Annotated in this window: 36 protein-coding genes and 1 pseudogene; 9 read left to right on the forward strand and 28 right to left on the reverse strand. The window is 45.9% G+C overall.

Annotated elements, in window-relative coordinates; translation table 11 throughout:
• The 6 genes from BM021_RS08170 to BM021_RS08195 all read right to left on the reverse strand — a co-directional run.
• The coding region (locus BM021_RS08170; protein WP_177186340.1) for an integrin alpha at nucleotides 1-1,457 on the reverse strand (1,457 nt) is incomplete at its 3' end.
• 234 nt (nucleotides 1,458-1,691) lie between these two features.
• The gene (locus BM021_RS08175; RefSeq protein ID WP_090720551.1) at nucleotides 1,692-3,650 is read right to left on the reverse strand and encodes an integrin alpha; all 1,959 of its coding nucleotides are present in this window, start codon (nucleotides 3,648-3,650) and stop codon (nucleotides 1,692-1,694) included.
• Nucleotides 3,651-3,889: 239 nt separating this feature from the next.
• Nucleotides 3,890-7,792, reverse strand: a complete 3,903-nt coding sequence (locus BM021_RS08180) for a beta strand repeat-containing protein (protein ID WP_090720552.1) — start codon at nucleotides 7,790-7,792, stop codon at nucleotides 3,890-3,892.
• Between the two features lie 245 nt (nucleotides 7,793-8,037).
• Nucleotides 8,038-12,000, reverse strand: coding sequence for a beta strand repeat-containing protein (locus BM021_RS08185; RefSeq protein WP_090720553.1), 3,963 nt, complete (start codon nucleotides 11,998-12,000; stop codon nucleotides 8,038-8,040).
• A 244-nt stretch (nucleotides 12,001-12,244) separates the two neighbouring features.
• On the reverse strand, nucleotides 12,245-16,222 hold the full coding sequence (locus tag BM021_RS16610) for a beta strand repeat-containing protein (RefSeq protein ID WP_090720554.1): 3,978 nt from the start codon (nucleotides 16,220-16,222) through the stop codon (nucleotides 12,245-12,247).
• 63 nt (nucleotides 16,223-16,285) lie between these two features.
• A complete protein-coding gene (locus BM021_RS08195) occupies nucleotides 16,286-20,260 on the reverse strand; it encodes a beta strand repeat-containing protein (protein ID WP_090720555.1) in 3,975 nt (1,324 codons plus the stop codon).
• A gap of 216 nt (nucleotides 20,261-20,476) precedes the next feature.
• Between BM021_RS08195 and BM021_RS08200 the strand changes: the two genes are divergently transcribed.
• Nucleotides 20,477-21,397 carry a sulfotransferase domain-containing protein gene (locus BM021_RS08200; protein ID WP_090720556.1) on the forward strand — a complete coding sequence of 307 codons (921 nt, stop codon included), beginning with the start codon at nucleotides 20,477-20,479 and terminating at the stop codon, nucleotides 21,395-21,397.
• 44 nt (nucleotides 21,398-21,441) lie between these two features.
• Here BM021_RS08200 and BM021_RS08205 read toward each other — a convergent pair whose 3' ends face one another.
• Nucleotides 21,442-23,031, reverse strand: coding sequence for a hypothetical protein (locus BM021_RS08205; protein WP_090720557.1), 1,590 nt, complete (start codon nucleotides 23,029-23,031; stop codon nucleotides 21,442-21,444).
• Nucleotides 23,032-23,234: 203 nt separating this feature from the next.
• Here BM021_RS08205 and BM021_RS08210 point away from each other — a divergent pair, with 203 nt between their 5' ends.
• A complete protein-coding gene (locus BM021_RS08210; RefSeq protein ID WP_090720558.1) occupies nucleotides 23,235-23,774 on the forward strand; it encodes a PEPxxWA-CTERM sorting domain-containing protein in 540 nt (179 codons plus the stop codon).
• An 8-nt stretch (nucleotides 23,775-23,782) separates the two neighbouring features.
• On the opposite strand, the gene BM021_RS08215 is transcribed toward BM021_RS08210, so the two are convergent.
• The 3 genes from BM021_RS08215 to recQ form a co-directional block, all read right to left on the reverse strand.
• Entirely contained in the window at nucleotides 23,783-23,980 is a 198-nt protein-coding gene (locus BM021_RS08215) for a hypothetical protein (protein ID WP_090720559.1), read from the reverse strand.
• A 77-nt stretch (nucleotides 23,981-24,057) separates the two neighbouring features.
• Nucleotides 24,058-24,243, reverse strand: a complete 186-nt coding sequence (locus tag BM021_RS08220) for a hypothetical protein (RefSeq protein ID WP_256207844.1) — start codon at nucleotides 24,241-24,243, stop codon at nucleotides 24,058-24,060.
• A gap of 123 nt (nucleotides 24,244-24,366) precedes the next feature.
• Entirely contained in the window at nucleotides 24,367-26,166 is a 1,800-nt protein-coding gene (gene recQ / locus BM021_RS08225) for a DNA helicase RecQ (RefSeq protein WP_090720560.1), read from the reverse strand.
• A 262-nt stretch (nucleotides 26,167-26,428) separates the two neighbouring features.
• Here recQ and glnA point away from each other — a divergent pair, with 262 nt between their 5' ends.
• The 3 genes from glnA (at nucleotide 26,429) to BM021_RS08240 (ending at nucleotide 28,914) form a co-directional block, all read left to right on the forward strand.
• On the forward strand, nucleotides 26,429-27,838 hold the full coding sequence (glnA, locus tag BM021_RS08230) for a type I glutamate--ammonia ligase (RefSeq protein ID WP_090720561.1): 1,410 nt from the start codon (nucleotides 26,429-26,431) through the stop codon (nucleotides 27,836-27,838).
• 149 nt (nucleotides 27,839-27,987) lie between these two features.
• Entirely contained in the window at nucleotides 27,988-28,422 is a 435-nt protein-coding gene (locus BM021_RS08235; protein WP_090720562.1) for a DUF4124 domain-containing protein, read from the forward strand.
• Between the two features lie 33 nt (nucleotides 28,423-28,455).
• Complete coding sequence (locus tag BM021_RS08240) at nucleotides 28,456-28,914, forward strand: DUF4124 domain-containing protein (protein ID WP_090720563.1); 459 nt, start codon at nucleotides 28,456-28,458, stop codon at nucleotides 28,912-28,914.
• A 139-nt stretch (nucleotides 28,915-29,053) separates the two neighbouring features.
• On the opposite strand, the gene xth is transcribed toward BM021_RS08240, so the two are convergent.
• Nucleotides 29,054-29,821, reverse strand: coding sequence for an exodeoxyribonuclease III (gene xth / locus BM021_RS08245; RefSeq protein ID WP_090720564.1), 768 nt, complete (start codon nucleotides 29,819-29,821; stop codon nucleotides 29,054-29,056).
• A gap of 25 nt (nucleotides 29,822-29,846) precedes the next feature.
• On the reverse strand, nucleotides 29,847-30,608 hold the full coding sequence (locus BM021_RS08250; RefSeq protein ID WP_371116282.1) for an alpha/beta hydrolase: 762 nt from the start codon (nucleotides 30,606-30,608) through the stop codon (nucleotides 29,847-29,849).
• A gap of 219 nt (nucleotides 30,609-30,827) precedes the next feature.
• On the opposite strand from BM021_RS08250, the gene BM021_RS08255 reads away from it, so the two are divergent.
• Complete coding sequence (locus BM021_RS08255; protein ID WP_090720565.1) at nucleotides 30,828-31,283, forward strand: hypothetical protein; 456 nt, start codon at nucleotides 30,828-30,830, stop codon at nucleotides 31,281-31,283.
• 77 nt (nucleotides 31,284-31,360) lie between these two features.
• Here BM021_RS08255 and lpdA read toward each other — a convergent pair whose 3' ends face one another.
• The 14 genes from lpdA to rpoE form a co-directional block, all read right to left on the reverse strand.
• Nucleotides 31,361-32,821: a dihydrolipoyl dehydrogenase gene (lpdA, locus tag BM021_RS08260; protein ID WP_090720566.1), complete on the reverse strand. Its 1,461-nt coding sequence runs from the start codon at nucleotides 32,819-32,821 to the stop codon at nucleotides 31,361-31,363.
• An 88-nt stretch (nucleotides 32,822-32,909) separates the two neighbouring features.
• Complete coding sequence (gene nagZ, locus BM021_RS08265; RefSeq protein WP_090720567.1) at nucleotides 32,910-33,962, reverse strand: beta-N-acetylhexosaminidase; 1,053 nt, start codon at nucleotides 33,960-33,962, stop codon at nucleotides 32,910-32,912.
• Between the two features lie 2 nt (nucleotides 33,963-33,964).
• Nucleotides 33,965-34,342, reverse strand: coding sequence for a holo-ACP synthase (gene acpS / locus BM021_RS08270; protein ID WP_090720568.1), 378 nt, complete (start codon nucleotides 34,340-34,342; stop codon nucleotides 33,965-33,967).
• Nucleotides 34,339-35,064 (reverse strand): pyridoxine 5'-phosphate synthase, encoded by a 726-nt coding sequence (pdxJ, locus tag BM021_RS08275; RefSeq protein WP_090720585.1) that lies wholly within the window; start codon nucleotides 35,062-35,064, stop codon nucleotides 34,339-34,341. Before pdxJ ends, acpS begins: the two co-directional genes overlap by 4 nt.
• Nucleotides 35,065-35,112: 48 nt before the next feature.
• A complete protein-coding gene (era, locus tag BM021_RS08280; protein ID WP_090720569.1) occupies nucleotides 35,113-36,006 on the reverse strand; it encodes a GTPase Era in 894 nt (297 codons plus the stop codon).
• Between the two features lie 56 nt (nucleotides 36,007-36,062).
• Complete coding sequence (gene rnc, locus BM021_RS08285) at nucleotides 36,063-36,770, reverse strand: ribonuclease III (protein ID WP_090720570.1); 708 nt, start codon at nucleotides 36,768-36,770, stop codon at nucleotides 36,063-36,065.
• 14 nt (nucleotides 36,771-36,784) lie between these two features.
• Nucleotides 36,785-37,060, reverse strand: a complete 276-nt coding sequence (locus tag BM021_RS08290; RefSeq protein WP_256207845.1) for a DUF4845 domain-containing protein — start codon at nucleotides 37,058-37,060, stop codon at nucleotides 36,785-36,787.
• 110 nt (nucleotides 37,061-37,170) lie between these two features.
• Nucleotides 37,171-37,974: a signal peptidase I gene (gene lepB / locus BM021_RS08295; RefSeq protein ID WP_090720572.1), complete on the reverse strand. Its 804-nt coding sequence runs from the start codon at nucleotides 37,972-37,974 to the stop codon at nucleotides 37,171-37,173.
• A gap of 100 nt (nucleotides 37,975-38,074) precedes the next feature.
• The gene (gene lepA / locus BM021_RS08300; protein ID WP_177186341.1) at nucleotides 38,075-39,871 is read right to left on the reverse strand and encodes a translation elongation factor 4; all 1,797 of its coding nucleotides are present in this window, start codon (nucleotides 39,869-39,871) and stop codon (nucleotides 38,075-38,077) included.
• Nucleotides 39,872-39,965: 94 nt separating this feature from the next.
• On the reverse strand, nucleotides 39,966-40,256 hold the full coding sequence (locus tag BM021_RS08305; protein WP_256207846.1) for a glutaredoxin family protein: 291 nt from the start codon (nucleotides 40,254-40,256) through the stop codon (nucleotides 39,966-39,968).
• Nucleotides 40,243-41,652 (reverse strand): DegQ family serine endoprotease, encoded by a 1,410-nt coding sequence (locus tag BM021_RS08310; RefSeq protein WP_090720574.1) that lies wholly within the window; start codon nucleotides 41,650-41,652, stop codon nucleotides 40,243-40,245. Before BM021_RS08310 ends, BM021_RS08305 begins: the two co-directional genes overlap by 14 nt.
• A 190-nt stretch (nucleotides 41,653-41,842) precedes the next feature.
• Nucleotides 41,843-42,829, reverse strand: coding sequence for a MucB/RseB C-terminal domain-containing protein (locus BM021_RS08315; RefSeq protein ID WP_090720575.1), 987 nt, complete (start codon nucleotides 42,827-42,829; stop codon nucleotides 41,843-41,845).
• Nucleotides 42,826-43,398: a sigma-E factor negative regulatory protein gene (locus tag BM021_RS08320; RefSeq protein WP_090720576.1), complete on the reverse strand. Its 573-nt coding sequence runs from the start codon at nucleotides 43,396-43,398 to the stop codon at nucleotides 42,826-42,828. Before BM021_RS08320 ends, BM021_RS08315 begins: the two co-directional genes overlap by 4 nt.
• Before the next feature lies 1 nt (nucleotide 43,399).
• Nucleotides 43,400-43,999 (reverse strand): RNA polymerase sigma factor RpoE, encoded by a 600-nt coding sequence (gene rpoE / locus BM021_RS08325; RefSeq protein WP_090720577.1) that lies wholly within the window; start codon nucleotides 43,997-43,999, stop codon nucleotides 43,400-43,402.
• A gap of 300 nt (nucleotides 44,000-44,299) precedes the next feature.
• On the opposite strand from rpoE, the gene nadB reads away from it, so the two are divergent.
• Nucleotides 44,300-45,904 (forward strand): L-aspartate oxidase, encoded by a 1,605-nt coding sequence (gene nadB / locus BM021_RS08330; protein ID WP_090720578.1) that lies wholly within the window; start codon nucleotides 44,300-44,302, stop codon nucleotides 45,902-45,904.
• Between the two features lie 298 nt (nucleotides 45,905-46,202).
• Nucleotides 46,203-46,811 (forward strand): undecaprenyl diphosphate synthase family protein, encoded by a 609-nt coding sequence (locus tag BM021_RS08340; protein ID WP_090720580.1) that lies wholly within the window; start codon nucleotides 46,203-46,205, stop codon nucleotides 46,809-46,811.
• A 109-nt stretch (nucleotides 46,812-46,920) separates the two neighbouring features.
• Here BM021_RS08340 and BM021_RS08345 read toward each other — a convergent pair whose 3' ends face one another.
• On the reverse strand, nucleotides 46,921-47,424 hold the full coding sequence (locus BM021_RS08345; RefSeq protein WP_090720581.1) for a DUF4142 domain-containing protein: 504 nt from the start codon (nucleotides 47,422-47,424) through the stop codon (nucleotides 46,921-46,923).
• A gap of 546 nt (nucleotides 47,425-47,970) precedes the next feature.
• Nucleotides 47,971-48,501 carry a hypothetical protein gene (locus BM021_RS08350; protein ID WP_090720582.1) on the reverse strand — a complete coding sequence of 177 codons (531 nt, stop codon included), beginning with the start codon at nucleotides 48,499-48,501 and terminating at the stop codon, nucleotides 47,971-47,973.
• A gap of 308 nt (nucleotides 48,502-48,809) precedes the next feature.
• Between BM021_RS08350 and BM021_RS08355 the strand changes: the two are divergent.
• Nucleotides 48,810-48,947: pseudogene (locus tag BM021_RS08355) on the forward strand (IS5/IS1182 family transposase); the annotation flags it as partial.

Genomic DNA, 48,947 nt, shown 5'->3' on the forward strand with positions numbered 1-48,947 from the left:
GTAAAGCTGCTTCTGCCAAACACCACGTAGCTGGAGCCAGCCCCAGCAACATCGTTCTGGTCAGCAAAGGGAGCACCGATAATCACATCATCAAAACCATCACTATTGATATCTCCAGCACTACTGACTGATCGGCCTGAAAAATCATCCACCCCCTCGCCATCCAGACGGAAACCACTATTGCTATCTAAATCGGATAAATCAACAGTGGCAGCAAAACCAGAAGCCTTGCCAAACACCACAAAACTGGAGCCAGAATAATCGCCGTTCGGGTCAGCTCCAATTGCGCCAATAATTACATCATCAAACCCATCGCCGTTGACATCTCCTGCATTGCTGACCGAAGAACCCAATCTGTCAAACTCTGACACCCCATCCAGGCGAAAGCCATTGTTACCATCGAGGCTGGATAAATCCATCGTGGCAGTAAAGCCGGAAGCCTTGCCAAATACTATATAACTGGATCCTGATTCATAACCATTCGGATCAGCTTCAGAGGCACCGACAATCACATCATCGAAACCATCCCCATTGACGTCTCCTGCATTGCTGACGTAACTCGCATAATCACGCTCCGCCTCTCCATCCAGGCGAAAACCATTGCTGCCATCGAGGCTAGACAGTTCCAGCGTAGCATTAAAACCAGAAGCCTTGCCGAATACCACATAACTGGCACCAGCTTTGTCACCGTACGGGCCAGACTCTGCCCCGATAATCACATCATCAAAACCGTCGCCGTTGACATCGCCTGCATTGCTCACTGAATTACCCGAGTAACTATAAGGCGCTTCCCCGTCCAGGCGAAAACCATTGCCGCCATCAAGATTGGATATGTCCAGCGTGGCGCCAAAACCGGAAGCCTTGCCAAACACCACAAAACTGGAGCCAGAATAATCGCCATTCGGGTCAGCACCGGAATCACCAATAATCAAATCATCAAAGCCATCGCCGTTGACATCGCCTGCATTGCTCACTGAATTGCCCGATGGCCCATCCAGGCGAAAACCATTGCTACCATTAAGACTGGATAAGTCCAGCGTAGCACTAAAACCTGAAGCTTTGCCAAATACCACATAACTAGGGTCAGCACCGGAAGCACCAATAATCAAATCGTCCAAACTATCACCATTAACATCTCCAGCACTGCTGACTGAAAAGCCCGTCAAATCATACTCTGCTGCACCATCCAGACGAAAACCATTGTTGCCATCGAGGCTAGACAGTTCCAGCGCAGCATTAAAACCGGAAGCTTTGCCGAACACAACATAGCTTGAGCCAGATCTGCTACCGTTCGGGTCAGCTGCATAGGCACCGACTATCACATCATCAAATCCATCGCCGTTGACGTCTCCTGCATTGCTGACTGATATGCCGGAATCATCACCAGCCGCTGCTCCATCCAAGCGAAAACCGTTACTGCCATCAAGACTGGATAAGTTAATCACTGTTGTAGCCATATCAAGAACTCCTTCAAAAAATTCATCAAAACTTATTTGAAAAGAACTATCTACTGCATTGTTTGGACGATAATGTGTAGATGCTACGCCGGAAAAATCCTGACAACCTGAGCGGTTTTGTAATGTTTTGTGATGGATAGGGATGAGGCCTCAATAACCCACATTCCAAACACAGTGAGGAATCTTTGGAATCAACAACACAGATTTCTCGGCTGCGCTCGAAATGAAAGTTTTTTAAACAAAATCCGTCGCTACATTTACGCCCACCAACAGCACTGCCGCATCATTAAAGAAGGTATGAAAGCCGTCATGAATACCGCCATCTCCCCAGCCATGGCTTAATCCGACAATACGATCGCCCTCATTGCCATTGACTCTCAAGGTATTAGTGGTATCCGACAGGTTGAGCACATCCGCTGCGGTTAACGTCAAAGTGTTGTCACCGGTGCCAAACAGGCGAATGGTTTCGATGCCGCTGATCTTGCCGCTCATATCGGTCAGATTAAGATTCAAGTTGCTACCGCCCAAGGCCAGGACATCATTGCCGATGCCGCCATCAACTAAACCGAAGCCAAGATCGGGTACCCGGATATAGTCATCACCTGCTTCCCCCAGAAACTCATCCGCCCCACCGCGGCCAATCATTCGATCATTCCCGTCCCCCGCCTCGAAGCGTTCCGCTTCTGATGTGCCCGTAAGAATGTCATCCCCGGGCGTACCTCGTATCACACCATCATCAGTAAAGCTGCTTCTGCCAAATACCACGTAACTGGAACCGGAATAATCCCCGTTAGAGCCGTAAGGCGCACCGACAAGCACATCATCAAAACCATCGCCGTTCACATCACCCGCGGCGCTAACGCTAAGAGATGAAAAAGGATCTACCGGTGCTCCATCCAGGCGAAAACCGCTATTGCTGTCAAGAGTGGATAAATCCCGCGTGGCAGCAAAACCGGTTGCCTTGCCAAACGCCACATAAATGGTGACTGAGTCGTACGGGGAATCACGTCCAGCAACGACAATCACATCATTAAAACCATCGTCATTAACGTCCCCTGCATTGCTAACCTTACTACCTCCATCCAAACGGAAACCGTTACTGCCATCGAGGCTGGATAAACTCATCGCAGCATCAAAACCCGAGGACTTGCCAAACACTACATAATTGGATCCATTCGGATCAGCTCCAGGAGCACCTACGATCAAGTCAGCAAATCCATCACCGTTGACATCCCCGGCATTGCTGACAAAACCGCCCGAACCATCACCTGCCGCTACGCCATCCAGACGGAAACCATTGCTGCCATCGAGGCTCGATAAACTCATCGCGGCAGCAAATCCGGCAGCCTTACCAAACACCACATAGCTGGAGCCTGAGTAATCTCCGTTCGGATCGGCACCGAAAGCACCGATAATCACATCAGCAAAACCGTCGCCATTGACATCTCCGGCACTACTGACCGTACTAGCAATATCATCCGCCGCTACGCCATCCAGACGAAAACCAGTATTGCCATCGAGACTGGATAAATTCATCGTAGCATCAAACCCCGAAGCTTTACCAAACACCACGTAACTGGAGCCAGAGTCCCTACCGTTCGGAGCAGCAGCGAAAGCACCGATAATCACATCGTCAAAACCATCGCCGTTGACATCTCCGGCATTGCTAACCAAAAAGCCCGAATTATCACCCGCCGCCACGCCATCCAAACGGAAACCAGTATTGCCATCGAGACTGGATAAATTCATCGTAGCATCAAACCCCGAAGCTTTACCAAACACCACGTAACTGGAGCCGGAAGAACTGCCGTTAGAGTCAGCAAAGGAAGCACCAATAATCAAATCATCAAAACCATCGCCATTGACGTCTCCTGCATTGCTGACCGAAAAGCCCGAAAAATCATCCTCTGTTTCTCCATCCAAACGAAAACCATTCCTGCCATTGAGACTGGATAAATCCATAGCAGCCTCAAAACCGGTAGCCTTGCCAAACACCACATAACTGGAACCGGCGAGGCTGGTGCCGTTCGGGGCAGCACGGGGAGCGCCGATAATCACATCATCAAAACCATCATTATTAACGTCGCCAGCACTGCTGACTGAAAAACCTGATCCGTCAAGTTCTGCCACACCATCCAAGCGAAAACCGTTACTGCCATCGAGGCTGGATAAATTAATTACTGTTGTAACCATGATCAAGAACTCCTTCAAAAATTCATCAAAAGACTTGCTTGAAAAGAAGTATCTACTGCATTGTTTTATGATAACGAGTAGATGCTACGCTGGAAAAATCCTACTGACAACCTGAGCGGTTTTGTGATGGGTAGGGATGAGGCCTCAATAATTTAACCTACATTTGTCATTCCGAACGCAGTGAGGAATCTTTGGAATCAACAATCCAGCTTTCTCGCTGCGCTCGAAATGACAAGTCTTTAAACGAAATCCGTCGTCACATTGACACCCACCAGCAGCACTGCCTCGTCATTAAAGAAAGTATGAAAGCCGTCATGAACACCACCATCGCCCCAGCCATGGCTTAATCCGACGATGCGATCACCGGCATTGCCATTGACTCTCAAGGTATTGCTGGTATCCGACAGGTTGAGTACATCTGCTGCCCTTAACGTCAAGGTATTGTCCCCAGTGCCAAACAGACGAATGGTTTCGATGCCGCTGATCTTACCAGCCATATCGGTCAGATTAAGATTCAAGCCGCTGCCGCCCAAGGCCATCGTATCGTTGCCAATGCCGCCATCCACAGACTCGAAGCCAAGGTCGGATACCCGGATATAGTCATCCCCCGCTTCGCCCAGAAACTCATCCGCACCGCCGCGGCCGATCATTCGATCGTTGCCATCACCCGCTTCAAAGCGTTCCGCTTCTGATGTGCCCGTAAGAATGTCATCCCCGGGAGTACCTCGTATTACACCATCATCAGTAAAGCTGCTTCTGCCAAATACCACGTAGCTTGATTCAGCAAAGGGAGCACCGATAATCACATCATTAAAACCATCGCTGTTGACATCCCCTGCATTACTAACTGATCTGCCAGAATGACCAAATGCCGCCACTCCATCCAGGCGCAAAATGTTTTTGCCATCAACATTGAATAAATTCACCACAGCATCAAAACCGGAAGCTTTACCAAACACTACATAGCTGGAGCCGAAGCGATGCGGGCCAGCTTGAGGTGCACCAAGAATCACATCATCAAAGCCATCACCATTCACATCTCCGGCAGTGCTGACCGCGTGGCCCGCTCCATCCAGACGAAAGCCGTTGCTGCCATCCAGGCTGGATAGCTCCAGCGCAGCAGTAAAACCGGATGCATGCCCAAACACCACGTAACTGGCGTCAGCACCGTCAGCACCAATAATCAAATCATCAAAACCGTCACCATTGATGTCGCCCGCATTGCTGACCGATGTACCCAAGGAATCACCTACTGCCACTCCATCCAGGCGGAAACCATTATGACCATCAAGGCTGGATAAATCCAATGTAGCATTAAATCCCGAAGCCTTACCAAACACCACGTAACTGGAGCCGGAGGAATAACCATTTGGGTCAGCATAAGGTGCACCAACAATCACATCATCAAAACCATCACCATTGACATCTCCGGCAGTGCTGACCGAAGAGCCCGAAAAATCATTCTCCTGCACGCCATCCAGACGAAAGCCGTCATTGCCGTTCAAACTGGATAGATCCACCGTCGCACCAAAACCGGAAGCATGCCCAAACACCACGTAGCTGGAACCGGACCGGGGATACGGGCCAGCACCAGATGCACCGACAATTACATCATCAAACCCATCGCCATTGACGTCCCCGGCAGTGCTGACCGAAGAGCCCGAAAAATCATACTCCTGCACGCCATCCAGGCGAAAACCATTGCTGCCATCGAGACTGGATAAATCCAGCGTAGCAGCAAAACCGGAAGCATGCCCAAACACCACGTAACTGGCGCCGGAATAATCGCCATTCAGGTCAGCACCGTTAGCACCTACAATCAAATCATCAAATCCATCCCCATTGACATCCCCGGCATTGCTGACCGAAATGCCGGAATAATCACCCGCCGACTCTCCATCCAGGCGAAACCCACTGCTGCCATCGAGACTGGATAAATCCATTGCAGCAGAGAAGCCGGATGCCTTGCCAAACACCACGTAACTGGCGCCGGACTGAATGACGTCCGTACTAGCATTCCAAGCACCAACAATGACATCAGCAAAACCGTCACCGTTGACGTCCCCGGCATTGCTGACTGACATGCCCGAATATCCAGCAAAACCAAGGCCATCCAAAGAGAAACCGTTATTGCCATCGAGATCAGCCAAATTGATCACATTTGCTGCTAGCGGTATGTCTGCGCTTACATCCCTATCTACCCGCAGCATCGCTCCGCTATGCATAAAAATGCGATAATCGCCATCGATACCACCATCCGTCCAGCCGTCAGTGAGTGCTACGACACGATCACCCGCCTTGCCATTCACGGTAAGAGTATGGGGAAAGTCAAATAAACTCAGCAAATCGGGCAGACTAAGCGTCAGTGTATTGTCTCCGCTACCGGTCAGATCAATCGTTTCGATGTTATCAATGGCATCGTGGAAGTCGGCCAGATCCAGGTTTAGGCCGCTTCCTGTCAATTCCAGCGTATCGGTGCCAGTTCCGCCATCGACTAATTGAAAGTCGAGATCCGCTACCGCGATGGTATCGTCACTGGCACCGCCAAGAAACACATCCGCCCCACCACGGCCATCCATGCTATCGTTGCCGTCACCCGCTTCGAAGCGATCCGCTCCCGGAGTACCTGTGAGGACATCATCCCCGGGAGTACCCCGTATTACATCATCATCAGTAAATTCATTGCGACCAAATACCACGTAGCTGGAGCCAGAGTCGTCGCCGTTCGGGTCGGCATCAGGAGCACCGACAATCACATCATCAAAACCATCGCCATTGACATCGCCGACGCTGCTGACTGATCTGCCCGAATAATCATACGCTGCTACGCCATCCAGACGGAGATCACTATTGCTGCCGAGGCTGGATAAATCAATCGCAGCGTCAAAACCAGAAGCCTTGCCAAATACCACGTAACTGGAGCCGGAATTGGTGCCATTCGGATCAGCGAAGAGCTCACCTACAATCAAATCATCAAACCCATCGCCATTGACATCTCCAGCGCTATTGACATTGAACTGACTGCCATAATAAGAATAATCCCCATTCAGGCTAAAACCGTTACTGCCGTCGAGGCTGGAAAGATCCAACGCGGCATTAAAACCAGAAGCCTTGCCAAATACCACATAACTCGAATCAAAAACCGCACCGTACCGACTCACTGATTGACTAATAATAAGCACATCATCAAACCCATCGCCATTGATGTCGCCGGCGCTATTGACATTTATGCCCGAACGCTCTCTTCCCGACCCATCGAGACGAAAACCATTATTACCGTCGAGGCTGGATAGATTCAGTGTAGCGTCAAAACCAGAAGCCTTGCCAAATACCACGTAACTGGCACCGCCGGGGTAAGTGTAATAACCGCCGCTCTGATTGGCGTTAGGAGCACCGATAATCACATCGTCAAACCCATCACCGTTGACATCCCCGGCGCTACTGACCGCTCTGCCCGAAAGATCATTTGCCGCTCCGTCCAAACGAAAACCATTGCTGCCATCGAGACTGGATACATCCAGCGTGGCAGCAAAACTCGCCTTGCCAAACACTACATGACTGGAGCCAGAGTTGGTGCCATTCGTATCAGCTCCACTTTCACCTACAATCAAATCATCAAAGCCGTCGCCATTGACGTCGCCTGCATTGCTGATTGATATGAAGCCAGTATAAGCTGCTAATCCATCCAAACGGAAACTGTTAGTGCTATCGAAACTGGATACATCTAGCGTTGCGCCAAAACCGGAAGCCTTGCCAAACACCACGTAATGAGCGCGGCTATCAGGCCCATAGTGATTGACAATCAGATCATCAAAACCATCGCCATTAACGTCTCCCGCGCTACTGCTAGTTATAACTCTATCATCGGTCGCTTCTCCCTTCAGTCGAAAGCCATTGCTGCCATCGAGACTGGATAGATCCATCGCAGCATCAAAACCCGAAGCCTTGCCAAATATTATGTATTCGGCGTCGAAGTCTTCATATGGAAACCCAGCACCAATAATTACATCATCAAAACCATCGCCGTTGATGTCCCCGGCGCTTCTGACTGAGCTACCCGAATGAGCCTCTGCCGCTTCTCCGTCCAAGCGAAAACCATTATTGCCATTGAGACTGGATAAATTAATCACTGGTATTGCCATGATAAGAACTCCTTTAAAAAACTCATCAAAAAACTTACTTGAAAAGAAGTATCTACTGCATTGTTTATATAACAATGTTTAGATGCTACGCTGGAAAAACCCTACTGACAACCTGAGCGGTTTTGTGATGTTTTGTGATGGATAGGGATGAGGCCTCAATAACCCACATTTCATTCCGAACGCAGTGAGGAATCTTTGGAATCAACAACACAGATTTCTCGGCTGCGCTCGAAATGACAGTTCTTTTAAACAAAATCCGTCGCCACATTCACGCCCACCAGCAGCACTGCCGCATCATTAAAGAAGGTATGAAAATCACCATGAACACCGCCATCGCCCCAGCCATGGCTTAATCCGACGATGCGATCACCTGCATTGCCATTGACTCTCAAGGTATTAGTGGTATCCGACAGGTTCAGCACATCCGCCGCGGTTAACGTCAATGTATTGTCACCGGTGCCAAACAGGCGAATGGTTTCGATGCCGGTGATCTTGCCGGCCATATCGGTCAGATTAAGATTCAGGCCGTTGCCCAAGGCCAGCGTATCGTTGCCGCTGCCGCCATCCATAGACTCGAAGTCAAGATCGGATACCCGGATATAGTCATCCCCCGCTTCACCCAGAAACTCATCCGCACCGCCACGGCCGATCATTCGATCATTGCCGTCCCCCGCCTCGAAGCGCTCCGCTCCCGGAGTGCCCGTGAGGACATCATCCCCAGGTGTACCCCGAATGACACCATCATCAGTAAAGCTGCTTCTGCCAAATACCACGTAACTGGAACCGGATCTCTCGCCGTTCGGGTCAGCGCCAGAAGCACCAACAATCAAATCATCAAAGCCATCGCCATTCACATCCCCGGCACTATTGACTGAGGCGCCCGATTGATCACCACTCACCACACCATCCAAGCGAAAACCGTTAGTACCATCCAGCGCAGACAAATTCAGCGTGGCATCAAATCCAGTAGGCTTACCAAGCATCACGTAACTAGAACCGGCGTGCGAATAACCGTTCGGATCAGCGCCGTAAGCACCGATAAGCAAATCAGCAAAACCGTCGCCGTTAACATCGCCTGCATTGCTAACTGAAAATCCTGAAAAATCATAGCCTTCTGCCCCATCCAGGCGAAAGCCGTTAGTTCCATTCAGGCTGGATAAATTCAATATGGCATCAAAACCAGAAGCCTTACCAAACACCACGTAGCTGGAACCTGAGCTATTGCCATTCGAGTTAGCTCCAGGGGCACTAATAATCACATCGTCAAACCCATCGCCATTAACGTCTCCTGCGCTGCTGATCGATTTGCCCAGAAAATCAGTTTCATTTGCTCCATCCAGACGGAAACCGTTATTGCCATCAAGGCTGGACAAATCCAGAGTGACACTGAAACCTGAGGCTTTACCAAACACTACATAACTGGATCCTGCATTGTAGGTGCCGTTCGGATCAGCGACGAAAGCACCGACAATCACATCGTCAAAACCGTCGCCGTTAATGTCCCCGGCACTACTGACTGATCTGTCGGAACCATCATACGCCGACTCACCATCCAGGCGAAAACCGCTACTGCCATCCAGACTGGATAAATTCATCGCAGCATTAAAACCGGAAGCCTTGCCAAACACTACGTAACTGGATCCTGCATTGTAGGTGCCGTTCGGATCAGCGCCGAAAGCACCGACAATCACATCGTCAAAACCGTCGCCGTTGACGTCCCCGGCACTACTGACTGATCTGCCGGAACCATCATACGCCGACTCACCATCCAGGCGGAAACCATTACTGCCATCCAGACTGGATAAATTCATCGCAGCATTAAAACCGGAAGCCTTGCCAAACACTACGTAACTGGATCCTGCATTGTAGGTGCCGTTTGGATCAGCGCCGAAAGCACCGACAATCACATCGTCAAAACCGTCGCCGTTGACATCTCCCGCATTGCTGACCGAGTAACCCGATCTATCATTTCTTTCCACTCCATCCAGTCGGAAACCATTGCCACCGCCAAGTTCGGATAAATTCAGCGTGGCATCAAACCTCGAGGCTTTACCAAACACCACGTAACTGGAACCTGAGCCATTCGAACCAGCATAAGCAGCATTAATAATCACATCGTCAAAACCGTCGCCGTTAACATCTCCCGCAGTACTGACCGAGTAACCCGATCTATCATTTCTTTCCACTCCATCCAGACGGAAACCGTCACTGCCATTGAGATCAGCCAGATTAATTACGCCAAGAACCGGTCGATCTGTGCTCACAGATGTATCCACCCGCAACACCGTCCCGGGATTGGTATAAATATGATAATTACCCTTAATGCCGCCATCCGTCCAGCCGTCCATAAGTCCAACAACACGATCTCCCGGATTACCATTTACTGTAAAAGTATCGGTGGTGTCTGAAAGACTAAGCAAGTCTGGCAACGTTAGCGTCAATATATTATTACCGCTACCGGTCAGATCAATCGTTTCAATGCCATTGATTGTGTCATGGAAGTTGGCCAGATTCAGATTAATACCACCACCCACCAATTCCAAGGTATCGTTACCCGTACCGCCATTGATCAGCTGGAAGTCAAGATCCGGTACCATGATAGTATCGTCACCGGTATCACCATAAAAAACATCCGCCCCACCAAGGCCATTCATGCGATCGTTACCGCCACTCGCCTCGAAGCGCTCTGCCACTGTGGTGCCAGTGAGAACATCATCCCCGGGCGTACCGAAATATATCGCCGCATCGAGAAAGTTACCGCCAAATACCACATAGCTGGAACCGGATTGGTCGCCATTCGTATCAGCGCCAGGCGCACCGATAATCAAATCAGCAAACCCATCGCTGTTGACGTCACCTGCACTGCTGACCGAACTGCCCGATTTGTCACGTGCCGCCACTCCCTCTATGCGAAAACCACTGCTGCCGTCGAGACTAAACACATCCAGGCGGGGGCTAAAACCACCAGCCTTGCCAAACACCACATAACTGGAACCGGACTCAGGGCCGTTCGGTGCAGCGCTAGGTGCACTAATGATCAAATCATCAAAACCATCGCCATTAACGTCACCTGCACTGCTGACCACTCCACTCGCAAGATCACGTATAAACCTTGCCCCTTCTATGCGAAAACCATTGTTGCCGTCGAGGCTGGATAAGTTCATCTCAGCACCAAAACCAGATGCCTTGCCAAATACTACATAATTAAAGTTATGTTCTCCTGAAGCACCGACAACCACATCATCAAACCCATCGCCGTTGATATCCCCTGCACCGCTGACTGAAGCCCCAGAATTATCATACGCCCCAACCCCATCCATGCGGAAGCCATTGCTACCATTCAAATTGGATAAATCTACCGCAGCACTAAAACCGGAAGCCTTGCCAAATACCACGTAACTGGCACCGGAATAATAGGAACTACTATAAGGATCGCCAACAATCACATCATCAAACCCATCGCCGTTGACATCACCTGCGCTACTGACTGAATAGACCACCCTTCCTGCCAGGTGAAAACCATTTTCGCCATTAAGGCTGGATAAATCCAGCGTGGCACTAAAACCGGAAGCCTTGCCAAATACTACGTAACTGGATCCAGAGAAATCACCATCCGGGTCAGCGTCATCACCACCGACAATCACATCATCAAAACCGTCGCCATTGACATCCCCCGCATTGCTGACCCACTTACCCGACGCGCCACCCCTTACCATGCCATCCAGGCGAAAACCATTGCTGCCATCAAGACTGGATAAATCCAACGTGGCATCAAATCCGGAAGCCTTGCCAAATACTACGTAACTGGACCCTGCACCGATAATGCCATTTGGATCAGCATCCGGGGCACCAATAATTACATCATCAAAACCATCGCCATTGACATCCCCCGCATTGCTGACTGAATAAGCCGGCAAAACAGATTTCGTTGCTCCATCCAGGCGAAAACCATTATTGCCATCGAAGTTGGATAGATCTATCGTGTTGTCAAAACTTGAATCTTTGCCAAACACCACATAGCTGGATCCGGAATTTTCGCCATTCGGATCAGCAAAGCGAGCACCCACAATCACATCATCAAAACCATCACCATTGACATCTCCGGCATTACTAACCGATCCGCCCGAAAAATCATCCTCCGCCGCTCCATCCAGACGAAAGCCATTGCTGCCATTGAGAATAGATAAGTTAATTATCGGTATTGCCATGACCAAGAACTCCTTCAAAAAATTCATCAAAAAAACTTACTTGAAAGAAAACCTTATTGCGATTTACAAATAATGAAGTAAATACTAGCTCGGAAAAATCCTACTGCCAACCTGAGCGGTTTTGTGATGTTTTGTGATGGGTAGGGATGAGGCTTCAATAACTTACTTTGTCATTCCGAACGCAGTGAGGAAGCTTTGGAATCAACAATGCAGATTTCTCGCTGCGCTCGAAGTGGCAGTTTCTTTAAACAAAATCCGTCGCCACATTCACACCCACCAGCAGCACTGCCGCATCATTAAAGAAGGTATGAAAGCCGTCATGAACACCACCATCTCCCCAGCCATGGCTTAATCCAACGATGCGATCACCGGCATTACCATTCACTTTCAGGGTATTAGTAGTATCCGACAGATTGAGCACATCTGCTGCGGTTAACGTCAAGGTATGGTCACCGGTGCCAAATAGATTAATGGTTTCGATGCCGCTGATCTTGCCGGCCATATCGGTCAGATTAAGATTCAAGCCATTGCCACCCAGGGCCAGTGAATCGTTACCGATGCCGCCGTCCACAGACTCAAAGCTCAGGTCAGATACCCGGATATAATCATCACCTGCTTCACCCAGAAACACATCCGACCCGCCGCGGCCGATCATTCGATCATTGCCGTCCCCCGCCTCGAAGCGTTCCGCTGCCGGAGTGCCAGTGAGGATATCATCCCCGGGCGTACCCCGTATTACGCCATCATCGATGAAGCTGCTTCTGCCAAATACTATGTAGCTGGAGCCTGAGCTTTCGCCGTTCGGATCGGATCCAGGGGCTCCAATAATCACATCATCAAAGCCATCGCCATTGACATCTCCAGCACCGCTGACCGAAAAGCTGAAAGAGTTTGATTCATCCACTTCTCCGAATAAGCGCAAAACATTTTTGTCTTCCAGACTAGTCAGGTCAATTTGAGCATCAAAGCCGGAAGCTTTACCGAAAACCACATAACTGGTTCCAGAAAACGTGTCTAATGTGCCAGATGCAGAGCTGTCGACAATCAGATCATCGAAGCCATCACCGTTGATATCACCGGCGCTACTGCTGGCAGCATAACTCGAGTAGCCCAAATTGACATTTCCATTCAAGCGAAAACCATTCCTGCCATCAAGTTCTGATAAATTAATGCGAGCATCAAAACCGGAAGCTTTACCGAAGATGACATAATGGGTATCTATAAGTTGACCATCTTGATTAACCCCATTCGCTCCAATCACTACATCATCAAACCCATCTCCATTGATATCACCAGCACTGCTGACCGAATAGGCCCGAGTGTCAGCCGAATTTTCTCCATCCACACGAAAACCGTTACTGCCGTCCAGATTGGACAAGTCCAGTTGCGCATCGAATCCTGATGCCTTGCCGAAGACGACATAATTGGAACCGGGAAAATCAGGATTAAGATTAACATTTGATGAACCGATGATTAGATCGTCAAAACCATCGCCATTGACATCTCCAGCGCTATTGACCACAAAAGCCGCACCGTCATTCAAACTATCTCCTTCTATTTGAAAACCGGTACTGCCATCCAGACTGGACAGCGACAAAGTGGCATTGAACCCGGAAGCCTTACCAAAAATGACAAAATTCGAACCAACACCAAACACACTATTAGTTTTATCTGCACGGGCAATCACATCGTCAAAACCATCGCCATTAATATCACCAGCGTTGTCGACTGGCATACCTAATCCATCGAGCCCTACTAGATCAAACTCACTTCCTCCATCCAGACGAAAGCCATTGCTGCCATCCATACTGGACAAATCAATATGCGCATCGAAACCGGAAGCTTTGCCGAAAACGACGTATTGTTCACCGCTGAAATCGGGTCTCAAGACTCCGACAATCACATCATCAAAGCCATCACCATTGACATCTCCAGCTTCACTCACTGAGAATCCTGCTGAATCCTTTGTTGTTGCTCTATCCAGCCGGAAACCATTGCTGCCATCCAGACTGGACAGGTCAACCTGTGCATCGAATCCGGTTGCTTTACCGAACACCACATAACTGGAACTCAATTTGAATTCATTATTGGGAAATACGGATGAATAAAAATCTGTTCCGATAATCACATCATCATAGCCATCGCCGTTGACATCCCCGGCGCTGCTGACCGATGCGCCCGATCCATCAAACTCATTTTCCCCGTCCAGACGAAAACCATTGCTGCCATTGAGACTGGATAAGTCAAAAACAGGTTTGGCCTTCACTGCAAAATCAATCGGAACATCATTTTCTACCTGTAATTTCGTACCGTTGTGAATATAAGTGTGATAAAGCGTATCGCTGCCGAAATCATACCAGCCGGGGTCGAGCACGGTGACATGAGCACTGGAATCGCCCTGGACTTTGATAGTATTGCTGCTCTTAGATAAATCACGAAGCTTATCTGCAGTTAATACAAGTTTATTATCCCTCTTCTCTCCCAAGTCAATGGTTTCTATGCCTTTTATGCTGCTTGATTGAGTCAGATCGAGATTCAGTCCATTACCCAGAAGTTGCAGGCTATCATGACCTGTTCCACCCTCGAGTAACGCAAAATTGAGATCAGGCACACCGATGATGTCATTCCCCGCTCCCGCAACGAATTGATCGGCTCCACCACCACCTAGCAGTATGTCGTCGCCGTCCCCAGCATCGAAATGCTCTGCGATTAATGTGCCTTGCAAGTGATCGTCCAGCGAAGTGCCAAAAATTCCTGGCAAGCCTCCACTAACCACATCTACACCACCAAAGATGACGTAACTGGAGCCAGCATATCTTTCGCCATTCGGGCTGGCACGCTGAGCGCCGACCAGCAGATCATCAAACCCATCACCATTGACATCCCCAGCGCCGCTGACTGATGCACCTGAATAATCACCATTATTTTCTCCATCCAACTGGAAACCGCTTTTACTATCCAGATTGGATAAATCGATACGCGCATCGAATCCCGAAGCCTTGCCAAAAACGACATAGCTGAATCCTTCATTTCTGCCACTTGAGCCAGCACGAGGAGCACCGACAATCAAATCGCCAAAACCATCGCCGTTGACATCACCGGCGCTGCTGACCGAAGAACCCGAATTATCATTTGCTGCTCCCCCCTCCAGAACAAAGCCGTTATGGCCATCGAGAGTGGACAGATCCAGTGTGGCCGCAAAACCCGACGCCTTGCCGAACACCACATAACTGGCCCCGGCGGAAGAGTCATTTGAGTTATCTTGAGGACCACCAATGATCACATCATCGAATCCATCGCCATTCACATCCCCGGCACTGCTGACTGATCGACCCGATTCGCTATACACTCTCCCATCCAGACGAAAACCATTGCTGCCATCGAGACTGGATACATCCAGTGTGGCACTAAAACCTGCAGCCTTGCCAAACACCACATAACTGGAGCCATCTGCACCAGGATAATGGTACCTACCAACGGGAGCACCCACAATCACATCGTCAAAACCGTCGCCATTGACGTCCCCGGCATTGCTGACTGAATAACCAAAAAAATCACGTTCTGCGCTATCCAGGCGAAAGCCGTTATTGCCATCGAGGCTGGACAAATCCAGCGTGGCATCAAAGCCGGAGGCCTGACCAAATACCACATAACTGGTCTCATCTAGAGTGCCGACCAGCAAATCAGCAAACCCGTCACCGTTGACATCCCCCGCACTACTGACCGACCGACCCGACGAATCATTCGCCGCTACTCTATCCAGACGAAAACCATTGCCGCCATCAAGGCTGGATAAATTCAGCGTGGCATCAAAATCGGAAGCCTTACCAAACACCACGTAACTAGAGTTGCCATTGTGGCGAGGAGCACCGACAATCACATCATCGAAGCCGTCACCGTTAACATCCCCCGCATTGCTAACTGAGAATCCACTCCCCTCATTAGATTGCTCAACCCCATCCAAACGAAAGCCATTGCTGCCGTCGAGGCTGGATAGATTCAGTACAGGATCAAAACCAGAAGCTCGCCCAAACACCACATAACTGGAGCCGTCGAGACCGCTGGCATAAGGAGCACCGATAAGTAAGTCAGCAAAACCATCGCCGTTGACATCCCCTGCATTACTGACTGATGTGCCCGAAAGATCACCACTCGCCACGCCATCAAGACGAAAACCATTACTACCATCCAGATTGGATAAATTAAAAACTGGAGTACTCATGATTAACTCTCCTCTAAAATCATCTTTGAATTTCTGCTGTATTCACCGTGAAGTACACTTTTGCTACACAAAATCCGTCGCCACATTCACGCCCACCAGCAGCACTGCCGCATCATTAAAGAAGGTATGAAAATCACCATGAACACCACCATCTCCCCAGCCATAGCTTAATCCAACGATGCGATCGTCGGCATTGCCATTGACTTTTAAGGTATTCGTAGTATCCGACAGGTTGAGCACATCCGCTGCGGTTAACGTCAGAGTATTGTCACCGGTGCCAAATAGATTAATGGTTTCAATGCCGCTGATCTTACCGCTCATATCGGTCAGATTCAGATTCAGGTCGCTGCCGCCCAAGGCCAGCGTATCGTTGCCGATGCCGCCATCCACAGACTCAAAGCCAAGGTCCGATACACGGATATAGTCATCCCCCGCTTCGCCCAGAAACACATCCGCCCCGCCATGGCCAATCATCAAATCATCACCCGCGCCCGCTTCAAAGATTTCTGCTATTGATGTGCCATGGAGATTGTCTGCCTCAGGTGTGCCAGACAAAATCACCTTACCGATATTGCGACTGCCAAATACTACGTAGCTGGAACCGGAGCTGTCGCCGTTCGGGTCAGCTCCAGTAGCACCCACAATTAAATCATCAAAACCATCTCCATTGACATCTCCGGCACTGCTGACCGATTGGCCCGAATAATCAATCGCTGCTACTCCATCTAAGCGGAAACCGGTATCACTGTTGAGACTGAATAAATCCAGCGTGGCGCTAAAACCGGAAGCCTTGCCGAACACCACGTAACTAGAGCCAGAGTTATAGCCATTCGGATCAGCACCGCTGGCACCTACAATCAAATCATCAAAACCATCACCATTGACGTCCCCTGCATTGCTAACTGATCTTCCCGAAGAATCAAACTCCGCAACTCCATCCAGGCGGAATCCATTGCTGCCATCGAGATTGGAAAGGTCCAGTGTGGCATCAAAACCGGAAGCCTTGCCAAACACCACGTAACTGGCGCCGGAATAATCGCCATTCAGGTCAGCACCGTCAGCACCTACAATTAAATCATCAAAACCATCGCCATTTACGTCTCCGGCATTGCTGACCGAAGTGGAAAAAAAATTATCATTAGCTGGTACATCCAAGCGAAAACCATTGCTGCCATCGAGGCTGGACAGATCCAGTGTGGCATCAAAACCGGAAGCCTTACCAAATACCACATAATTGAAAACGGGGTTAGTGAAGTTCGGAACAGATGTAGAACCGACACCAACAATCACATCATCAAAGCCATCGCCGTTGACGTCTCCCGCACTGCTGACAGGCCCGGTTGATTGATCTGTAACTATGCCATCCAGGCGGAAACCATTATTACCATCCAGATTGGATAAATTCTGCGTAGCAGCAAAACCGGTAGCCTTGCCAAATACTACGTAGCTTGAACCTGTGACGTAGACATTCCCGTCAATGTCAGTATAAGTAGAAGCACTGACAATCACATCATCAAAACCGTCACCGTTGACATCCCCTGCATTGCTGACTGAATCGCCCGAAAAATCTCCCCCTCTTTCCCCATCCAAGCGAAAACCATTGCTACCATCAAGGCTGGATAAATTCAGCGTGGCACTAAAACCGGAGTCCTTACCAAACACGACATAGCTGGCGCCGGAAGAACCGCCGTTCGGATCAGCACCACGAGCACCGATAATCACATCGTCAAAACCATCGCCGTTTACGTCTCCGGCATTACTGACTGAATCGCCCGAAGAATCTCTCCGTGCCGCTCCATCCAAACGAAAACCATTGCTGCCGTCGAGGGTGGATAAATCCAGCGTGGCACTAAAACCGGAAGCTTTACCAAACACCACGTAACTGGAGCCGGATCTATCTTCATTTGGATCAGCTCCAAAAGCTCCAATAATCAAATCATCAAAACCGTCTCCATTAACATCTCCGGCATTGCTGACCGATCCACCCGAAAAATCTTCCGCCGCCACCCCATCCAGGCGAAAACCATTGCTGCCATTGAGACTGGCCAGATTGATGCCTCCGAAATCCGTCATCACACCCATTGCAACCCGCAACATTGCCTCGCCTTGAGTATAAATCTGAAAGTTGTCACTGATGCCCCTATACGTCCAACCACTACTCAGCCCAATAATGCGGTCCCCTGCATTACCATTCACTTCCAGGGTATTGGTAGTGTCCGATAGCTGAAGTAAATCCACTGCGGTCAAAGTCAAGGTGTTGTTGCCGATACCTTGTAAATCAATAGCTTCGATGCCGCTGATCTTGTCACTGGCTCTAGTAAGATCCAGATTCAGGCCGCTTCCGTCCAAACTCAGGATATCTTTGCCACTGCCCCCATCCACCAGTACAAAGTCAAGGTCGGATACCCGAATTTCGTCATCGCCAGCATCTGCATGAAACTCATCCGATCCGCCGCCGCCGATCATTAAATCATTGCCATCGCCCGCATTAAAGATCTCCATTGCTGATGTGCCCGTGAGGATATCATCCCCAGGTGTGCCCGAATAAGTCACCGTGCCGGTAAATTGGCTACTACCAAATATTATGTAGCTGCCGACAGATGTATATGGATATGCAGCAGTAGTAGCGCCTGGTGCAGCGACCATCAAATCATCAAATCCATCGCCGTTGACATCCCCTGCACTGCTGATCGACCTGCCCGCATAATCAAATGCAGCCACGCCATCCAATCGAACACCACTATTGCTGTCGAGACGGGATAAATTCATTGTGGCATCAAACCCGGAGGCCTTGCCAAACACCACGTAACTGGAGCCGGAAGAATCGCCGTTCGGATCGGCATCAGGAGCGCCGACAATCACATCATCAAAACCGTCACCATTCACATCTCCGGCAGTGCTGACCGAAAAACCCGATTGATCATATGCAGCCACCCCATCCAGGCGAAAACCATTGCTACCGTCCAGGCTGGACAGGTTCAGCGTGGCACTAAAACCGGAAGCCTTGCCAAACATCACGTAACTGGAGCCAGCAGCTAAGTTGCCATTCGGGTCAGCAGAGCGAGCACCGACAATCAAATCGTCAAAACCATCGCCATTCACATCCCCAGCATTACTAACCGACCAACCATAGTTCGCCTCTCCATCCAGACGAAAGCCATTGCTGCCATCTAAGCTGAACAGATCCAGCGTGGCATCAAAACCCGAGGCTTTGCCAAAAATTACAGAGCTGACCGCGTTCAGGGAACCTTGTTGAGCAACAATTACATCATCAAATCCGTCCCCATTGACATCTCCCGCATTGCTGACTAATTGACTGGAATCATCATCAAGCACCCTCCCATCCAGACGAAAGCCATTGCTGCCATCCAGGCTGGATAGATTCAAAGCGGCACTAAAACCCGAGGCCTTGCCAAATACCACATAACTGAAACCGGAGTATGCGGGGCTAGGTGCGGCCACAATCAAATCATCAAAGCCATCACCGTTCACATCTCCGGCAGTACTGACTGAATAGCCCGCGTTATCAAAAGTCGCCGCTCCATCCAGACGGAAACCGTTGCTGCCATCCAGGCTGGACAGATTCAGTGCAGCATCAAAATCCGAAGCGCGCCCAAACACCACATAACTGGAGCCAGAATCAAAGCCGTTCGGGTCAGCATTGGGAGCGCCGATAATCACATCATCAAAACCGTCGCCGTTGACATCCCCAGCATTGCTGACCGAAGCGCCAAAATAATCACCTGGCTCCCCCGTATCCAGCCGAAAACCGTCGTTACCATTGAGATTGGATAGATTAACTACAGGATTGAAGCCTGAGGATTTGCCAAACACCACGTAGCTGTACCCCGAGTAAGGGCTGGCGTAAGCAATCCTATGCGCCTGGGCGCCGATAATCACGTCATCAAAACCGTCACCATTGACATCTCCCGCATTACTGACCGAATCACCTAACCCGATATAAAATGGCACTTCTCCATCTACACGGAAACCATTTTTACCATTGAGACTGGCTAAATTCATATTAATAATTGCCATAATCAGGAACTCCTTCAAAAATATTTATCAATAAACTTACTTGCAAGAAATATTTATCTCATTATTTTTTAAAATAATGACTTGAATCCTACTCTGGGAAAATTCGGCTGACAACCTGAGCAGGAGGGTTTTTTCTATATTTATTAAGCTAACTTCCATTAAACTAGCCCATAACAAAGCGCATCTCATCATGCTATTACTTAAGAGGATAATCACATGTCTACCCCTATTACATGGCCCATCAAATCTCGAGAACTACACAGTCATCACTTCGATTCGACGGCCTGGAATGATTTCCAGTTTCGGCCCGATGACATCATTATTGCGACGTACGCCAAGTCAGGCACGACCTGGACGCAGCAAATCGTGGCGCAGATGATGTTCAATGGCAATCCCGATCTGGCAGTGGCGGAAATGTCGCCGTGGCTGGATCTGCGCGTGCCGCCGAAGGAAGTGAAATTGCCGCTGGTGGAAGCGCAAACGCATCGCAGAATTCTGAAAACGCATCTGCCGGTCGATGCGCTGGTATATTCGCCTAAAGCCAAATATATCTATATCGGACGCGATGGCCGGGATGTGCTGTGGAGTATGTATAACCATCACGCCAACGCCAACGAGGCTTATTATGAGGCGCTAAATAACACGCCGGGCCGGGTTGGTCCGCCACTCGCGCCACCGCCTGCGGATATTCGTCAATATTGGCGGGACTGGATGGACAAGGATGGTTATCCTTTCTGGTCATTCTGGGAAAACATCCGTTCGTGGTGGCAGATTCGGGAATTGCCCAATCTGCTGCTGGTTCACTTCAATGACCTCAAACGCGACATGCAGGGCGAAATGCGCCGGATTGCTCGCTTCCTCGAGATTCCCATTGATGAGTCCAGATGGTCTGATATCGTCAAGTATTGTTCTTTCGACTGGATGAAAAAGAACGCCATCAAGAGCGTGCCGCTGGGTGGCGCTTTCTGGGACGGCGGTGCTCAGACATTCATCAACAAAGGCGTCAACGGCCGCTGGACGGACACGCTGACTGCAGCCGATTCAGCGGAATACGAGGCGCGTGCCGTGAGCGAATTAGGCCCTGAATGCGCACGTTGGCTGGCTGGCAAATACGGCGGCGACAGTGCTGAAGCTTAACCACGGGCATGGGACCATCACGAACTTTGTCGCCTGAGCAAGTATTAGTTATCGGGTACAGCCAATGCCTGCAGTTGTTCATTATAACTGCGCGCCTTCTGCTGATCGCCGGCGAGTTTCGCGGCTTGTGCCGCACGGCCAATGCCATTGCGGCGATTAGGCGTGCGGATCAGTGAAGCTTCTAATTCCTTCAAGGCTTCAGCAGGTTGCTGCAGTTCGAGCAGCAATTTCCCCAGCAACTCCCGCGCAGGGATGATGGCACCCGGGGTGACATTGTCTTTCTCGGTTGAGTCTTCTAACTCAGCCGAAGCGCGCATGAGTTTCAATGCTTCCTCCGCCTTGCCTTCTGCATGCGCAATCCAGGCGGCGATCGCCAAGCGCTGGATTTCGATTTGATCAGCGGTATAAGCTTTGTTTGCCGCTCTATCGGCATCGCGCAATGCTTCCAGCCGTAGCAAACTATCCCGGGCAATAGGCAATTGTCCACTCCTGGCCGCGCCCAATCCGCGGGCAAAGTGCGTGATTGCTTCGCACCAGCCAAATTGATCCCAGGGAAAATCGGCTGGACTGGCTGCTAGCTCGGCGGCTTCGGACCATTTGCCGCGTTCTATCGCATAACGCGCTGGCATCGCGGCAAATGCATAGGCGGTGGTGGTATTTTCCGGCTGCGCTTTTTTAATGGTGTGCAGTTCTTGCAGAATCTCCCTGGCTTTTTCTGTCTGGCCGGTTTGCAAATAAGCGTACATCATATAATCCATGGCGTGAAACTGCTGATCCCATGTGCCGGCCATGGCATTTTTCCGCGCATAGTCTTTTGCCGCGTGATAGGCCGCCCGATTGGATTGCGCGGCATCTTGCCAATGCCCCAATCTGATAAAGATGTGCGACGGCATGTGCAATGCATGCGGTACTGCCGGGGCAAGCTGTGCGTATGTTTTGGCTGCAGTGAGTCCGAGATTGGCCAGTTCAGGATAATCGCTACTGTGAATGATGTAGTGTATAACACCGGGGTGATGCGGCTCTTTTTCCAGCACTTTTTGCAGCAGGCTCAATGCTTTCTTCTGGTTGACGTAGGTTTTGTCCTGTGGCGATGCGGTGGAAATCAGCGCCAGCGCATAGAACACTGTGGCTTCGCGGTCGTCGGAATGATGTCTCCAAACTTGTTCCATCGCGCTCAAATACGCAAGCTTTCTGGCGCGATAGCCGGTTTTCTCATCACCCTGATACAGCGCTTGGGCAGCCTCAAGATAAGCCTTTTCCCGGTCTGTCTTGATCGTTAATTTTTCGGCCTCTTTCAGTGCTCCTCGCCCCTTGTGTAATTCCTCCACTGTCGGAGGCGTCGCCCATAACTGCCGATAAAGACTCATGGCGATTCCCCAATACCCCATGGCGCAAGTTGGATCAGTAACAGTTATTTGACGAAAGCTTTTCTCGGCCTCGTCGTACCAAAAGGAATGCAACATGGCGATGGCTTGATCAAATTGTTGTTGAGCGACGGGAGTACATGAAACAGGAAAATGCACCTTCCCCAGTTCCTCCTCACTGAATGCGCCTGATGGATGATTCTCGTCTGCGTGCAGTGAACCTGCAAACACCAGCGTAGCGGTAAAAATAATGTCTACCCATATTTTCATGAATACCTCCAGAGATTGGGATATGTCATTAATGTTGAGCCTTCTCCCTCATTGATAAACTGTTCATGCCTGGTTCATTTTTAGTGCATTTATCTTATTAACTTTAGGACATTTCTCTCTATCAAAATCCCACAATTACATTCATGATATTTAAGCTGTTGATTTAATGAACTAGACTTGTAACTGATTTTAGGAGTGAAAGGATGAAAAATTATTTGCGATTAATAGCAGCTTCTGTTGTTGTAGGACTTGGCTCAGGCGTTACAGCAAATGCGAGGGGATTTGAGGGGCAGACAATAAATTACCCACCCTCTCTCCCAGACTTAATCACCCCTTATTCTAACGCTGCGAATGGAAATCATGCAGTGGATTTCAGCGCAGGCATATTAAATGTCGTCGATGGCTTTGGTATCAGCGATTTCAACAGCAGTGGATTTGCCATTTCTTTCACAAGCGGATCCAGTTTTACATCAAATTTGTTCAACGGATTCATGATGGGCTCGTATACTTCATTTAATTTAAGCTCAAATACGGGCGTTTTAGGGATGCCTACCCTGAGCTTTAAGGCAGATCATCTGAACGCGAACTGGCAAGGCACCCATTCTGGTGATGGTGATCTGTTTTTTACGGTTAACACGTCAGATGCTACCAATTTTGCTCCAGAACCAGAAACTCACGCGATGTTAATCGTTGGATTCGGTATGATGGGGTACTCGTTACGCCGCAGAAGAATGATGTTTTAATCACTCCGCTAAGCTTCATTGAAGATGACAGCTATCGAAAGCAATAAGGTGTTACGAAGTAAAATGAACCCAACATTACTCTCAAGGTTAGGGAAATGCTGATTAATTGACTGCACGGGCGAATCGCTTCGTTGCGCGGTACTCGCTTCCTCGTCTATCTGATTAGATATGTCTCGGTGCTGCGTTCCGTGCGCCTCGCGCTTCATCACGTTCGCCGAATTAATCAGCGTTTCCTTCGAAAACTCCAAACAACAAAACCACCCTGAGGTGGTTTTGTTTTACATTAATGTCCAGGCTTGCTGGTACCACCATAAGGGCGTGGATCTTGACCTTCTTTGAGGCAGTTGCCATTACCGTCGATTCCAAAGGGACAATCACCTGCCACTTGAGCGGGATCACCCATATTAGCGTTTGAACAAGCCGTTAAAAATACTATTAAAGTTGCTGCAAAAATTGATAATCTCATCATTTTAAGTTCCTTTTAGATTTACCATATTCTTAACACGGTTTTTGAGTATATAATAAAATATTGGAATTTCCAAACACTTATCCGTCTATAGGAATGGAATGCATCTAATTTAGATGGATAATTCTAATGACCCCGAAGAATCTCTATCAGATGATTGCCATACTTATCCAGCTTGCGCACACCGATCCCTGTCACCTGCCGTAGCTCATCTTCCGTTTGCGGACATAGCCGCACGAGCTCATGCAAGGTTGCATCATGAAAGATCACATAAGCCGGAACACCGTGCTCTTTGGCTATTCTGGCACGCCAGGTGCGCAATTGCTCCCACAGGTTACGCTCGACTGAATCGAGTGATGCCAGATCATCGACTTGCCGTTTCTCAGCTAATCGCTGAGATTTTGTTTGCAGTCGCAAATGCACGGCCTGTTCCCCTCTAAGCACAACGCGGCTAGCTTCGGTTAAATGGAAGGCACCATAACCTTCATGATCCGTCGTCAATAAACCAAGCGCCACGATTTGACGAAATACCGCGCGCCAGGTTTTTTCTGACAGATCTTTACCAATACCGAAGGTACTGACTCTATCATGATGCCACTCTTTCACTCGCTCGGTTAAGTTACCCCGCAGCACATCGATCAAATGCCCTGCACCAAAATTCTGTCCAGTGCGATACACGCAGGACAATGCTTTCTGCACTTCAACGGTGGCATCCCATATTTGCGGTGGGTTCAAGCAGACATCACAATTACCACATGCCGCAATATCCGTTGTTTCTCCAAAATAGCTCAACATGCGTAAGCGGCGGCAACTGGTCGTTTCACACAACGATAACATGGCCTCGAGTTTCCGCGTGGCAACCTGTTTAAATTTGATTGGCGCCTCTGACTCCTCAATCATGCGCCGCTGCTGAATCACATCACCAAGGCCGTATGCCATCCAGGCATTGGCTGCTTGTCCGTCACGACCGGCCCGCCCGGTCTCCTGATAATAGCCTTCAATACTCTTGGGTAGATCCAGATGTGCGACAAAACGTACATCAGGCTTATCGATCCCCATTCCGAATGCGATGGTAGCCACCATGATGACGCCTTCTTCCCGCAGAAATTTTTCCTGATTCAGATGTCGTTCCTGCATGCTCATACCAGCATGATAGGCTACTGCGCGCATGCCCTGGCCGGTCAGCCAGGTTGTCGTTTCCTCTACTTTTTTACGCGACAGACAATAGACAATTCCAGCATCACCTGGATGTTCTGCCTGTATAAAGCTAAATAATTGTGATCGGCTGTTGATTTTATCGACGATCTGATAACGAATATTCGGGCGGTCAAAGCTGGAAATAAATACCTTGGCCATCGCAAGCCCCAAACGCTCAATAATTTCTTTACGCGTATGCATGTCAGCTGTTGCTGTCAAAGCAATGCGAGGCACATTAGGGAAGCGTTCATGTAAGACTGACAATTGGCTGTATTCCGGACGAAAATCATGTCCCCACTGCGACACACAATGCGCTTCATCAATCGCAAATAACGCCACCGGAATACGGGTGATCAGGTTCAAAAACCGTCCAGTCAGTAAGCGTTCCGGCGCAACATACAGCAGATCATACCCGCCAGCCAGAAGCTTTTGCTCGACCGCTGCGGCTTCCTGCGATGATAGTGAGGAATTCAAAACCGCTGCATCAACACCAATTTCACATAATGCAGCGACTTGATTCTGCATCAACGCAATCAGCGGAGAAACAACGATGCCCACACCCTCCCGCAATAGCGCAGGAATTTGGTAGCACAATGACTTGCCACCACCTGTCGGCATCAGCACCAGGCAATCACCACCATTGGTCACATGTGCGATCACTTCCGCTTGTTGACCACGAAAAGCAGGGTAACCAAAAACTTCTTTGAGTATGCTAAGTGCGTCGGACATTCAAATATTAACTACTGCTTATTCCCAATATTCTTCAACCTCAGAGAATGCTTGATCCGGTCTATTGAGCTATTCTCTCACCGTCACTATTTCATGATTTTTACGAATCATAAAGACTTACCGCATGCGAGTACAGTAGAATGCTGACCCTGACATTTATCTATTGATACTCAGCCAGCTTGTGCTGTGCTGGTATAATTTTATCTAATTATATCGTTATCTTGTTTTATAAAATTTGTGACGCTAGTCTGGAGAGAAAAAAATGGTGGTAGCTGATGTTTTGAAATTGATTCAAGACAATGAAGTCAGATTTGTTGACTTACGTTTTACAGATACAAACGGCAAAGAACATCATGTAACCGTACCTGCACATTCCTTTGATGCAGACAAATTTGAAGATGGCCATCCATTTGATGGCTCGTCGATTGACGGTTGGAAAAGCATTCAGGCATCCGATATGTTACTGATACCCGATCCAGACACTGCGAACATGGATCCATTCATGGATGAGCCTACATTACTGATCACATGCGACGTAGTCGAACCGGCAGACGGAAAAGGCTACAGCCGTGATCCGCGTTCACTGGCCAAGCGCGGAGAAATCTATTTAAAATCCACTGGTATTGGGGATGTTGCCTATTTTGGCCCGGAACCGGAATTTTTTATCTTTGATTCAGTGCGCTGGCATACCGATATGTCAGGTTGCTCGGTCAGGATTGAATCTGAGGAAGCAGCCTGGAGTTCAGCCATTAAATATGAAAGCGGCAATATCGGTCACCGCCCTGCTATCAAGGGCGGCTATTTCCCAGTACCACCTGTCGATTCACTGCAGGATATTCGTTCCGCCATGTGTTTGACGCTGGAAGAGATGGGTATCGCTGTAGAAGTACACCACCATGAAGTGGCTACGGCCGGTCAATGTGAAATCGGCACGCGCTTCAATAGTCTCGTCAAGCGTGCAGACTGGAACCAAATACTCAAATATGTCGTGCACAACGTTGCGCATTCATACGGTAAAACGGCAACTTTCATGCCCAAACCTATCGTCGGCGATAACGGCTCGGGTATGCATGTGCATCAATCTATCTGGAAAGATGGCAAGAATCTGTTCTCTGGCAATGGTTACGCCGGCTTATCCGAAACAGCACTCTACTATATCGGTGGTATCCTCAAACATGCCAAAGCGCTCAATGCGATCACCAACCCGAGCACCAACTCATACAAACGGCTGGTTGCAGGATTTGAGGCGCCGGTCAACCTCGCCTATTCGGCCAGTAATCGCTCGGCTGCAATTCGCATTCCACACACCAGCAGTCCTAAAGGACGGCGTATCGAGGTTCGCTTTCCTGATCCAACCGCCAATCCTTATCTGGCATTTACCGCCCTGATGATGGCAGGTCTGGATGGTATCCAGAACAAAATACATCCTGGCGATCCGATGGATAAAAATCTTTATGACTTACCTCCGGAAGAGGCAGCCAAAGTACCTAATGTTTGCGCTTCTTTAGACGAAGCCCTGGAGTGCCTGGATAAAGATCGTGATTTTCTAATCCGTGGCGGCGTATTTTCCAATGATATGATTGATGCATACATCCATCTTAAAATGGATGAAGTGCTACTGTTGCGCACATCTACACATCCTATTGAATTCGACATGTATTACAGTCTGTAAGATACCGGTCATCTGCGAGAATGGTTGAGAATATTGCAATTACCGTAATAAGAAGGACTTATTGATCCTTTTTTTTACCTGGTACGGGGAAAATTATTGCTAGACTGATCAAATAGCTGTGGTTATTATCAAATCTTTCTGCCAAGCATATGAAAATCAGAACGTTATTTATCGTATTGGCTTTAATTCCAGGGGTTTCTTTATCCAACGCTATCGCTGGTACCGATATATACAAATATGTGGACAAAGACGGCAACATCACCTTTACCAATCGTCGGATCAGTAATGCGCAGAAAATTTCTATAGCCTCTTTTTCCAGAAGTGCTGAGCAATCAGGGCTACCGTCAAAATCTCCTCGTGTGAAAGATGTTGCACAGAAAGAACGCGATGCCATGCGCCGCCAGATCCTGGAAAAAGAGCTGGTAGCTGAAGAGAAGCTTTTTAGCGACGCACAGCACTTCCTCCTGCAAATCAGTAACAACGGCGATTCAGCCAATAAAGAAAAAGCTGTGCAATTAAGGAATAAGTTATTCTTGCATCAAAGAAATATCACAGCATTAAAGAAAGAACTTGCCAAACTGTAATAAACTGAAAATCAACGGTTGAGACGGTGAATCATGAAAAGAAATTTCTTTTTTTTTATTGCGATGGCTTCCTTTTCATGGCTGGCTCAAGCCGGTGTGTATAAGCATATCGACGAGCATGGCAATGTTACTTACTCCAATATCCCCTTTAACAATGCCAAAAAAATTGATTTACCGCCGATTGTTGTGGTTCCCTCTGTTAATTCTGAGGAAATCGAAGACAGGATCACAAAACGAAGAGAATCTATCCGGCTTGAGGAGGAGCGCGAAAAGCTCCAAAATAAAATAGCCGAAGAAGAAAAACGTCTTAACGAAGTAAAAAACGAATACAAAGATGGTGTTCCGGATCGCTTGGGCAGTGAGCGCAACTACCAGAGATACCTAGACCGGGTGGATCGATTACGGGAAGAAATCAATGCGCGCGAAAAAAATTTAACTATGTTGAGAAACGAACTGCAAAAATTACCTGACAAAAGCAAATCACGTCCTTAGCAGGCCATTGAAAAACGTTTTCGAGACAGCCGATACAAGGCAAAAACAGGCGAAAAAGCGCAGTTTATGCGTAATAAATAAGCATTCTGAGCCTGGTTTTAACACCATAGCGGCAACGCAGATAGTTTTCAACGGCCTGTTAGAGAGATAATTCCACCAGGACAGGCGCATGATCCGAAGGGCGTTCCAGTTTACGTACTGTTTTATCTATTTGGCATGTCATACAGGTACTAGCCAGTTCGTGGCTTAACAAGATGTGATCTATGCGTAATCCCCGATTTAACCGAAAAGCCATCATGCGGTAATCCCACCAGGTATAAGATTTTTCGGGCTGCTCAAATAAACGAAAGCTATCTGCAAATCCTAACTTAAGCAATTCATTGAATGCATCACGCTCTGGCTGGCTGCACAATACTTTGCCCGCCCAGATTTCTGGATCATGAACATCACAATTTTGTGGTGCAATATTAAAATCGCCCAGCAACGCTAATTTTGTATGACTCTTTAATTCCTGCTGCAGCCACTGGCTTAAAGCGGGCAACCACCTTAATTTGTAACCATATTTCTCAGACTCAATAGTTTCTCCGTTCGGCACATAAATAGAAACAACGCGCAAATCTCCATAAGTTGCAGCGATAATCCTTTTTTGCTCATCAGCAAAGCCAGGGATGGCAGTTACTATTTCATTGCCCTTTTGTTTACTAAGGATCGCAACGCCGTTATAGGTTTTCTGTCCCGCAAAAATAGCTTGATAACCAATTGCTGCAATTTCACTGCCCGGAAAATTGTCGTCGGATAATTTTGTTTCCTGTAAACACAATATATCCGGCTGATTTGCTTTCAGCCAATCAATCACTTGGGGTAGCCGCACTTTGAGTGAATTAACATTCCAAGTTGCTAGTTTCATAATGATCCGCTACCGAGAATCCTTTTTATTGGGATTCAGTAATGCGCCGTAACCAACGGCTTAGATCCGCTATTTCCTGCTGGCATACGGTATGTGCCATTGGATATTCATGCCATTCAGGCTCATAGCAAGCAGCCCGCAATTTTTCCCTTGATGCAATGGCATGAGATAGGGATATCACCGAATCATAAGTACCATGTGCCATGAATATCGGTATTGCGGCATTGACAGCACAGGCTTCGGATGAAAGTGTTTCTGCAAGCGATAAATAGCCGGATAGCACTATAATTCCAGCCAGCGGGTTGAGCTGACGTAATCCGACCTGCAGTGCCATTGCACCACCTTGCGAAAACCCCGCCAGGAAAATATGCTTTGAAGCAATACCACGTTGTATCTCTCGTGTAATCAAAGCATCGATTGCTTGTTGCGAGCTACGAATGCCGGCTTCATCCTGATGATTATTGGAATCAAGATGAAAAATATCGTACCACGCACGCATAATATAACCATTATTGATGCTTACCGGACGTTCTGGTGCATGTGGAAAAATAAAACGCGCCCGTTTCTCAGAGAATAGCTCCAGTTCATTGATTATCGGTACAAAATCATTCCCATCTGCGCCCAAACCGTGCAGCCACACCACTGCATGGGTAGGAGATGTACCTGTTTCAATTTCAATGGCAGGTAATAAATCCATAGATTCGGCAACCATCATCGATAAAGTATTTTTGTTCAGACCAGAATTCTGTTTCTCATTGCAGGGAATCACCAGCTTCGAGAGCAACATCTGATTTCCTGCTCTCTTCCCTGACTTCGTTTTCACCACTTTCTTTATATGCTATCGGTAGCGCTGAATGTCAATAATGTTCAGAATTTAAATTTCGAGTATACTGCCCGGCTGCGAGCTTTATCCAGTCAAGGCAAAATCGTTCTGGAGCAATGCGTTAGCAAAAAACGCAAGATTATACATTGATAATTAATAATTGGCATTTGTTAGGGAGAATTTATGCATAAGATATTATCCAGCGCTTTATTATTTTTAGCGCTTACCATGACGTACAGTAGTGCTTTTTCTCATGCGGGAGAAGATCACGAACATGAACATGAACACGATGAATCCACCGCAAACACACAACAATTGGAAAGTGGCAATGGCTGGCGGGTTGTCCGTTCCGTTGAAATGGGCAATTCTGGAAAGTTTGTTCATATGGTGCTGGTTGATCATAATGTATATACTGATAAAACAGTATATAGCGCTGCTATTAATAGACTTTGTCGCTCTGAAGATGAATTCTGCAGAATCAGATTTTGGAGTCAGGAGCGCTTTATACCCGAAAAAGCTTCTTTAACCGTTGAACAAAATAAGCAGTTGAAGGCGGAATATGTAGTCAATAAAGTAGCGGGTATTCATCAGTTACGCTGGTCTTGTAGTGTTGATCCCAATAAGACTCACTGTTTCTAGATTAAAACTCTGAAATAAAACTCAATGGATATGGATAAGTAGTGCAAGAGTGGTTGATCATTACAACACCTAAAACTCTAAATGTGCAAAGCACGCTTATCCACTCCAAGCGCAGCTTCATGAAACACTTCCGATAATGACGGATGAGCATGAACAATACATGCAATATCCTGACTGCTGGCAGAAAATTTCATTGCCATCACCGCTTCTGAAATCAATTCTGAAACATGCGGACCGATCATATGCACCCCCAGTACGCGGTCGGTTTTTTCGTCGGCTAGCACTTTAATAAATCCACTGGTTTCACCCATTGCACGTGCACGACCGTTGGCAATAAATGGAAACTGCCCTGCTTTGTAGGCGATACCGGCAGCTCTCAATTCCTGCTCATTTTTTCCTACCCAGGCGATTTCAGGCGCTGTATAAATCACCCAAGGAATGATATTGAAATCAACCGCTTCACTTTCACTGGCTTGACCTTTTTCATTATGCATAACCATTTCAGCAATGGCCACCCCCTCCTCAGATGCTTTGTGCGCCAACATTGGACCACGCACGACATCGCCCACCGCGTAAACGTTAGGCAGATTGGTGCGGCAATACTGATCAACCACAATAAACCCACGTTCATCCAGCAATAAACCGTTTTCTTTCACACCCAGTCCCGTGGTATTTGGAATGCGGCCAATCGCAACAATTAATTTATCGACTTCAGAAATTTGCTCCTGATTATTGGAATCCGTGTAATTAATGATTACTGTATTGTTGGATGTTTTAACCGATTGGATATTGACACCGGTATTGATTTGTAAACCAGCTTCTTTGGCAAATATATTCTTGGCTTCTTTGGCTATCTGTTCATCAGCCGCCATCAGAAATCCGGGCATCGCTTCCAGAATAGTCACTTCCGCCCCTAGCCTGCGCCATACACTACCCATTTCGAGACCGATCACACCTGCGCCGATGACACCCAGCCGTTTGGGTACTTCCGTTAAAGCTAAAGCGCCGGCATTATCCAGAATCATGTCATTATCGATGGGTGCAAAAGGTAACGATCGAGGTACGGAACCGGTTGCTACGATGACATGTTTTGCCTGGATGGTTTCCGTATTGCCGTTATCATCAACTTTTATTTGCCAACTATTCGCAGAGTTTTCCCGTTTTAATAATGTTCCCTTGCCATGCACGGACTTGACTTTATTTTTCTTGAATAATGAGGCGATGCCGGCAGTAAAGGTAGTGACAATTTTGTCCTTGCGCGCAATCATCACAGGAACATCCACCGACACATGTTCTGTTGTGATGCCGTGAGCGGAAACCTTGTGCTTTATTTGGAAGTAATTCTCGGAAGATTCCAATAACGCTTTGGAGGGAATACAGCCGACATTCAAACAGGTGCCACCGAGACTTGCCTTGCCCTTTGAATTTTTCCATTCATCAATACAAACCGTATTCAAACCCAGTTGTGCGCACCGGATCGCTGCAACATAACCACCTGGACCTGCACCAATGACCGCCACATCAAACGTTTCTGACATGATTAGAACCTTATGAAAAGAATTTTCTAAGTGAATAATTGTAAATTGTAAAAAGGTATCGCTTTATTTATTGGATGAATCACACAAGTTAACCTAACGGAAGTTCTGCACCTTCACATCCAATCACACTGATTTCACGAACTGCCAGCACATAATCGCCAATTTCACGTAATTTTGCCATTGATTCAAAATTATTCTTGGTATGCATCCGGGCCAACCGGGAAACGCTGGCCGCTGACATCTCCCATTGTAACTGATTTAATATTTCATCGGCTCCATGTGGATTATTACAGACTAATAGCATGTCACAACCTGCGCTGAGTGCAGCTTGTGCACGCATCACCATCGACTCAAGATAATCTGCAGCACCTTGCATGCTCAAATCGTCGCTAAAAATACAGCCTTCAAATTGCAATTCCGTACGTAACACTTTCTGCAACCAAACGGTAGAAAAACCCGCAGGATTCTGATCAACCTTCGGATAGATCACGTGTGCTGGCATTATTCCAGCCAGACCCAAATTAATCATTTGCTGAAACGGGATCAGATCGCTCATTTCGATATCCATGTACTGACGCTGATCAATTGATTTTTCCAGATGAGAATCGGCCTGAATATAACCATGGCCAGGAAAATGCTTCCCTACTGCCAGCATGCCACCCTTTTTGAGACCAAGCATCAGATGGTGTGCAAGATCTGAAACGGCGTTTGGATCATGGTGAAAAGCACGATCCCCGATGACACAGCTTTGTCCATAATCCAGATCCAGCACAGGGGTAAAACTGAAATCTACGCCACAGGCATTTAGTTCCGCGGCCAGCACAAAACCGACCTGCTGGGCAAGGTGGCGGGCACGAGCAGGTCGCTTATCCCAGATTTTTCCCAATTCACGCATGGCAGGCAATTTTGTGAAGTTCTTCTGAAAGCGCTGAACACGACCACCTTCATGATCAACTGCGATCAATAAAGGGGGATTGCGCAATGCGTGGATCTGCTGCGTCAATTCCGCCAATTGACGGCTATCTAAATAATTGCGTGTAAAAAGGATGACCCCGCCTGTGAGCGGGTGTAGCAATCTATTGATGTCGTCTTCAGTCAGTTGTGTACCGGCGATACCGAGCATTACTGGCCCAAGCGACATCATTATTTCTCCAGTATGACAAAAGCACAGACCATGCTTATTTCATCGCTGATCGAAAGATGATGTTGCGTAATCCCTCTCTCACTGATTAATTGATTGAGTTCAGGATGAAACTGAAAAAAAGGTTTTCCCAGGCTATCATGGGCGATGGTAATATAAGTTAAATTAACTGGATGGCGCAAGCCAGTACCCATCGCTTTAGAGAGCGCCTCTTTGGCAGCAAAGCGACTGGCCAGGAAGAGAATGGGTTTATTGCTGGCATGAAACTCTAACCATTCGCTATCGGTTAATATACGTCGTGCAAACCGGTCTCCAAAACGATCCAGGGATTGTGCAATACGAGACGATGCTACAATATCTGTCCCAATGCCATAGATCATTGGCGTGCCTCAAGCATGAGCTGTTTCATTTCCTGCACAGCTTGTTTAAAACCGACAAAAATAGCCCGGGCAACGATGGCGTGACCGATGTTGAGTTCAGAAATTTCGCGAATGGCAGCAATAGGTTGCACATTTTCATAATGTAAGCCGTGACCGGCATTGACTTTTAAACCCAGATCAATGCCCAGCGCAACCGCTTTTTGTACTGCTGAAAATTGTATTTCTTCGGCTTCAGGTGTAGGCGCGTCCGCATAACTACCCGTATGAATTTCGATAACAGGCGCACCGGCGCGAGCTGCTGCCTCGATTTGCAGCGGATCAGCATTGATGAACAATGAAACACGTATATCCGCTTCTCCCAATTTCTGGCATACGCGCTTGATCTGATCAAAATGTTTCATGACATCAAGCCCACCTTCTGTCGTGAGTTCTTCCCGCCTCTCAGGCACCAGACAAATATCGTGGGGTTTGATTCTGAGGGCGATAGCAATCATTTCATTGGTCACTGCACTTTCCAGATTCATTCTCGTCGTTAACCGCTCACGTAAAATCTCAACGTCTTTATCCTGAATGTGGCGGCGGTCTTCACGCAAATGCAATGTAATAGCATCCGCACCAGCCGATTCAGCAATCAATGCAGCTTCAATGGGATCCGGATATTTTGTTCCGCGGGCCTGCCGTAATGTAGCCACATGATCAATATTGACCCCTAACTCAATCATCATTTATGTTTCCAAGATGTCAGCAAGAAAGAATAATTTTGTAATCGATCACTCATGACCAAGATTTTTTAATATATTTTCATTATCAGCCCAGCCACTTTTAACTTTAACCCAGATTTCCAGGTACACTTTTTCTCCCAACAACAATTCCATATCTTTGCGCGCTTGGCTGGCTATTTGCTTAAGCCTCTCACCCTTTTTTCCAATAATGATCGCTTTTTGATTCGGTTTCTCTACAAGAATGGTGGCATAGATTTTATGTAAATGATCCTCCAGCACAAATCGATCCACCACGACGCTGGTTGAATAAGGGATCTCATCACCGATCAAGCGAAACAATTTTTCACGTATAAACTCACTCGCGATAAATCGCTCACTGCGGTCAGTGATCTCATCCTTATCATACAAGGGCGGGTTAACTGGCAAATAGCCACGGATGGCAGTGAGAAGTTCTGGCAATTGAATTTTTTGCCTGGCACTCACCGGTATAATGGTTGCAAATTCAAAGGCTTTTGCGATATCACCCAAAAACGGCAACAATTCATTCTTGTCGGCCAGCATATCAATTTTATTGACCACCAATATAACTGGAATATTTTTAGGTAGAATCTTGAGTACCGCAAGATCGCGTTGATCAAAACGCATGGCTTCAATCACCAGCAAAATGACATCCACATCTTGCATGCTTTGCGTTACCAGCCGGTTCATAGCGGTATTTAAACGGCTGGTATATTGTGTCTGGAAGCCCGGTGTATCCACAAAGATAAATTGTGTTTGTTGATTGGTTAAGATGCCGTTAATTCGGAAACGGGTAGTTTGTGCTTTCTTGGATGTGATACTGATTTTTTGCTGCAGTAGTTTATTTAATAATGTCGATTTACCAACATTCGGACGGCCAATGATTGCAATGTGTCCAGTCCGGAAATCAGCATCAGCGGTCATTCTGGCAGATCAATGCAGTTAAGAAATCATAAATCATATTTTCGTTCGTTTAAGTATCAATGATACAAACAAACTTCTTCATAGGCTAATTTTGCTGCCGCTTGCTCTGCACTGCGTCGACTTGTCCCTTCACCTAAGGTTCGAATATTAAACGTGGGTATCACACATTCCACCTTAAATTTTTGTTTGTGCGCTTTACCAACAGTTGTAATCACAGCGTACTCCGGTAATGCCAATTTCTGACTTTGTAAAAATTCCTGCAATAAAGTTTTAGGATCTTTATTTGGCGTTTTAAGATCGATGCCTTGCATCATCGGCAAGTAAATTGCTGTAATTACAGCTTCTGCCTGCGCATAATTACTATCCAGATAAATTGCACCCAATACAGCTTCAAAAGCATCAGCCAATATGGAAGGACGATGACATCCACCGCTTTTCAGTTCTCCTTCTCCTAATCTGATAATCTTGTCCATTTGTAAACTAAGCGCCAAATCAGAGAGCGCCTGCTGATTAACAAAATTAGCGCGAAGTCGTGATAGGTTCCCTTCAGGTAAACTCGGAAAATAATTATAAATTAACCCAGCAATAGCACAGTTCAATACAGCATCACCTAAAAATTCGAGACGTTCATTATGGGGTGCACTATGGCTACGATGAGTGAGTGCTTCTCGCAATAACTCTGGCTGTGAAAAGGAATATCCGAGCCGACCACAAAATGTATCGAGTAATAATTTATGACTAACTTTCATATCTTCATTTGACATGGTGTTACTCAGAATTATTCGCTTAAAGCCTCAAAATCAATATCCAAAGATAAATTGGAAATGAGCGGAATTTTTGTTGTATATTTGGCGCTCAAAACGATACGTCCATTTTCCTTATCGATTTTAATATCCTGTCCCCTAATAGATTGAATGTTATCAATCTGAGCACGTTTATTAAATGATAGCCTGATGTGATTAGGATCAGTACTCAGCAGATCAGTTTCCTTGACTATTGCTGCCAAATTTTTCTTGATTGAGGAATATTCCATATAAACCGGCACAAGCTTCATACCCAAAATTGCAATCAGCGCTAGTATCCCAGACCAAACTAACAGATTAGACAGACTCAAGCCTTTTTGTTCTTGAATTGTTCTGTGATCCATGCTTCCCCCGCGGAAAATTATTTGATTGATGACCCGATACGACTAAAATCTCCAAAATTCCACCAAATCATAAAAGCCTTACCGACGATATTTTCTTCTGGAACAAATCCCCAATAGCGACTATCACTACTACTGTCGCGATTATCGCCCAGCGTAAAATAGTTACCTGGCGGGACCTCACAGGTAAACCCAGTCCGGCGATATTTACAGTTTTCCCTAAATTTGAATTGTCTTACGTTTGAATACTGTATCCCTTTAACATCCTGATTAATAAGGATCGAATGATTTTCTTCGGTCAAATATTCAGAAAAGCGATCTGAATAAATATATCCAAACCCTGATTCGACATATTTAAAGTCGCCTTCATATTCCGTCTTGACTGGTTCGCCATTAATAATTAATTGCTTATTGTGATAAGTGATAATGTCCCCTGGTAGTCCGACGATCCGCTTGATGTAATCAATAGATGGATCTTCTGGATAACGGAACACGAGTACATCGCCGCGCTTTGGCTCATTGATATCCCATATTTTCTTATTGATAATTGGAAGCCTGATACCATAGGTATACTTGTTTACCAAAATAAAATCACCTACTAACAATGTAGGTATCATTGAACCCGATGGTATTTTAAACGGCTCAATCACAAACGAACGCAGACTAAAAACAATTAAAATAATAGGAAAAAAACTCTTAGGATATTCGACCCACCACGGTTCAATTTCACCTGGCTTTCGCTTACTTTTCCATAGCAAAATATCTAATAGCCAGATACTGCCGGTGATTACCAGCAGAATAAATAAAATTAAAGGAAAATTCATACCATTTCCTTCAATAAAAAGGAATTCAAACTCTGGATTTGATTATATTCATCAAAATTTAATTGATGGCTAGTTGAATGCATTTTGTTTTTACTCATCACTATTTATTATCAACCTGTAAAATCGCCAGAAATGCTTCTTGCGGAATTTCCACATTGCCAACCCGTTTCATTCTCTTTTTACCTGCTTTTTGCTTCTCCAGCAACTTTCGTTTACGCGTAATATCACCACCGTAGCATTTTGCCAACACATTTTTACGCAATGCCTTAACAGTTTCTCGCGCAATAATATGCGCACCAACTGCCGCCTGCACGGCAATATCAAACATCTGGCGAGGAATCAACTGGCGCATTTTTTGAACTAATTCTCGACCTCGATATTGACTACTGTTTCTATGAATAATCAAGGACAGCGCATCCACTTTATCACCGTTGATCAATATATCCAGTTTCACTAGATCTGAAGCACGAAATTCTTTAAATTCATAATCCAATGAAGCATAACCACGGCTGGTCGATTTCAAGCGATCAAAGAAATCCATGACCACTTCGTTTAACGGCATTTCGTAAGTAAGCATGACTTGTTTACCCATATATTGCATATTCGTCTGGATACCGCGCTTACTCACACACAAGGTAATGACTGCACCGACGTATTCTTCGGGTACTAAAATAGTCGAAGTAATAATAGGCTCGCGGATTTCTGCAATTTTAGAAAGATCAGGAATTTTTGATGGGTTTTCAATTTCAATAATTGTGCCATCACGCATCAGTATCTGATAAATCACTGTCGGCGCAGTCGTAATCAAATCCATGTCATATTCTCTCTCTAGTCGTTCTTGAACAATATCCATGTGTAACAGTCCAAGAAAACCACACCGGAATCCAAAACCCAAGGCCTGCGATACTTCTGGTTCGAAATGCAGTGATGAGTCATTTAATCTCAATTTTTCCAGCGCAGAGCGTAATGCGTCATACTGACTGGATTCGACTGGATATAAACCGGCAAATACCTGAGGCTTTATTTCCTTAAAGCCCTGCAATGGGGTGTCGGCTGGATGAGTGGCTGATGTGACCGTATCGCCAACTTTCGCTGTATCTAACTCTTTGATACCCGATATAATAAATCCTACTTCCCCGACGCTGAGAGAATCACGATAAACGGATTTAGGCACAAATACCCCTACCTGCTCACACAGCTGTACTGCCTGACTGGCCATCAGTAAAATCTTATCGCCCGGTTTTAGGGTGCCATCCATTACCCTGACCAATATCACGACGCCAACATAATTATCAAACCAGGAATCAATGATCAGTGCTCTTAATGGTGCATTCGGATTGCCTTTGGGTGCAGGAATTTTAGCAATCAATGCTTCTAGCACATCTTCCACACCCTCGCCTGTTTTTGCGCTGACTCTGACTGCATCATTTGCATCAATTCCGATTACTTCTTCAATATTATTGATCACGCGCGCTGGATCTGCTGCCGGTAAATCAATTTTGTTTAAGACTGGGATGACCTCAACACCTTGTTCAATCGCGGTATAACAGTTGGCCACTGTTTGCGCTTCAACCCCTTGAGATGCATCAACTACGAGAAGTGCGCCCTCACATGCGGCCAGAGAGCGAGAAACTTCATAAGAAAAATCGACATGGCCTGGTGTATCAATTAAATTTAGTAAATAAGTTTCACCACTTCTTGATTTGTATCGCAAAGCCGCGGTCTGTGCTTTGATGGTGATGCCTCTCTCACGCTCCAGATCCATGGAATCCAGTACTTGCTCTTCCATTTCGCGATCAGACAAGCCGCCACATAAGTGAATAATCCGATCTGCCAGCGTTGACTTGCCATGATCAATATGGGCAATAATGGAGAAATTACGAATATGCTGCATCAGGATAGAGGAAAATTATCTTTATAAATAATGTAGAAAATTTAATTAACCAACTCAGAAATTAAAATACTGAAATGGCAATTAAACGAACAGCATTCTAACGAAATTTATCAAGATAATCATCTAAAGCTGCAAAATCCAGAAAGTAGTGACAAATCTCTTGATGATTAGCAGCAGACACTAACACCGGTATTTTCTCTCCATACAGCGCAACGAGCTCCGGATCAGCATCGATATCGATAACCTGAAAGTCAAAAGATACTTGCTTTTGCAAATCTTGCAAAGCAAGTATCATCGTTTGACAAAGATGACATTCTTCACGACCGTATACTATGAGTGCTTTCTTTGTGTGCATTAAGGTCGAAGAATTGAGACTATTTCTTGTCATCAGTAAGTTTCATGGTGATAAAAGTGGTGAGATCACCTCTTTTGACGAGCAAAGCAATATTTTTCCCGCTCTTAACCTGATCAAGAAGCTCATTAAACTGCGCAATACTTTTAACATCCTCACTGTTAAGTCCGAGAATAATATCTCCAACACGTATCCCTGAACGGCTGGCAATGCCTGGCTGGATATCTTCCACCAATAATCCGTTATTGATTTCCAATTGTTTCTTTTGCTCAGCAGTTATTTCGCTCAATGCCAATCCAAGACGATTTGAAATTTCAGGTTTTTTACCCTGCTTCAGTTTACGGCTCTCTACTGCATCATCCGAGCGGGCTTCTCCTACTTCGATTTTAATGGTTTTAAAAGAACCATCTCGCCAGATATGCATCGATACTTTTGAACCTGGCTTGGTATTGCCGACAATACGTGGCAAATCAGCAGACATGATTACTTCTTTGTCATCAAACTTCAATATAATATCGCGCACTTTGATGCCTGCCTGATCAGCAGGGCCGCCTTTTTCTACTGAAACGACGAGTGCGCCATTACTGTCAGACAAACCAAAAGATTCCGCTAGTTCTTTGGTGACTTCCTGTATCATTACGCCAATTCTTCCACGGCTTACTTTACCGCTGACTTTTAACTGGTCTGCAATTTCAGTCGCAACATTGATGGGTATCGCAAATGATAATCCCATAAAACCACCTGTCCGACTGTAGATTTGAGAGTTGATACCGACTACCTCGCCTTTCATGTTAAATAAAGGTCCGCCTGAATTACCCGGATTGATTGCCACATCCGTTTGTATAAACGGAACATAATTTTCCTGCGCCAGTGAACGGCCTTTGGCACTCACGATGCCTGCAGTTACACTATGCTCAAAACCAAAAGGTGAACCGATTGCAACAACCCATTCACCAACCCTGAGATTGTCAGGATTTCCTTGGGTAACTCTTGGCAGTTCAGCTGCATTTATCTTGATCAGTGCAATATCGGTTTTTCGATCGGTACCAATCACTTCTGCCACAAACTCACGTTTATCATTAAGCCTTACAGTAATCTCATCAGCAGCTTCAACAACATGAGCGTTCGTCAAAATATAACCATCCGAGCTGATGACGAAGCCGGATCCTAAAGACTTCGGCTCAGACCTTCTCGGTGCAGAGAATGGTTGCATATGCTTTTTAAAAAAATCATAAAAAGGTGAATTCTCAGGAATACCGGGTATTTCAGGAAGGCCATGATTGTTTATGGTATTAAAAGATTGCACGGCACTGATATTTACTACCGCAGCCCCATGTTTCTCAACCAGCCCTGTAAAGTCAGGCAACTGATTAGTTTGTGCAAAAACAATTGAGGGTGATAAGAACAGTGAAATTAATATGAGTTGGGACATTATTCTTATTCTTCCTATAAAACTCATACAAGTAATTAATATATGATTCATTTTTTACAATCTGAGAATATTTAATTTTTAAGATATTTTTATAGAAAATCGAGGATAAGATCTAATTACTTAAACTATAACTCTAATAATAATCACATCTGCACAGGAAACAGCGGCATCAATTCTTTACTTATAGCCTTTAATTTTGCCTAGAGACGGAATCACCTATTAATTTTATAGTTTCCAATGGCGCTTCTCCGACAGTAGTTATTTTATTATCGCCGAGTGTACGAATATAAATATTTATAGCACCACGGCTTGTAAAAAAACCCGGTACGGGTGCCGGTGCATCCTTAAGAATAGGCTCTATAAAGATAGAAATCGTTGCAAGCCCATCTGATAGCGCAATATGATCTACTAATACAGATTTTTCGATTAAATTACGTTTCATCTCAACCAATTTCGTGAAACCAGCCGGTAAGTTTCTAATTTGCCATTTTAATTCATTCTCTCTCAAAATCGATGTAGCTAAATTAGTTACTTTCCACTCTTCTTTAATCATCGATTGATCAGGTTTTAACAAGTCGGCGGGAATTTCTCCATCAATTTCCAGTTGCACAAATGCGAATTGCTCAACGATTTCACTGGCATCGAATACCGCAACCTTTATCAGTAAACCTGTCTTTGTATCAATCCAAAATTGATGACCATAGCGCAAAGAATCTCTAGGTATTAACGATAAGACTTGGCATTCACGACCAGATATCCGCTCACGCTTGATTTCCTTAACATAATAATTATTATCGATTCTCTCATAAGAGGAGGGAAGAAGGTTGGGAAAGAATTTACGAAACCAGCGTTTCTCGGTATAAATTTTCTTACTATCCGGTAGATAGCATTTCATTTCATCATTATTGCGGAAAACTACGCGTGGAATTCCATCTAAAACTTCAATTCTTTCATGCTCTCCTGCTTTATCAACTTTATGGACCATGCGTGATGTTTCCATATGACCATCAGCATAATAGACAAATATTCCAGAATAATTACGCTGACGCGGTGCGTCGGCCATTTTCTTCAGCCAACCAAGTGCGCTTTCAGATGAACGAGGTAATTCCTGTGCTAGTGCTACTTGAAAACCAAACGTCAACAAAAAAAACAGCGTAATTATTTTGCGACTAGTCATCTACTACCATATCTTTCGTCGTATTCAGCTGCATTATTTTTTATATTAGTAGGTTGTCCGCGCATATGAGTTCCTGAGGAAAATTCCCTATGCACAAACAGATAATCGTTAATTTCACCAGGTGAATAATTACTTGGTGGGGATGAAACCATGACAGGCACCACATTTTTTAAGTTATTTTCCTGAGGTAAGTTTGGTGGATTTTCCGCAATCTTGGTCTGCTGGGGCTCATAAAAAGGATTATGCATTATTACCCATGCCGAAACCATAGCTATCACAGAAGCTGCCATTGAGAAAGCAAATATTCTGTGTTTCGGTTGCTTGAAAACATTTGATGTATTGATTGATGCTTTAGGGAAGAGTACAGTTGGTTCGGTTTTTAATTTCTGATTAACACTTGAGGATATGTTCATGGATAGGCGAGATGATTGTCGTAGCGCATCACCAATCAGATGATAAGTTTCCCATTCCTGCCGCCATTCTTCATTTTTTCTGAGTGCTTCAATTACATTTGGAGTCTCTTGTTTATCGAGCTCACCGTCCATTAACGCTGATACTTTGCTTTTCACATTACCACCTCTTGTCTTTACTAGTCCCTAATAAAGGGCGTAACTGTTCAGATATTGCTTCTCGTGCACGAAATATGCGTGATCGTACAGTACCAATCGGACAACTCATAATATTTGCAATTTCTTCATAACTTAATCCATCAATTTCTCTTAAAATAATTGCAGTACGCAACTCCTCCGGTAATGAATCCAATGTCTGATTAACCGTTTGAGCGATTTGCTTACTCATCAATTCGCTTTCAGGTGTATTCATTTCCTTTAATATACCGCCTTCCTCAAAATTCTCAGCATCTTCATTGTCAAACTCTTGCAATGTAGGCACTTTGCGCCCCTGAGATACGAGGAAATTTTTTGCGGTATTGATGCCAATCCGATATAGCCAAGTATAAAAAGCACTATCCCCACGAAACAAAGGTAATGCTTTATAAGCCTTGATGAAAGCTTCTTGTGTCACATCTTCAACTTCAGCTGAGTCGCGTATAAAGTGCGACAATAAGCGCGCTAGCTTACGCTGATACTTGATAACTAGTAGATCAAATGCATGCTTATCTCCGCCTTGAACTCGTTCTACTAATTGCTGATCGACTTCCCGATCACCCATACTACTTGGTCCCTGAGCATTTTGAATGAATTTTTAATTTTACTCTTGTTTTACGCAATATAACATGATGGCATAACAGAATAACTAAGTCCATTCAACAACTCTCAGAAACTAAGCAATTAAATATCACTTATTTTAAAGACAATTAGCAAGGTAAATTAGTTCACAATTCCAGCCTGACCTCTGATACAGGCATCCCGCACCTCTTCTGTGAATTAAGACATGAGGCACATTGAGTCTGCTATTATTTAATGCTTAATGCTTTATTTTATTATTGAGATCTAATTCAGTCATGCCCTAATGCCCAAAAATTATTTTGATACGCTTATCATCGGTAGTGGATTAGCTGGTTTTACGCTTGCATTGCATTTAGCGCAATACAGAAGAGTTTGTATAGTAACTAAACAAGTTGCTGACTCAGGTGCCAGCTTATGGGCACAAGGAGGAATTGCAGCAGCCTTATCTAATGATGATTCACCATCAAAGCATGTTCAAGATACCTTAATAGCTGGAGCCGGTCTATGTGATGTGGAAATCACTCGATATGTTGCCGAGAACGCATCTAATGCCATACATTGGCTTATAAATCAGGGTGTCATATTCACCAGTGATGAGGCCAGCGAAACCGGATATCACCTCACTAAAGAGGGTGGTCATAGCATGCGGCGAATTATTCACAGTGGTGACGCGACTGGTAAAGCTGTTCAACAAGCGCTTGCTGAGAAAATTAGAACTCATCCGAATATTTGTATATTGGAACATCACATCGCTATCGATCTGATTACCAATGATAAATTGCCTGGCTATACTAATTTACAGAATAAATGTTGTTTTGGCGCCTATGTACTTGACAGACAGAAAGATACAGTACATACATTTACCGCACAAAACACTGTGCTGGCAACGGGCGGTGCAGGCAAAGTCTATCTCTACACTACCAATCCTGATACGGCCACTGGCGATGGCATTGCAATGGGCTGGCGCGCAGGCTGCCGAATAGCTAATATGGAATTTATTCAGTTCCATCCAACCTGCCTTTATCATCCTCATGCCAAATCATTTCTAATCAGTGAAGCAGTTCGCGGCGAAGGAGGGTTATTGAAACTTCCTAATGGCGATCGCTTTATGCCCTGGCATGATCCGCGCGCTGAGCTTGCACCCCGTGACGTTGTCGCTCGTGCCATTGATTTTGAAATGAAAAAACGGGGAATTGACTGTGTTTATCTCGATATATCCTATAAGCCGGCCAGCTTTTTAAAAAAGCACTTTCCGACGATATACGCTCGATGCTTAGAATTAGGCATTGATATGACTAAAGAACCGATTCCTGTCGTTCCTGCGGCACATTATACTTGTGGTGGCGTTGTCACGGATAGAAACGGTAAAACTGACTTGAATAATCTCTACGCCATCGGAGAAACAGCGCATACCGGCTTACATGGCGCCAATCGCTTAGCAAGCAATTCCTTATTGGAATGCTTGGTGTTAGCTCAAGCTGCGGGAGATGATATTGTCAAACAGCCTGTTAATCCATTACCCGAACTACCCGATTGGGATGAAAGTCGCGTTACAGATGCAGACGAAGAGATAGTTATTGCCCACAATTGGGATGAATTACGTCGTTTTATGTGGAATTATGTCGGCATTGTACGAACAACTAAACGGTTGCAGCGCGCTCAGCATAGAATTGAGTTATTGCGCGAAGAAATTAATGAATATTACACAAATTTCAGAGTAACCAGCGATTTATTGGAATTACGTAATCTTGTTGATAGCGCTGATTTGATTGTACGAAGCGCAATGTTGCGTCATGAGAGCCGAGGATTACACTATAGCAAGAATTATCCAGATACCTTACCAGTTGCTCAGAATACTATCCTGAGAAAGGGGTCTACTCAAGTATGAATGCTGGGATCTGGCAAACTAAACCCTGTATTAGGAGACTCAGATTAATCCTCGAAGATGACATTCAGATCATTTTAGGTGCTTCAGCCCTAAGCAAGTTCACAGGCTTTGCTGATCTTCCAGCCTTTTACTTCCCTAGCAAGGCACTTGCTCATCAAGCTTCGATCTTTCACTCCAACTATACATCAGAAACTCGACTCTATGCGTGGTATCGCACCGAATATCATGAACAGCAGGTATATTTTATAAAAGTTTAGTTGGATTTTCTTATTCGTAACTCACTATTAAATTTTTAACCATGGCAAAACTTCCTAATCATATCGGTTTTATCCCTGATGGAAATCGTCGATGGGCACAGAAGCGAGATTTACCCAAAGAAGCTGGATACGCGCATGGTATTCTTCCTGGATTGCTTTTATTTGAGGAATGCAAAAAACACAACATCAAAGAAATTTCAGTATATTGTTTCACGCAGGATAACACCAAACGGCCTTCTATTCAGAAGCAGGCATTTAGTGAAGCTACTCAAGTGCTTGCTGCTGAAATTGTACGGCGCGGTGCTGCTTTACTTGTGGTCGGTGATGAAAACTCATCTCAATTCCCCAGCGTTTTGAAAAAATTTCGACAGCGCACCGGGGTTGGAATGAAAGTAAATTTATTGGTTAATTATGGATGGGAATGGGATTTAGCCGGTCTTAAAAATGGTGGCCTTCGTTCTGAAGAGATTTCACGTATTGACCTGATTGTTCGATGGGGAGGCGGAAGACGATTGAGTGGTTTCCTGCCTGCACAATCTGTCTATGCGGACTTCTATGTTAGAGAGGAATATTGGCCAGATTTCGAAATCCAGCACTTTGAAAGTGCACTTGCCTGGTTTAAAAAACAGGATCAGACACTGGGAGGGTAGATAACAGATAATAAAAATTAGGAGGAAGAAAATTCGCTTCATCTAGGATTCTAGGATCGACCTTACCCCACAGCAAGCTGCGGAGTAAGAGGCAAATTGAAACTTTTTCCTATTGAGGAGTGCTTCTTTCAAGTTCTTGTGCCATTTCAAGATGTTTCTCGAGTTTCGGTAATGTTTCCTTCGCAAATGCGCTGAGTTCTCCGAGGTTAGAGTTAGCGGCTCTTTGAAATAATTCAATCGTATCCCGGTGAGCTTCAACTCGATTAGTCGCATAAGCTTTATCAAAAGTCCCCTCTCTCACATTGAGCATCATCGTCTTTGCTTTGTCCATTATTCCTGCCTCGTCAGAGACTTTAAGATTACTGGCTCTTGCAAGTTCTGCTAATCGATTATTTGCTTCCCCATGGTCTTCAATCATCTGCTGAGCAAATTCTCTTGTTTTGGCTGAGCCTTTTTCCAGCGCTAATTTAGCGGTTTCGATCTCTGCCACCCCCTTGGCCGACGCTTCGTCGACGAATTCGGCTGCATCAATATTTCTGGCTGCGAACACATGGCTGGAACAAAAGCCTATGGCAAGAATAAAAGTGGCGATCAGAATGTTGGTTTGTTTCATGATTCTCTCCTTTTAAAGAAAATTTGGCAAAGTATTTATTGAAGGTTGAGTCTTAATAAATTAGAAGGTCATGATGCAAGGCGACAAGTCGCTCAACTACAAGGCTTGATTAGCATTCAAAAATTAAATTTAAATAGGCAATCTCCTTTAAATGTTCAGCAAAAAGTGTTAAAAAAGCATACTTGACATCGGCTAAAAATTCCGTGCGGCAACGAACTTAATTAACTCATTACTCAAACCATGTCATTACTAAGCTTAAGAATCCTATCTTCAATGCGAGTAATTGGATTTCTATCGTTAAATTGCACGTTCTGCGAGTAGTACTGAAAAATAAAGGCGATATTTTTAGCGCAGGACACGAGCTCTGGCAGATCCAAGTATGGAGTTAGCAGTAGAAGCTCCGTAGTGCTTGAGCTGTGTTTAGAGGTGATAGCGTATTGAAAGTTGTCAGGTCATAATCACTATGAAATACCTGCAGTGGTATTTCATGGCTACCTGTATTGGATATGCTCTTTAAGATTTTAATTAATAAAAATGATTACTAGCCTAATCATTATCGTCATCGGCTTTATAACCTTTAAAAGTATCATTTAGAATCGGTGAAGATTTCAATTCCCAATTCATCGAATTACCGCGCTGTTCAAGCACAACAGAAAGTATTTCACCATTATATTGAACACAAGGTATAGTTAATAGGCCATTGTTAACTGTAGTAATACATTCTTTTACGGGTATGGTCTGGTTGGTTACGCAGTTCGCAACATTTACCAATTTAACATCAGTTATCAAACTCGTATTATTATAGGTAGTAATTACGGCCGTAGCATTTTTAATCATGATATCTGTTGCTGTGGTATCTGCTCCTAAGCCAAGAAGATTCAAGCTCGCATCAGTAAGGCATGAATCCGGAGCACCACTAGTAAAGTTTTTTACGACTATTTGAGAACCTGCCACACTGTTATCAAGAATAAAAACAGAATCGCCTTCGACAGCTACGCTTTCAGCCACGGCTGATGGTAGCCCTAGCACAGATAGTGATCCTGCGCATAGTAATGCTGATAATGTATTTTTTTTCATCAAATTCCCCCTAAAATAAAAACAGCCATAAAAAAAGCCTCTAGAATTTTAATTTTTGTTTTTTACATTCACTAGAACTACGTCAATATCAGTTGAAGCTTTAGGATTTTAATCAGACTGATGACCGGCTCTTTTGCCGACTGCTTTTGATGAGCTCTTGTTCAATACCATCTAAATCAGGATTACGCTCAGTAAGCTAGGAAATATAAATGGCCTAGGGTCTGTTGACAATTGAAGATAAGTATTTAATAGAAAGGAGCAAACTCGTAATATTGAGGTTCCTATACCACCAATGAGACGAGTTTGCGATGCCCCGATTGATGCTCAGTGATGAGTTCTGGTCGAAGCTGGGAAGATTCTGCTTCAAGAAGCGATTTATAACAAGCGCAATTTGCGTATGACAGTAGAAGGTATGTTGTATCGAATGCGGGTAGGTTGCCCGTGGC

The organism is Nitrosomonas sp. Nm166, assembly GCF_900112825.1.
In the GTDB taxonomy this organism is placed as follows: domain Bacteria; phylum Pseudomonadota; class Gammaproteobacteria; order Burkholderiales; family Nitrosomonadaceae; genus Nitrosomonas.

What these genes read in the sequence shown, in the direction of transcription:
- BM021_RS08175 (WP_090720551.1), bottom strand. Translation starts at nt 3,650, where the DNA reads ATGGTTACAACAGTAATTAATTTATCCAGCCTCGATGGCAGTAACGGT.
- BM021_RS08180 (WP_090720552.1), bottom strand. Translation starts at nt 7,792, where the DNA reads ATGGCAATACCAGTGATTAATTTATCCAGTCTCAATGGCAATAATGGT.
- BM021_RS08185 (WP_090720553.1), bottom strand. Translation starts at nt 12,000, where the DNA reads ATGGCAATACCGATAATTAACTTATCTATTCTCAATGGCAGCAATGGC.
- BM021_RS16610 (WP_090720554.1), bottom strand. Translation starts at nt 16,222, where the DNA reads ATGAGTACTCCAGTTTTTAATTTATCCAATCTGGATGGTAGTAATGGT.
- BM021_RS08195 (WP_090720555.1), bottom strand. Translation starts at nt 20,260, where the DNA reads ATGGCAATTATTAATATGAATTTAGCCAGTCTCAATGGTAAAAATGGT.
- BM021_RS08200 (WP_090720556.1), top strand. Translation starts at nt 20,477, where the DNA reads ATGTCTACCCCTATTACATGGCCCATCAAATCTCGAGAACTACACAGT.
- BM021_RS08205 (WP_090720557.1), bottom strand. Translation starts at nt 23,031, where the DNA reads ATGAAAATATGGGTAGACATTATTTTTACCGCTACGCTGGTGTTTGCA.
- BM021_RS08210 (WP_090720558.1), top strand. Translation starts at nt 23,235, where the DNA reads ATGAAAAATTATTTGCGATTAATAGCAGCTTCTGTTGTTGTAGGACTT.
- BM021_RS08215 (WP_090720559.1), bottom strand. Translation starts at nt 23,980, where the DNA reads ATGAAGCGCGAGGCGCACGGAACGCAGCACCGAGACATATCTAATCAG.
- BM021_RS08220 (WP_256207844.1), bottom strand. Translation starts at nt 24,243, where the DNA reads ATGATGAGATTATCAATTTTTGCAGCAACTTTAATAGTATTTTTAACG.
- recQ (WP_090720560.1), bottom strand. Translation starts at nt 26,166, where the DNA reads ATGTCCGACGCACTTAGCATACTCAAAGAAGTTTTTGGTTACCCTGCT.
- glnA (WP_090720561.1), top strand. Translation starts at nt 26,429, where the DNA reads ATGGTGGTAGCTGATGTTTTGAAATTGATTCAAGACAATGAAGTCAGA.
- BM021_RS08235 (WP_090720562.1), top strand. Translation starts at nt 27,988, where the DNA reads ATGAAAATCAGAACGTTATTTATCGTATTGGCTTTAATTCCAGGGGTT.
- BM021_RS08240 (WP_090720563.1), top strand. Translation starts at nt 28,456, where the DNA reads ATGAAAAGAAATTTCTTTTTTTTTATTGCGATGGCTTCCTTTTCATGG.
- xth (WP_090720564.1), bottom strand. Translation starts at nt 29,821, where the DNA reads ATGAAACTAGCAACTTGGAATGTTAATTCACTCAAAGTGCGGCTACCC.
- BM021_RS08250 (WP_371116282.1), bottom strand. Translation starts at nt 30,608, where the DNA reads ATGTTGCTCTCGAAGCTGGTGATTCCCTGCAATGAGAAACAGAATTCT.
- BM021_RS08255 (WP_090720565.1), top strand. Translation starts at nt 30,828, where the DNA reads ATGCATAAGATATTATCCAGCGCTTTATTATTTTTAGCGCTTACCATG.
- lpdA (WP_090720566.1), bottom strand. Translation starts at nt 32,821, where the DNA reads ATGTCAGAAACGTTTGATGTGGCGGTCATTGGTGCAGGTCCAGGTGGT.
- nagZ (WP_090720567.1), bottom strand. Translation starts at nt 33,962, where the DNA reads ATGTCGCTTGGGCCAGTAATGCTCGGTATCGCCGGTACACAACTGACT.
- acpS (WP_090720568.1), bottom strand. Translation starts at nt 34,342, where the DNA reads ATGATCTATGGCATTGGGACAGATATTGTAGCATCGTCTCGTATTGCA.
- pdxJ (WP_090720585.1), bottom strand. Translation starts at nt 35,064, where the DNA reads ATGATTGAGTTAGGGGTCAATATTGATCATGTGGCTACATTACGGCAG.
- era (WP_090720569.1), bottom strand. Translation starts at nt 36,006, where the DNA reads ATGACCGCTGATGCTGATTTCCGGACTGGACACATTGCAATCATTGGC.
- rnc (WP_090720570.1), bottom strand. Translation starts at nt 36,770, where the DNA reads ATGTCAAATGAAGATATGAAAGTTAGTCATAAATTATTACTCGATACA.
- BM021_RS08290 (WP_256207845.1), bottom strand. Translation starts at nt 37,060, where the DNA reads ATGAAGCTTGTGCCGGTTTATATGGAATATTCCTCAATCAAGAAAAAT.
- lepB (WP_090720572.1), bottom strand. Translation starts at nt 37,974, where the DNA reads ATGAATTTTCCTTTAATTTTATTTATTCTGCTGGTAATCACCGGCAGT.
- BM021_RS08305 (WP_256207846.1), bottom strand. Translation starts at nt 40,256, where the DNA reads ATGACAAGAAATAGTCTCAATTCTTCGACCTTAATGCACACAAAGAAA.
- BM021_RS08310 (WP_090720574.1), bottom strand. Translation starts at nt 41,652, where the DNA reads ATGTCCCAACTCATATTAATTTCACTGTTCTTATCACCCTCAATTGTT.
- BM021_RS08315 (WP_090720575.1), bottom strand. Translation starts at nt 42,829, where the DNA reads ATGACTAGTCGCAAAATAATTACGCTGTTTTTTTTGTTGACGTTTGGT.
- rpoE (WP_090720577.1), bottom strand. Translation starts at nt 43,999, where the DNA reads ATGGGTGATCGGGAAGTCGATCAGCAATTAGTAGAACGAGTTCAAGGC.
- nadB (WP_090720578.1), top strand. Translation starts at nt 44,300, where the DNA reads ATGCCCAAAAATTATTTTGATACGCTTATCATCGGTAGTGGATTAGCT.
- BM021_RS08340 (WP_090720580.1), top strand. Translation starts at nt 46,203, where the DNA reads ATGGCAAAACTTCCTAATCATATCGGTTTTATCCCTGATGGAAATCGT.
- BM021_RS08345 (WP_090720581.1), bottom strand. Translation starts at nt 47,424, where the DNA reads ATGAAACAAACCAACATTCTGATCGCCACTTTTATTCTTGCCATAGGC.
- BM021_RS08350 (WP_090720582.1), bottom strand. Translation starts at nt 48,501, where the DNA reads ATGAAAAAAAATACATTATCAGCATTACTATGCGCAGGATCACTATCT.